Origin of the sequence: Serratia sp. B501 (assembly GCF_051172315.1) — a bacterium.
Lineage (GTDB): Bacteria > Pseudomonadota > Gammaproteobacteria > Enterobacterales > Enterobacteriaceae > Serratia > Serratia ureilytica.
This window is the reverse complement of sequence record NZ_JBPIZB010000002.1, coordinates 451,562-506,813: the sequence shown is the minus strand read 5'-3', so window position 1 is coordinate 506,813 and position 55,252 is coordinate 451,562. Positions and strand designations below refer to the sequence as shown.

At 61.4% G+C, this 55,252-nt stretch carries 56 protein-coding genes and 1 riboswitch (1 of these 57 only partly in view); of the genes, 26 read left to right on the top strand and 30 right to left on the bottom strand.

The genetic code is table 11. The annotated features are described in order from the left end of the window. The 5 genes from galT to modE form a co-directional block, all read right to left on the bottom strand. Positions 1-673, bottom strand: partial view of a galactose-1-phosphate uridylyltransferase gene (galT, locus tag ACSBQV_RS08930; RefSeq protein WP_099785344.1) — the 5' portion only. Its footprint begins 380 nt before the window's first position; the window shows 673 of its 1,053 coding nt (coding positions 1-673); its start codon is at positions 671-673; its stop codon lies beyond the left edge, outside the window. 284 nt (positions 674-957) lie between these two features. Further along, on the bottom strand, positions 958-1,776 hold the full coding sequence (locus ACSBQV_RS08925) for a CPBP family intramembrane glutamic endopeptidase (protein ID WP_033652347.1): 819 nt from the start codon (positions 1,774-1,776) through the stop codon (positions 958-960). Between the two features lie 165 nt (positions 1,777-1,941). After that, a complete protein-coding gene (locus ACSBQV_RS08920) occupies positions 1,942-2,514 on the bottom strand; it encodes a cysteine hydrolase family protein (protein ID WP_033642216.1) in 573 nt (190 codons plus the stop codon). A 95-nt stretch (positions 2,515-2,609) separates the two neighbouring features. Beyond that, positions 2,610-4,097, bottom strand: a complete 1,488-nt coding sequence (gene modF, locus ACSBQV_RS08915; RefSeq protein ID WP_099785451.1) for a molybdate ABC transporter ATP-binding protein ModF — start codon at positions 4,095-4,097, stop codon at positions 2,610-2,612. Between the two features lie 90 nt (positions 4,098-4,187). Next, positions 4,188-4,979 carry a molybdenum-dependent transcriptional regulator gene (modE, locus tag ACSBQV_RS08910; protein ID WP_099785342.1) on the bottom strand — a complete coding sequence of 264 codons (792 nt, stop codon included), beginning with the start codon at positions 4,977-4,979 and terminating at the stop codon, positions 4,188-4,190. Between the two features lie 192 nt (positions 4,980-5,171). On the opposite strand from modE, the gene ACSBQV_RS08905 reads away from it, so the two are divergent. The 4 genes from ACSBQV_RS08905 (at position 5,172) to modC (ending at position 8,007) form a co-directional block, all read left to right on the top strand. Next, positions 5,172-5,321 carry an AcrZ family multidrug efflux pump-associated protein gene (locus tag ACSBQV_RS08905; RefSeq protein ID WP_004939813.1) on the top strand — a complete coding sequence of 50 codons (150 nt, stop codon included), beginning with the start codon at positions 5,172-5,174 and terminating at the stop codon, positions 5,319-5,321. 158 nt (positions 5,322-5,479) lie between these two features. After that, on the top strand, positions 5,480-6,253 hold the full coding sequence (modA, locus tag ACSBQV_RS08900) for a molybdate ABC transporter substrate-binding protein (RefSeq protein WP_046686591.1): 774 nt from the start codon (positions 5,480-5,482) through the stop codon (positions 6,251-6,253). Then, positions 6,250-6,939 carry a molybdate ABC transporter permease subunit gene (modB, locus tag ACSBQV_RS08895; protein WP_033642225.1) on the top strand — a complete coding sequence of 230 codons (690 nt, stop codon included), beginning with the start codon at positions 6,250-6,252 and terminating at the stop codon, positions 6,937-6,939. Before modA ends, modB begins: the two co-directional genes overlap by 4 nt. After that, on the top strand, positions 6,940-8,007 hold the full coding sequence (gene modC, locus ACSBQV_RS08890) for a molybdenum ABC transporter ATP-binding protein ModC (RefSeq protein WP_099785340.1): 1,068 nt from the start codon (positions 6,940-6,942) through the stop codon (positions 8,005-8,007). A gap of 31 nt (positions 8,008-8,038) precedes the next feature. Here modC and ACSBQV_RS08885 read toward each other — a convergent pair whose 3' ends face one another. Further along, positions 8,039-8,857, bottom strand: a complete 819-nt coding sequence (locus ACSBQV_RS08885) for a pyridoxal phosphatase (protein ID WP_033652412.1) — start codon at positions 8,855-8,857, stop codon at positions 8,039-8,041. Positions 8,858-9,035: 178 nt separating this feature from the next. Between ACSBQV_RS08885 and pgl the strand changes: the two genes are divergently transcribed. Then, on the top strand, positions 9,036-10,031 hold the full coding sequence (gene pgl / locus ACSBQV_RS08880) for a 6-phosphogluconolactonase (RefSeq protein ID WP_033652352.1): 996 nt from the start codon (positions 9,036-9,038) through the stop codon (positions 10,029-10,031). A 64-nt stretch (positions 10,032-10,095) separates the two neighbouring features. Here the strand turns inward: pgl and ACSBQV_RS08875 are convergent, their stop codons facing one another. Both ACSBQV_RS08875 and dmeF read right to left on the bottom strand, forming a co-directional pair. Beyond that, complete coding sequence (locus ACSBQV_RS08875) at positions 10,096-10,578, bottom strand: kinase inhibitor (RefSeq protein WP_042783877.1); 483 nt, start codon at positions 10,576-10,578, stop codon at positions 10,096-10,098. A 32-nt stretch (positions 10,579-10,610) separates the two neighbouring features. Next, a complete protein-coding gene (gene dmeF, locus ACSBQV_RS08870; RefSeq protein ID WP_099785338.1) occupies positions 10,611-11,579 on the bottom strand; it encodes a CDF family Co(II)/Ni(II) efflux transporter DmeF in 969 nt (322 codons plus the stop codon). A 78-nt stretch (positions 11,580-11,657) separates the two neighbouring features. On the opposite strand from dmeF, the gene ACSBQV_RS08865 reads away from it, so the two are divergent. Both ACSBQV_RS08865 and ACSBQV_RS08860 read left to right on the top strand, forming a co-directional pair. Then, a complete protein-coding gene (locus ACSBQV_RS08865) occupies positions 11,658-11,933 on the top strand; it encodes a metal/formaldehyde-sensitive transcriptional repressor (RefSeq protein WP_025301915.1) in 276 nt (91 codons plus the stop codon). A 2-nt stretch (positions 11,934-11,935) separates the two neighbouring features. Next, the gene (locus tag ACSBQV_RS08860; protein WP_025301916.1) at positions 11,936-12,337 is read left to right on the top strand and encodes a YkvA family protein; all 402 of its coding nucleotides are present in this window, start codon (positions 11,936-11,938) and stop codon (positions 12,335-12,337) included. 4 nt (positions 12,338-12,341) lie between these two features. On the opposite strand, the gene bioA is transcribed toward ACSBQV_RS08860, so the two are convergent. Continuing rightward, positions 12,342-13,616, bottom strand: a complete 1,275-nt coding sequence (gene bioA, locus ACSBQV_RS08855) for an adenosylmethionine--8-amino-7-oxononanoate transaminase (RefSeq protein WP_099785336.1) — start codon at positions 13,614-13,616, stop codon at positions 12,342-12,344. A gap of 88 nt (positions 13,617-13,704) precedes the next feature. Here bioA and bioB point away from each other — a divergent pair, with 88 nt between their 5' ends. The 4 genes from bioB to bioD are packed head-to-tail and all read left to right on the top strand — an operon-like array spanning position 13,705 to position 17,317. Then, the gene (bioB, locus tag ACSBQV_RS08850; protein ID WP_031299723.1) at positions 13,705-14,742 is read left to right on the top strand and encodes a biotin synthase BioB; all 1,038 of its coding nucleotides are present in this window, start codon (positions 13,705-13,707) and stop codon (positions 14,740-14,742) included. After that, positions 14,742-15,893 carry an 8-amino-7-oxononanoate synthase gene (gene bioF / locus ACSBQV_RS08845; RefSeq protein ID WP_060659821.1) on the top strand — a complete coding sequence of 384 codons (1,152 nt, stop codon included), beginning with the start codon at positions 14,742-14,744 and terminating at the stop codon, positions 15,891-15,893. Before bioB ends, bioF begins: the two co-directional genes overlap by 1 nt. Continuing rightward, the gene (gene bioC, locus ACSBQV_RS08840; protein ID WP_099785334.1) at positions 15,877-16,644 is read left to right on the top strand and encodes a malonyl-ACP O-methyltransferase BioC; all 768 of its coding nucleotides are present in this window, start codon (positions 15,877-15,879) and stop codon (positions 16,642-16,644) included. Before bioF ends, bioC begins: the two co-directional genes overlap by 17 nt. Continuing rightward, a complete protein-coding gene (gene bioD / locus ACSBQV_RS08835; protein ID WP_099785332.1) occupies positions 16,637-17,317 on the top strand; it encodes a dethiobiotin synthase in 681 nt (226 codons plus the stop codon). Before bioC ends, bioD begins: the two co-directional genes overlap by 8 nt. Positions 17,318-17,370: 53 nt before the next feature. Here the strand turns inward: bioD and ACSBQV_RS08830 are convergent, their stop codons facing one another. Together ACSBQV_RS08830 and ACSBQV_RS08825 are read right to left on the bottom strand one after the other, a co-directional pair. Beyond that, positions 17,371-19,005: a hypothetical protein gene (locus ACSBQV_RS08830; protein ID WP_099785330.1), complete on the bottom strand. Its 1,635-nt coding sequence runs from the start codon at positions 19,003-19,005 to the stop codon at positions 17,371-17,373. A gap of 129 nt (positions 19,006-19,134) precedes the next feature. After that, a complete protein-coding gene (locus ACSBQV_RS08825; RefSeq protein ID WP_033642235.1) occupies positions 19,135-19,845 on the bottom strand; it encodes an ATP-binding cassette domain-containing protein in 711 nt (236 codons plus the stop codon). A 453-nt stretch (positions 19,846-20,298) separates the two neighbouring features. On the opposite strand from ACSBQV_RS08825, the gene ACSBQV_RS08820 reads away from it, so the two are divergent. From ACSBQV_RS08820 to ACSBQV_RS08810, 3 genes are all read left to right on the top strand, one after another. Beyond that, on the top strand, positions 20,299-20,427 hold the full coding sequence (locus tag ACSBQV_RS08820) for a hypothetical protein (protein WP_255326645.1): 129 nt from the start codon (positions 20,299-20,301) through the stop codon (positions 20,425-20,427). A 531-nt stretch (positions 20,428-20,958) separates the two neighbouring features. Continuing rightward, positions 20,959-22,971: an excinuclease ABC subunit UvrB gene (gene uvrB / locus ACSBQV_RS08815; RefSeq protein WP_099785328.1), complete on the top strand. Its 2,013-nt coding sequence runs from the start codon at positions 20,959-20,961 to the stop codon at positions 22,969-22,971. 100 nt (positions 22,972-23,071) lie between these two features. After that, entirely contained in the window at positions 23,072-23,338 is a 267-nt protein-coding gene (locus ACSBQV_RS08810; RefSeq protein ID WP_004939783.1) for a VF530 family DNA-binding protein, read from the top strand. Positions 23,339-23,344: 6 nt separating this feature from the next. On the opposite strand, the gene yvcK is transcribed toward ACSBQV_RS08810, so the two are convergent. Further along, positions 23,345-24,262, bottom strand: coding sequence for a uridine diphosphate-N-acetylglucosamine-binding protein YvcK (gene yvcK / locus ACSBQV_RS08805; RefSeq protein ID WP_033642237.1), 918 nt, complete (start codon positions 24,260-24,262; stop codon positions 23,345-23,347). Between the two features lie 336 nt (positions 24,263-24,598). After that, positions 24,599-24,743: riboswitch (molybdenum cofactor riboswitch) on the top strand. Here yvcK and moaA point away from each other — a divergent pair. The 6 genes from moaA to ACSBQV_RS08775 all read left to right on the top strand — a co-directional run bounded on the left by moaA (position 24,730) and on the right by ACSBQV_RS08775 (position 28,292). Then, entirely contained in the window at positions 24,730-25,716 is a 987-nt protein-coding gene (gene moaA / locus ACSBQV_RS08800) for a GTP 3',8-cyclase MoaA (RefSeq protein ID WP_099785326.1), read from the top strand. It overlaps the preceding riboswitch by 14 nt. A gap of 24 nt (positions 25,717-25,740) precedes the next feature. Further along, complete coding sequence (moaB, locus tag ACSBQV_RS08795; RefSeq protein WP_033642238.1) at positions 25,741-26,256, top strand: molybdenum cofactor biosynthesis protein B; 516 nt, start codon at positions 25,741-25,743, stop codon at positions 26,254-26,256. Between the two features lie 3 nt (positions 26,257-26,259). After that, positions 26,260-26,739: a cyclic pyranopterin monophosphate synthase MoaC gene (moaC, locus tag ACSBQV_RS08790; RefSeq protein ID WP_025301929.1), complete on the top strand. Its 480-nt coding sequence runs from the start codon at positions 26,260-26,262 to the stop codon at positions 26,737-26,739. Continuing rightward, a complete protein-coding gene (gene moaD, locus ACSBQV_RS08785; RefSeq protein ID WP_004939768.1) occupies positions 26,736-26,981 on the top strand; it encodes a molybdopterin synthase sulfur carrier subunit in 246 nt (81 codons plus the stop codon). Before moaC ends, moaD begins: the two co-directional genes overlap by 4 nt. A gap of 2 nt (positions 26,982-26,983) precedes the next feature. Further along, positions 26,984-27,451 carry a molybdopterin synthase catalytic subunit MoaE gene (moaE, locus tag ACSBQV_RS08780; RefSeq protein ID WP_033633871.1) on the top strand — a complete coding sequence of 156 codons (468 nt, stop codon included), beginning with the start codon at positions 26,984-26,986 and terminating at the stop codon, positions 27,449-27,451. A 130-nt stretch (positions 27,452-27,581) separates the two neighbouring features. After that, positions 27,582-28,292: a Bax inhibitor-1/YccA family protein gene (locus ACSBQV_RS08775; RefSeq protein ID WP_004939761.1), complete on the top strand. Its 711-nt coding sequence runs from the start codon at positions 27,582-27,584 to the stop codon at positions 28,290-28,292. Positions 28,293-28,362: 70 nt separating this feature from the next. Here ACSBQV_RS08775 and ACSBQV_RS08770 read toward each other — a convergent pair whose 3' ends face one another. Genes ACSBQV_RS08770 through cecR form a run of 5 tightly spaced genes read right to left on the bottom strand, consistent with a single transcriptional unit; the run spans position 28,363 to position 34,081 of the window. After that, on the bottom strand, positions 28,363-29,469 hold the full coding sequence (locus ACSBQV_RS08770) for an ABC transporter permease (protein ID WP_099785324.1): 1,107 nt from the start codon (positions 29,467-29,469) through the stop codon (positions 28,363-28,365). A 12-nt stretch (positions 29,470-29,481) separates the two neighbouring features. After that, positions 29,482-30,636: an ABC transporter permease gene (locus ACSBQV_RS08765; RefSeq protein ID WP_047025670.1), complete on the bottom strand. Its 1,155-nt coding sequence runs from the start codon at positions 30,634-30,636 to the stop codon at positions 29,482-29,484. Continuing rightward, positions 30,633-32,369, bottom strand: coding sequence for an ATP-binding cassette domain-containing protein (locus tag ACSBQV_RS08760; protein WP_099785322.1), 1,737 nt, complete (start codon positions 32,367-32,369; stop codon positions 30,633-30,635). Before ACSBQV_RS08760 ends, ACSBQV_RS08765 begins: the two co-directional genes overlap by 4 nt. A gap of 8 nt (positions 32,370-32,377) precedes the next feature. Continuing rightward, on the bottom strand, positions 32,378-33,364 hold the full coding sequence (gene hlyD / locus ACSBQV_RS08755; protein ID WP_033652365.1) for a secretion protein HlyD: 987 nt from the start codon (positions 33,362-33,364) through the stop codon (positions 32,378-32,380). An 18-nt stretch (positions 33,365-33,382) separates the two neighbouring features. Further along, on the bottom strand, positions 33,383-34,081 hold the full coding sequence (gene cecR / locus ACSBQV_RS08750; protein WP_033642245.1) for a transcriptional regulator CecR: 699 nt from the start codon (positions 34,079-34,081) through the stop codon (positions 33,383-33,385). Between the two features lie 297 nt (positions 34,082-34,378). Between cecR and rhlE the strand changes: the two genes are divergently transcribed. The 3 genes from rhlE to dusC all read left to right on the top strand — a co-directional run bounded on the left by rhlE (position 34,379) and on the right by dusC (position 37,848). Further along, positions 34,379-35,758, top strand: a complete 1,380-nt coding sequence (rhlE, locus tag ACSBQV_RS08745) for an ATP-dependent RNA helicase RhlE (RefSeq protein WP_099785318.1) — start codon at positions 34,379-34,381, stop codon at positions 35,756-35,758. Between the two features lie 113 nt (positions 35,759-35,871). Then, positions 35,872-36,831, top strand: coding sequence for a D-2-hydroxyacid dehydrogenase family protein (locus ACSBQV_RS08740; RefSeq protein WP_099785316.1), 960 nt, complete (start codon positions 35,872-35,874; stop codon positions 36,829-36,831). A gap of 84 nt (positions 36,832-36,915) precedes the next feature. Next, the gene (dusC, locus tag ACSBQV_RS08735) at positions 36,916-37,848 is read left to right on the top strand and encodes a tRNA dihydrouridine(16) synthase DusC (RefSeq protein ID WP_033652368.1); all 933 of its coding nucleotides are present in this window, start codon (positions 36,916-36,918) and stop codon (positions 37,846-37,848) included. 41 nt (positions 37,849-37,889) lie between these two features. Here the strand turns inward: dusC and ACSBQV_RS08730 are convergent, their stop codons facing one another. The 9 genes from ACSBQV_RS08730 to ACSBQV_RS08690 form a co-directional block, all read right to left on the bottom strand. Next, on the bottom strand, positions 37,890-38,156 hold the full coding sequence (locus ACSBQV_RS08730; RefSeq protein ID WP_033642249.1) for a hypothetical protein: 267 nt from the start codon (positions 38,154-38,156) through the stop codon (positions 37,890-37,892). A 246-nt stretch (positions 38,157-38,402) separates the two neighbouring features. Continuing rightward, positions 38,403-39,449, bottom strand: coding sequence for a ferric ABC transporter ATP-binding protein (gene fbpC / locus ACSBQV_RS08725; protein WP_033642250.1), 1,047 nt, complete (start codon positions 39,447-39,449; stop codon positions 38,403-38,405). A gap of 11 nt (positions 39,450-39,460) precedes the next feature. Continuing rightward, positions 39,461-41,539 (bottom strand): ABC transporter permease, encoded by a 2,079-nt coding sequence (locus tag ACSBQV_RS08720; RefSeq protein WP_033642251.1) that lies wholly within the window; start codon positions 41,537-41,539, stop codon positions 39,461-39,463. A 67-nt stretch (positions 41,540-41,606) separates the two neighbouring features. Continuing rightward, complete coding sequence (locus ACSBQV_RS08715) at positions 41,607-42,638, bottom strand: ABC transporter substrate-binding protein (RefSeq protein ID WP_099785314.1); 1,032 nt, start codon at positions 42,636-42,638, stop codon at positions 41,607-41,609. Beyond that, positions 42,635-43,963, bottom strand: a complete 1,329-nt coding sequence (gene uhpC, locus ACSBQV_RS08710) for an MFS transporter family glucose-6-phosphate receptor UhpC (protein WP_226772964.1) — start codon at positions 43,961-43,963, stop codon at positions 42,635-42,637. The genes ACSBQV_RS08715 and uhpC overlap by 4 nt, the downstream gene beginning before the upstream one ends. A 60-nt stretch (positions 43,964-44,023) precedes the next feature. Further along, the gene (locus tag ACSBQV_RS08705) at positions 44,024-45,565 is read right to left on the bottom strand and encodes an MASE1 domain-containing sensor histidine kinase (protein ID WP_099785312.1); all 1,542 of its coding nucleotides are present in this window, start codon (positions 45,563-45,565) and stop codon (positions 44,024-44,026) included. After that, a complete protein-coding gene (locus ACSBQV_RS08700) occupies positions 45,565-46,194 on the bottom strand; it encodes a response regulator transcription factor (protein WP_033642255.1) in 630 nt (209 codons plus the stop codon). Before ACSBQV_RS08700 ends, ACSBQV_RS08705 begins: the two co-directional genes overlap by 1 nt. Positions 46,195-46,317: 123 nt before the next feature. Next, entirely contained in the window at positions 46,318-47,082 is a 765-nt protein-coding gene (locus ACSBQV_RS08695) for an arylamine N-acetyltransferase family protein (protein ID WP_099785310.1), read from the bottom strand. 89 nt (positions 47,083-47,171) lie between these two features. Next, the gene (locus ACSBQV_RS08690; RefSeq protein ID WP_099785308.1) at positions 47,172-48,461 is read right to left on the bottom strand and encodes an oligosaccharide flippase family protein; all 1,290 of its coding nucleotides are present in this window, start codon (positions 48,459-48,461) and stop codon (positions 47,172-47,174) included. Positions 48,462-48,616: 155 nt separating this feature from the next. Here ACSBQV_RS08690 and ACSBQV_RS08685 point away from each other — a divergent pair, with 155 nt between their 5' ends. Then, positions 48,617-49,468 (top strand): ATP-grasp fold amidoligase family protein, encoded by an 852-nt coding sequence (locus tag ACSBQV_RS08685; protein ID WP_046686608.1) that lies wholly within the window; start codon positions 48,617-48,619, stop codon positions 49,466-49,468. Positions 49,469-49,471: 3 nt separating this feature from the next. On the opposite strand, the gene ACSBQV_RS08680 is transcribed toward ACSBQV_RS08685, so the two are convergent. Further along, the gene (locus tag ACSBQV_RS08680; RefSeq protein WP_099785306.1) at positions 49,472-50,368 is read right to left on the bottom strand and encodes a LysR substrate-binding domain-containing protein; all 897 of its coding nucleotides are present in this window, start codon (positions 50,366-50,368) and stop codon (positions 49,472-49,474) included. Positions 50,369-50,485: 117 nt separating this feature from the next. Here ACSBQV_RS08680 and ACSBQV_RS08675 point away from each other — a divergent pair, with 117 nt between their 5' ends. Beyond that, positions 50,486-51,265, top strand: a complete 780-nt coding sequence (locus ACSBQV_RS08675; protein ID WP_047025660.1) for a HalD/BesD family halogenase — start codon at positions 50,486-50,488, stop codon at positions 51,263-51,265. Between the two features lie 37 nt (positions 51,266-51,302). Here the strand turns inward: ACSBQV_RS08675 and ansP are convergent, their stop codons facing one another. Together ansP and ACSBQV_RS08665 are read right to left on the bottom strand one after the other, a co-directional pair. Next, entirely contained in the window at positions 51,303-52,769 is a 1,467-nt protein-coding gene (ansP, locus tag ACSBQV_RS08670; RefSeq protein ID WP_033642262.1) for an L-asparagine permease, read from the bottom strand. 432 nt (positions 52,770-53,201) lie between these two features. After that, a complete protein-coding gene (locus tag ACSBQV_RS08665) occupies positions 53,202-53,639 on the bottom strand; it encodes a PACE efflux transporter (protein WP_047025658.1) in 438 nt (145 codons plus the stop codon). A gap of 112 nt (positions 53,640-53,751) precedes the next feature. Between ACSBQV_RS08665 and ACSBQV_RS08660 the strand changes: the two genes are divergently transcribed. Continuing rightward, the gene (locus ACSBQV_RS08660) at positions 53,752-54,645 is read left to right on the top strand and encodes a LysR family transcriptional regulator (RefSeq protein WP_033642264.1); all 894 of its coding nucleotides are present in this window, start codon (positions 53,752-53,754) and stop codon (positions 54,643-54,645) included. A gap of 16 nt (positions 54,646-54,661) precedes the next feature. Here the strand turns inward: ACSBQV_RS08660 and ACSBQV_RS08655 are convergent, their stop codons facing one another. Beyond that, entirely contained in the window at positions 54,662-55,225 is a 564-nt protein-coding gene (locus ACSBQV_RS08655; protein WP_015377041.1) for a DedA family protein, read from the bottom strand. Positions 55,226-55,252 lie beyond the last annotated feature (27 nt).

Below are 55,252 nucleotides of genomic sequence, written 5' to 3'. Positions count from 1 at the left end.
AGGGCACCACCGCCAGCCAGTGTTCGGTGTTCACCACGATGCGTTCGCCTGCGGCCAGCTCGCGCTGCGCATAGTCCAGCAGCAGCGGGGAGGCATGTTTCCGGAAATAGTCGTGTTGCAAGCGATCTTCGCGTTCGGCCTCGTTCGGCAGAAAACTGTTGGCCCAGACCTGCCCGTGCGGGTGCGGGTTGGAGCAGCCCATCGCCGTGCCTTTGTTTTCGAACAGTTGCACCCAGGGGTAGTGCTTGCCCAGCTCCTCGGTTTGCGCCTGCCAGGCGGCGACTACTTGCTCCAGCGCCGGCAGCGTCAGTTCGGGCAGGGTCTTGCTGTGATCGGGAGAGAAACAGATAACCCGGCTGACGCCGCGCGCGCTCTGGCTGCGCATCAACGGATCGTGGCTGTCGGGCGCCGGCGGCGTATCGCTCATCAGCGCGGCGAAATCGTTGGTAAAGACATAGGTGCCGCGATATTCCGGATTGCGATCGCCGGTGACGCGCGCGTTGCCCGGGCACAGGAAACAGTCGGGATCGTGCGCCGGCAGCGTTGCCGTGGGGACGCTCTCCTGTTGGCCCTGCCAGGGGCGCTTGGCGCGGTGCGGTGAGACCAGCACCCACTGGCCGCTCAGCGGGTTAAAGCGGCGGTGCGGATGGTCGATAGGGTTAAATTCCGTCATACGGTTCCTTTCTTGGCGTCGACGACGGTGTAATCGCTTCCAATTACCGTCTTGATACGCCCATTGCTGAACAGGGAGTGGTCAATGCGCAAAAAGATAGCATGGCTACAGCGATAAAAAGGTGATCCAACGCGAAAAATGGAATCGTTTACACTTTGGTGAAAAGCGCAGGACAGGCGGCGTAAAGCAGCATGCAAAGCGGTTGATGGCGGGGCGGTGAGGCGCTTGTGATAGCGTTTTCATCCAGCCACCGGCAGAGAAGCACTCTCTGCCGGCGTCAGACGTTAGGGATGCTGATACAGCGGGTAGGTGAAGAACAGCAGATGGGTCAGGTTCAGTCCGAAATGGAACAGAATCGGCACCCACAGACGGCCGCTCCACATCCACGCCAGGCCGTAGATCACGCCGGCGAGGGTCGCGAAGATCACCATCAGCGTACCGCCCGCCAGATGCGCGGCGCCGAACACCAGGGAGGCGACGATCAGCGCCGGCCAGGCCCCCAGCCACTGGCTGAGGCGCTGCTGCAGGTAGCCGCGAAACAGCGCTTCTTCGGCCATGCAGACGAAGAACAGGTTCGCCATGACGAAGGGCAGGATCCAGGCGGGCGCATGCAGCTCGATTTTTAAGCCGCCCAGCGCCACCGCCAGCAGCAACAGCGCCGGGACGGCCAGCAGCAGCGCAATCCAGCCCGCCTTGCCGCCGTTGCCGCCGCGTTCGGCGGAAAACAATGTGGGCAAGCAGGCGAACAGCAGGAACGGCACCATCGCCTTGTCGAAGTTGTAATACATGGTGAACGGCGCGCTGAGCGGGCCGGCCTTTTCGCCGTCGATCATCAGCTGGTTGTGGATGCCCGGCACCAGATGCAAGAACAGCGCCACGCAGCCGGCGATCACCAACCCTTCGAGCGCGATCGCCAGATTACGCTGCGCGCGAAAATAATGACGTAGACCCGCCAGCGCCACGATGGCCAACAGGCAACCCAGGCTGAGTGGCGTCAGCACCCCATGATAAAGCCCCATGCCCGCCGAGGCGGCCAGGATCACCCAGGCTATCAGCCGGTTAAACGGCAAGAAAAATAACGAAGCAGCCAGTACGCCCCACATAATATATCCCTTAAATATGTACACGGCGCTCAGCGCCTTTGCGGCGTGCGATGATGGCGAAATTGAGCGCTAAAGCGGATAGTAGCACACCAGAATGACGCTAAAGGTCGGGGCAGTGATGCATTCGTGCATTATGCCGGCCGACACAACCGGCGGCGATGTAGCTTAGCCTCTCATCCAGGCCTGCGAACGGGTGATTTCGGCCAGATTTTGCAGGGTATCCAGACTCTGCTGGTGGATCTCCTGCGTAGGGGCTGCGCACAGATCGTGCAATACGGTCACCTGAAAGCCGGCGTCGTGCGCCTGACGCGCGGTGCTTTCGATGGCGAGCGGCGTGCTGATGCCCGCCAGCAACAAATGGTGGCACCGATGTTGCCGCAGCCAGGCTAACAAATTGTTACCGGAGAAGGCGCTAACCGCCGTTTTTTCAAACTGCAGATCGGTCTCTTCCCGGTGCAGTTCGGGCACCCAGCGGCATCCCGGGCCGTTTAGCCGCAGCGCGCCGATCTGCTTGAGATGGTTGAACAGCGGCGAGTGAGGCGGGATGTCATGATAATCGTCGGCAAATCCCACCCGCACCCAGATCACCGGGATTTTCCGCACCCGGGCATAGGCCGCGGCGGCATTGACGTTAGCGAGCAGGTGGGTCGCCGCCACCTGTTCACGGCAGTGGTTGGCGCGGCCTTTGGGCCCGATAAGATCCTCGATCAGGTCGATGATAATCAACGCAGCGGACATGGCGTCTCCAGAAAATGGCCTTCTTTCTTTCTATGATAAAAGGCCAAATGTGATGTGCTGCGGTGAAGTGTTGCCGGATATGTTTACGCCGCGTTTCAGACGGAGGCCGCCTCCAGCCGCTGGTGTTGATAGCCGTAGCCGCCCTCGCCGTCGGGCACGAAGCTGAGGCGGTGGGTGATGCACTGCGGCGCATCTTCGGCATGGTGCGAAACGAACAGCAGCTGCGTGGCGCCCTGGCCGATCAGCACGTCGATGAAGCGGCGCACCAGCTGGCGATTGAGCGGATCCAACCCTTGCAGCGGCTCGTCGAGGATCAGCAGCGCCGGGTGCTTCACCAGCGCGCGGGCGATCAGCGCCAATCGCTGTTGGCCCCAGGAAAGGCTGTGGAACGGGGCGTCACCGCGCGCGCCGTCGAGCCCAAGCAGCGCCAGCCATTGCTCGGTCAGCTGCCGCTGGCGATCCGAGACCGCCTGATAAATGCCGATCGAATCGAAGAACCCCGACAGCACCACGTTGCGCACGCTGGTGTTGACGCGATAATCCAGATGCAGGCTGCTGCTGACGTAGCCGATATGGCGTTTGATTTCCCAGATGGTTTCCCCGCTGCCGCGGCGGCGGCCGAACAGCGTCAGATCGTTGCTGTAGCCCTGCGGGTGATCGCCGGTGATCAAACTGAGCAGGGTGGATTTGCCGGCGCCGTTCGGGCCGACGATCTGCCAGTGTTCACCGGGGTTCACCTGCCAGTCGAGATGATTGAGGATCGGCCGATCGTTATAGCTGACCACGCCGTCACGCAGGACGATCAGCGGACGATCCGCCGGCAGGGCCTCTTTTTGCGTCGGATCCTCCGTTTCCGGCAGCGCCAGCCCGCTGAGGTTTTCGCTGTGCGCCAGCTGCGCCACCAGCGCGTCCGCCATCACCTGGCTGCGCGGCCCGCGGTTGGTCAGGGTGCAGTCCGCCAGCACGCCCACCTGCCGGACAAAATCCGGTATTTCGTCGAAACGGTTGAGCACCAGCACCACGGTTTGCCCCTGGGCGGAAAGCTCGCTCAGCAGCGCGGCGAGCTGCGCGCGCGAGTGCACGTCCAGCCCGTCGAAAGGTTCATCGAGGATCAGCAGGTCGGGCTGCGGCATCAGCGCGCGGCACAGCAGGGTTTTACGCGTTTCGCCGGTAGACAGGTATTTGAAGCGGCGCGTCAGCAGGGCGATAATGCCGAACTGCGCGGCCAGTCGCTCACAGCGCGCGGCGTCTTTCACCTCTTCCTGAATGATCTCCGCCGCGGTACGGCCGGTGTCGTCTTCGTCCGCGCTGAGCAGATCGGTATTGTTGCGTTGCCACTCGTCGCTGACCATCTTTTGCAACTGTTCGAAGGAGATGCGCACCGCATGCTGAAAGTCGCTGCGGCGTTCGCCGCGCAGCAGAACCAGTTCGTCGGCCAGCGCGCGCGCCAGGGCGGATTTGCCACTGCCGTTGGCGCCGACGAAGGCCCAGCTGTCGCCGGCCTGGATCGCCAGCGCTTCCAGCGTCAGGGTGCGGGTATCGCTCAAGCGGAATGAACCTTGCGAAATGTGCAACGACGACATCACCTGTTCCTTTTTTTGCAATTATTTGCCTTAGAAATAGGCGCATTGCCGGGTGATGTCAATCAACAAAAACGCAACATCACGTTGCGCTTAACACAACGTGGCGACAATCACCCGATCGGCGTTGAACAGGGCGTGTACGGCGTCGCCGACGCTCAGTTGCAGGCGCTGCAGCTCCGCCGTCGTCAGGGTGGCGCACAGGGTTTCGCCGCCCGCCAGCGTCACCAGCACCTCGCTGTGTTCGGCGCCCGGCTGAATGCCGGCCACCACGCCCGCCAGCGCATTCTCCGCGTCGGCGTTATCGTCCGCATCGACGCTCAGACGCACCCAGGGCGCCTTGATCAGCGCCAGCACCTCTTTGCCGGGCGTCAGCTGCAGCCGATCGGCGCTTTGCTGGGTAATGGCCGCCGTCAGGCGAGTGCTGCCGTCGTTCAGCAGGATCGCCAGATGCTGCTGTACCTGCTGGTGGTCGCGTTCGATCACGGTGCCGAAAAACTGATTGCGCGCGCTGGTTTGCAGCGAGAAGCGCGAGATGGCCGCCAGCAGGCTATCGAGCGGCAGATCGTCCTGCTGCAGCACGTCGAAGGCTTTTTGCTGCACCTGGCCCAGCAGATCGTACAGCTGGATCAGCCGTTGGCCGTAGTGCGTCAAATGCGCGCCCCCGCCGCCTTTGCCGCCGGTGGCGCGTTCCACCACCGTTTGTTCCGCCAGTTGGTTCATCTCATTGATGGCGTCCCAGGCGCTTTTGTAGCTGATGCCCGCCAGTTTGGCGCCCTGGCTGATGGAGCCGGTGTGCTGTACCTGTTTCAGCAGCGCGATGCGGCGCGGATCGGCGAACAGCTTTTGCTGGAGTTTGAGAGTCAGAAGAATTTCGGCCTGCATAGCGCATCCTGTCGGCGGCAAAAATCGTATTGTCGCCGATTTGGCGGCAAAGCGCCAAAGGGCACGTTTGGCCGATCATAATTTCGCCTCGCTGGCTAAAATAACTCCGGTTTTAGCGATTTTTTGGGTTAGAATAACCCGATATGCGGTGAAAGGCATTTGCCGCTCAATGGGCAGTTAAGCGAGGCTATCATGTTGGAATTATTGAAAAGTCTGTTATTCGCCGTGGTGATGGTGCCGGTGGTCATGGCGCTCATTCTCGGCTTGATCTACGGTTTTGGCGAAGTGTTCAACGTCTTCTCCAAAGTGGGCCGTTCGAAAGAAAACCGCACCCAGCACTGACCGTTCCCCATCCCGATACCCGTCGGCATCGCCCGGCGGGCATTCCTCAAGTTATCTCACGCTTTGCCGATAAACCGCATGACAAGCTTTCGCGCAACGTTATATTATTTTTTATATAACGAAGAGTGATAATGCACGTTAACTTGCGGAGAAAAACAATGAAACAGCAATGGACCAAATGGGTTGGCGGGATCGTGTTGGCATCGGGCCTGGTGACTCAGGCCTCGGCGGCGGAAAAGATCACCGTGTTCGCCGCCGCGTCGCTGACCAACGCGCTGCAGGACATCGCCACCCAGTATCAAAAAGGCAAGGACGTGCAGGTGGTTTCCTCCTTCGCGTCGTCCTCGACGCTGGCGCGCCAAATTGAGCAGGGCGCCCCGGCCGATCTGTTTATCTCCGCCGATCAACAGTGGATGGATTACGCCATCGACAAGCAGCAGATGGTGAAAGACACCCGCTATACGCTGCTGGGCAACGAACTGGTGCTGATCGCCGCCAAGAACGATAAACAAGACAAGATCGCCATCGACAAGCAGACCGATTGGGCCAAACTGCTGAACGGCGGCCGCCTGGCGGTGGGCGATCCGGATCACGTGCCGGCCGGCATCTACGCCAAAGAGGCGCTGGAGCATCTGGGCGCCTGGCGCACGCTGGAGCCTAAACTGGCGCGCGCCAACAATGTGCGCAGCGCGATGGCGTTGGTGGAGCGCGGTGAAGCGCCGCTCGGCATCGTTTACGGTTCCGACGCGGTCGCCAGCGACAAGGTGAAAGTGGTGGGCGTGTTCCCGGAAGACAGCCACAAACCGGTTGAATATCCGATGGCGATTGTGAAAGATCGTCAAAATCCGACGGTCAGCGCTTTCTATACCTATTTGAAGAGCCCGGAAGCGGCCGCTATTTTCGAACATTATGGATTTACCCCGCGTAAATGATTCTGAGCGAGTACGAATGGCAGGCGGTTGAGCTGAGCCTGAAAGTCTCCGGTTTGGCGGTAGTCTGCAGCCTGCCGTTCGGCATTCTGATGGCCTGGGTGCTGGTGCGCTGCCGTTTTCCCGGCAAGGCGCTGCTCGATGGCGTCATTCACCTGCCGCTGGTGCTGCCGCCGGTGGTGGTCGGTTATTTGCTGCTGATCGCCATGGGGCGGCGCGGCGTCATCGGCGAGCGGCTGTACGATTGGTTCGGCTTCAGCTTCAGCTTTAGCTGGCGCGGCGCCGCGCTGGCGTCGGCGGTGGTGGCGTTTCCGCTGATGGTGCGCGCCATTCGGCTGGCGCTGGAGGCGGTGGATACCCGGCTGGAACAGGCGGCGCGCACGCTGGGCGCCAATCCGTGGCGGGTATTTTTCACCATCACGCTGCCGCTGTCGCTGCCCGGCGTCATTGTCGGCGTGGTGCTGGCCTTCGCCCGTTCGCTGGGGGAGTTTGGCGCCACCATTACCTTCGTCTCCAACATTCCCGGTGAAACCCGCACCATTCCGCTGGCGATGTATACGCTGATTGAAACGCCGGGGGCGGAGGCCGCCGCCGCGCGTCTGTGCGTGATCGCCATCGTGCTGTCGCTGGCTTCGCTGATGGTGTCCGAATGGCTGGCCCGCTGGGGCCGCAAACGGATGGGGGTGTAAATGCTGGCGCTGGATTTCTCGCAGCAGCTGGGCGACCTCAATCTCAACGTCCGCGCCGATTTGCCGGCGCAGGGCATCACCGCGATTTTCGGCCTGTCCGGCGCAGGCAAAACTTCATTGATCAACGCCATCGGCGGCCTGACCCGCCTGCAGCAGGGGCGCATCGCGCTTAATGGCCGCACGCTGGTGGATACCGCTGTGGGCCTCTGCCTGCCGCCGGAAAAGCGCCGTATCGGCTATGTGTTTCAGGATGCGCGGCTGTTCCCGCACTATCGGGTGCGCGGCAACCTGCAGTACGGCATGGCAGCCGGCATGCGTGCGCAGTTCAACACCATCGTCGAGCTGCTGGGCATCGGGCCGCTGCTTAATCGGCTGCCCCTGACGCTCTCCGGCGGTGAAAAACAGCGGGTGGCGATCGGCCGCGCGCTGCTGACGGCGCCTGAACTGCTGCTGATGGACGAACCGCTGGCCTCGCTCGATCTGCCGCGCAAACGCGAGCTGCTGCCGTATCTGGAGCGGTTGGCGCAGGACGTGAACATCCCCATCCTCTATGTCAGCCACAGCCTGGACGAGATCCTGCGCCTGGCCGAGCAGGTATTGGTGCTGGATCGCGGCGAGGTGCGCGCGTTCGGCGGGCTGGAAGCTGTCTGGGCCAGCAGCGCGCTGCGGCCGTGGCTGCAACGTGAAGATCAGAGCAGCGTGCTGCGCGTCAGCGTGATTGAGCATCATCAACGCTATGCCATGACCGCGCTGGCGCTCGGCGATCAAAGGCTGTGGGTCAGCGGCATCGATGCCGAATTGGGCACTCAGCTGCGCATTCGCATCAATGCCGCCGACGTCTCGCTGGTGCTGCAGCCGCCGGTCAACAGCAGCATTCGCAACGTCTTGCCGGCCAAGGTCAGCGAGTGTCTGGACGTGGACGGGCAGGTGGAAGTGAAGCTGGTGGTCGGGGAACACGTGCTGTGGGCGCGCATCACGCCCTGGGCGCGAGACGAACTGGCGATCCGCCCCGGGCAGTGGCTGTACGCGCAGGTGAAAAGCGTGTCGATCAGCCGCGAGAGCCGTTAAGGCGGGCCCTCCCGGCGGGAGGGCGAAAAGACTACAGCACGCGGGTGCGGATCACCTCGGCGATGCCCGGCTGCAGGTTATCGGCGATCACCAGATCGGCGCGTTCCTTGATCGCGTCATCGGCGTTGCCCATCGCCACGCCCAAACCGACCGCTTCCAGCATGCTGATGTCGTTGTAGTTGTCGCCGAACGCCACCACCTGATCCATGCTCAGCCCCTGCGACTCCACCCATTGGCGCAGGCGTTTGCCTTTGCTGTTGCCGCCTTTGGCGATATCCACCTGATCGTGCCAGGACCATTCGCACGCCAACCCCAGCTCTTTTTCCACCGTGTCGGCAAACTCGCGCAGCGCCGGAATATCGGCGTGCGAGGTGGCGAATTTCCAGATCGCCTGCGCGTCGTCGGCCGCCTGCGCCAGGCTGCCGACCTGCAGCAGCGTCGGGCGCTGCGCCGCAGGCAAAGTTTCGGCCCAGGCCAGCGAGCGAGTCACGTGGCCGCTCGGTTCCTGATACAGCATGGCGTCGTCAACGTACATCAGCCCATGAATGTCGGTCTGTTTGAGCATCTGCAGCACCTGTTTGGCCTGCTCCTTCGCCAAGGGATCGGCGGCCAGCACCTTTTTCTGCTGAAAATCATACAGGTAAGTGCCGTTGCAGCAGATGGCCGGCGTGTCTATCTGCAGCGCCTGGTAGAACGGATGGATGGCGACGTGATGGCGGCCGGTGACCACCACCACCTGGACGCCGGCGGCGCGCGCCTGCGCCAGCGCTTCCAGCGACTGCGGTAAGATGCGTTTTTGATTGTCCAGCAGGGTGCCGTCAAGATCGAGGGCGATGACGCGGTAGCTCATAGGGTTCTCGTTATCGTTAGCCATAAAATTAATCCGATGGTACACCGGATAGCCAATGGAGAAAACCGCGTGAGCTTCCGGTGCTAAGCAGGGTTGCCATGCGACGGATGTGCGGTAAGCTAGGGACAAGCGAACGGCCTGAAACCGGTTCCTCTTTTACCCTTTGCAAGGAGAACACATGAAGCAAATCGTTTATGTCGCCAGCCCGGAGAGCCAGCAGATCCACGTCTGGCAGTTGGACGACGCCGGCGCGCTGACGCTGCTGCAAACCGTTGACGTGCCGGGCCAGGTGCAGCCGATGACCCTTCATCCGGACAAGACTCACCTGTACGTCGGCGTACGTCCGGCGTTCGGCATCGTCAGCTACCGCATCGAGGCGGACGGCACGCTGCAGCAGGCCGGCATGGCGCCGCTGCCGGGCAGCCCGACCCATATCTCCACCGATTTGCAGGGGCGTTACCTGTTCTCCGCTTCCTACAGCGGCAACTGCGCCAGCATCAGCCCGATCGGCCACGACGGCGTGGTCACGGCGCCGATCCAACAGATCGACGGCCTGAGCGCGCCGCACTCCGCCAACATCGATCCGACCAACCAGCTGGTGCTGGTGCCGTGTCTGAAAGAAGACCGCATCCGTCTGTTCAACCTGAGCCTGGCGGGCCAGCTGACGCCGCACGCGCAGGACGCGGTGGATATCGCCGCCGGCGCCGGTCCGCGCCATATGGCGTTCCACCACAACGACAAGTTCGCTTACTGCGTCAACGAGCTGAACGGCACGGTGGACGTGCTGGCCATTTCGGAAAACGGCGGCAAATACACCGTGACGCAAACGCTGGATATCATGCCGGACGATTTCGACGGCACCCGCTGGGCGGCGGACATTCATATCACGCCGAACGGCCGCTTCCTGTACACCAGCGATCGCACCGCCAGCATTCTGACCCTCTTCAGCGTCTCCGAAGACGGCGGCACGTTGAGCGTGGTCGGCTATTATCCGACCGAAGCGCAACCGCGCGGTTTCAATATCGATCACAGCGGCCGCTTCGTGATTTCGTCCGGCCAGAAGTCCGATCACATCGCGGTGCATGAAATTGATCAGGCCAGCGGTCAGCTGACTATGTTGGCGCGTTATCCGGTGGGCAAAGGCCCGATGTGGGTAAGCGTGCTGGCGAAGTAATTCGGCGGGCAGAGCAGAAAAGCGCGGTTCGGTTGAGCCGCGCTTTTTTATGGGCGGAGATCAATCAGTTGAACATCACCGTCAGCGTGGCGCTGCCGAGGCTGTGGAAATGCACGTTAAAGCCCACCAACGCGCCGCTGGAACCTTCATCCACCTCAATGCTTTCCACGTCCAGCGCATGCACGGTGAACTGATAGCGGTGGCGTTCGCCATTCGGCGGCGCGGCGCCGCCGTAACCGGCCGAGCCGAAGTCGGTACGGGTTTGCAGCGCGGCGCTCGGCAGCGGCGCTTTGCCGGAGCCTGCGCCCTGCGGCAGCTCGCGCACGTCGGCCGGAATATTGGCCACCACCCAGTGCCACCAGCCGGAGCCGGTCGGGGCATCGGGATCGTACAGGGTGACGACGAAGCTTTTGGTGCCGGCGGGCACGCCGTCCCAGGCCAGGTGCGGCGACAGGTTATCGCCGCGGTAGCCCATGCCGTTGAAGACCTGCGTCTGCGGCATTGTGCCGCCGTCCTGCAGATCGTTGCTGTACAAACGAAAAGCCATAATGACTCCCAGTTGTCGATAAACGCGGACCCTTAAGCTAGATCTTTTCGGTGGAACAATACAACCCCTTGCGCCAGCGGCGGACGGTTGATCTCGACGGTGACATGCACCAGTTCGGGATGCGCGGCCAACAGTTGGCGCACCCGATCGGCGGTGAGGGTGCGATCGGCGCTGCTCAGGGCGAGGACGCAATGATATTTTCCTTTGCCGATGCGGCCTACATGCAAATCGGTCAGCGTGAGCGCGTGGCCGGAAGCGGCCAGGGCCTGGCGGATGTCTTGCGCCACCGGGGCGTCCATTTCGGCATCCAGCAAAATCTTTCCGCTATCGCGCATCAGGCTATAGGCCCAGGCGGCCACCATCGCCGCGCCGACGATGCCCATCAGCGGATCGAGCCAGGCGGCGCCCCAAAGCTTGCCGCCGAACAGCGCGACGAGCGCCAGCACCGAGGTGGCGGCGTCGGCGAGCACGTGAACATAGGCAGAACGCAGGTTGAGGTCATGATGAGTGTCGTCGTGGTCATCCCCGTGATGATGATGGTGGCCGCCGCCGCGCAACAGCCAGGCGCAGAGTAGGTTGACGGCCAGCCCGATCGCGCCGATGGCGATGGCTTCGTTGTAATGAATCGGGCTGGGATTCAGCAGCCGCTGCCCAGACTGAAACAGCATCAGCGCCGCCACCAGCACCAACAACACCGCGCTGGTGTAACCGGCCAGCACTTCGATCTTCCAGGTGCCGAGGCTAAAGCGGCGATCCTTGGCCAGCCGGCGTGCGGCGTCGTAAGCCAGCACCGACAGGCCCAGGGCCAGCGCGTGCGAACTCATGTGCCAGCCGTCGGCCAGCAATGCCATCGAGTTAAACAGCCAGCCGCCGGCGATCTCGATAGCCATCATACTGGCGGTGAGTATCACCGCCCATCTGGTGTTTCTTTCGGCCAATGGGTTACCATCGTCAAAAACGTGGCTGTGCTCGCGGTGCAAAACGGGCGCGTGAGACGTCATGGTGAAGTTCCTCAGCAAAAGATAGTGTGCTGAAATATACTATACCCCAGTATAGTAAATAACAATCAGGCGGAAATGATGAGCCATACCCACAGAGATCAAAAGAAGCTGTTGGCGCGGGTGCGCCGCATTAAAGGGCAGGCCGAAGCGCTGGAGCGCGCGCTGGAGAGCGGCGGCGAATGTTCGGCTGTTCTGCAGCAGATCGCGGCGGTGCGCGGCGCGGTCAACGGTCTGATGGCGCAGGTGCTGGAAGGGCATGTGCGCGAACATCTGGCTGCCGCGGACGCTACGCCGCAGCAGCGCGAGCAGGACATCGAGCAATTGATGACCGTTTTACGTTCTTATATGAAGTAATCATGATTTCACTGAAAAAACGCACGCCGTGGTTCGGCTGGCTGCGCCGTTGGGCCAAAGGCATCAAGCGCGATATCTACGCGCTGTGGCTGGCCGCCCGTGATAAGCGCACCCCGTGGTACGCCAAGCTGATCGCGCTGCTGGTCGCCGGCTATGCGATCTCACCGATCGATCTGATCCCGGATTTTATTCCGGTGCTGGGCTATCTGGACGATGTGATCATCGTGCCGTTGGGCATCATGTTGGCGGTGCGGCTGATCCCCAAACCGCTGATGGCCGAGCTGCGCGAGAAGGCGCAAAAGCGCGTCGATAATCCCACCGGCCGCATGGCGGCGGCGATGATCATTTTACTGTGGCTGCTGTGTTTGGGATTGCTGGCCCGCTATCTGGACCAGCATTGGTAAGGCATTAACGCGCGGCGGCGGCGACGGCGGCGGTCAGGCGGCTGAGCTGGTCCGCTTCGATGATGTAAGGCGGCATCAGGTAAATCAGCTTGCCGAACGGCCGGATCCATACCCCGCGCTCGACGAACCCGCGCTGCAGCTCGGCGACATCCACCGATTCGCGCATCTCCACCACCCCAATCGCGCCCAGCACCCGCACGTCGGCCACCTTCGGCAGCGCCGCCAACGGCAACAGTTCCCGCTTCAACTGGGTTTCGATGGCGCTCACCTGCGCCTGCCAGCGATTTTCCGCCAGCAGCGCCAGACTGGCGTCCGCCACCGCGCAGGCCAGCGGATTGCCCATAAAGGTCGGCCCGTGCATAAAGCAGCCGGCCGCGCCGTTGCTGATGGTCTCCGCCACATGGCGGGTAGTCAAGGTGGCGGAAAGGGTCATATAGCCGCCGGTCAGCGCCTTGCCCAGACAGAGAATGTCCGGCACCACCTGCGCGTGCTCGCAGGCGAACAGCTTGCCGGTGCGGCCGAAACCGGTGGCGATCTCGTCGGCGATCAGCAGCACCTGATGGCGATCGCACAGCTCGCGCACCCGCTTGAGATAGGTCGGATGGTAGATGCGCATGCCGCCGGCGCCTTGCACCACCGGTTCCAGGATCACCGCCGCCACTTCACCGGCGTGCTGCTCCAGCAGCGCGGCGAACGGCGCGATATCCTCTTCGCGCCATTCGTCGTCGAAGCGGCACTGCGGCGCGGTGGCGAACAGGTGTGGCGCCAGATACCCCTGATAGAGGCTGTGCATCGAGTTGTCCGGATCGCAGACCGACATCGCGCCGAAGGTATCGCCGTGATAGCCGTGGCGCAGCGTCAGGATGCGCTGCCGGCGCTCGCCGCGCGCCTGCCAGTACTGCAGCGCCATTTTCAGCGACACTTCTACCGCCACCGAACCAGAGTCCGCCAGGAACACGCACTGCAGCGCTTCCGGCGTCATTTCCACCAGCCGACGGCACAACGAGATGGCGGCCGGATGGGTAATGCCGCCGAACATCACGTGCGACATCTTCTCCAACTGCTGGCTGGCGGCCTGATTCAGGCGCGGATGGTTGTAACCGTGGATCGCCGCCCACCAGGAGGACATGCCGTCCACCAGACTCCGGCCGTCCGCCAGCTGAAGTTCGACGCCGCTGGCCGATTCGATCGGGTAACAGGGTAACGGGCGGCTCATGGAGGTGTAGGGGTGCCAGATATGGCGTTGGTCAAACGCCAGGTCGGAAGCGGTGACAGACATTGTTGTAAACCAAATTGGATTAAGATTGGTTGACAGTATATCCACAATATTTAAACTGGCGACACTTTTTCGTTTTGGAGACGCCATGATGGCCGACCGCATTCACTGGACAGTAGGGCAAGCCCAGGCCCTGTTTGATAAACCGCTGCTGGAACTGCTGTTCGAAGCGCAAACCGTACACCGCCAGCATTTCGACCCGCGTCAGGTGCAGGTCAGCACGCTGCTGTCGATCAAGACCGGCGCTTGCCCGGAAGACTGCAAATACTGCCCGCAGAGCTCACGCTACAAGACCGGCCTGGAGTCGGAGCGGCTGATGCAGGTCGAGCAGGTGCTGGAATCGGCGCGCAAGGCCAAGGCGAACGGGTCGACCCGTTTTTGCATGGGCGCGGCGTGGAAGAACCCGCACGAGCGCGATATGCCTTATCTGCAGCAAATGGTGCAGGGCGTGAAAGCGATGGGCATGGAAACCTGCATGACGCTGGGCACATTGGATGGCACCCAGGCCGAGCGGCTGGCGGAGGCCGGGCTGGATTACTACAACCATAACCTCGACACCTCGCCGGAGTTCTACGGCAGCATCATCACCACCCGCAGCTACCAGGAGCGCCTGGATACGCTCGACAAGGTGCGCGACGCCGGCATCAAAGTGTGCTCCGGCGGCATCGTCGGGCTGGGTGAAACGGTGCGTGATCGCGCCGGGTTGCTGGTGCAGCTGGCCAACCTGCCAAAACCACCGGAGAGCGTGCCGATCAACATGTTGGTGAAGGTGAAAGGCACGCCGCTGGCGGATAACGATGACGTCGATCCGTTTGATTTCATCCGCACCATCGCGGTGGCGCGCATCATGATGCCATCTTCTTATGTCCGTCTCTCCGCAGGCCGCGAACAGATGAACGAACAGACGCAGGCGATGTGCTTCATGGCCGGCGCCAACTCGATCTTCTACGGTTGCAAGCTGCTGACCACGCCGAATCCGGAAGAAGACAAAGACCTGCAGCTGTTCCGCAAGCTGGGGCTCAACCCGCAGCAGACCGCAACCGAACACGGCGACAACCAGCAACAGCAGGTGCTGGCCAAGCAACTGCTGAACGCCGATACCGCCGAGTTTTACAACGCGGCGCCGTGATGAGCTGGCAGCAACGCATCGAGCAGGCGCTGGCTGAGCGGCGCCTGAACGCCGCCTACCGCCGACGACAGACCACCGAGGGCGGCAATGGCCGCCAGATCCGGCTCGGCGATCGTCTCTATCTGAACTTCTCGGGCAACGACTACCTGGGGCTGAGCCAGGATACGCGGGTGATCGCCGCCTGGCAGCAGGGCGCGCAGCGTTACGGCGTCGGCAGCGGCGGTTCGGGCCACGTGACCGGTTTTAGCGCAGCGCATCAGGCGCTGGAAGAGCAACTGGCGGCGTGGCTCGGCTATCCGCGCGCGCTGCTGTTCATCTCCGGCTACGCCGCCAACCAGGCGGTGCTGGCGGCGTTGATGCAAAAGGGCGATCGCATTTTGGCCGATCGTCTCAGCCACGCCTCGCTGCTGGAGGCGGCGGCGCAGTCGCCGGCCGAGCTGCGCCGGTTCCAGCACAATCAACCGCAGGCCTTGGCGGATCTGCTGGCCAAACCCTGCGACGGGCAGCGGCTGGCGGTCACCGAAGGGGTGTTCAGCATGGATGGCGACGGCGCGCCGTTGGCAGAGCTGCATCGCTTAACCCGTGCGGCGGGCGCCTGGCTGATGGTGGACGACGCCCACGGCATCGGCGTGCGCGGCGAACAAGGCCGCGGCAGCTGCTGGCAGCAGGGCGTGCGCCCTGAACTGCTGGTGGCGACCTTCGGCAAGGCGTTCGGCGTCAGCGGCGCGGCGGTGCTGTGCGATGAGGCGACCGCCGAGTATCTGCTGCAGTTCGCCCGCCATCTGATCTACAGCACCGCGATGCCGCCGGCACAGGCCTGCGCGCTGCAGGCGGCGCTGGTCTGCATTCGCGAGGGCGATGATCTGCGCGCCCGGCTGCAGGACAACATTCGGCGTTTCCGTCAGGGCGCGGCGCCGCTGGCGCTGACCCTGACGGATTCCGACACCGCCATCCAGCCGCTGCTGGTGGGGGATAATCAGCGCGCGCTCGATCTGGCGACCCGCCTGCGCGAGTGCGGCCTGTGGGTGAGCGCCATCCGCCCGCCGACGGTGCCGCCGGGCGGCGCGCGGCTGCGCATTACCCTGACGGCGGCGCATCAGCCGCAGGATATCGATCGCCTGCTGGAGGTGCTGAATGACGTCAGCCAATGACACAGTGAACAAACAGGCGGTCGCCTCGGCCTTCAGCCGCGCGGCCGGCAGCTACGACGCCGCCGCCGAGCTGCAGCGTGACGTTGGCGAGCGCTTACTGGGGATGGGGAGTTCCCACCCGGGCGAACAGCTGCTGGACGCCGGCTGCGGCACCGGCTATTTCAGCCGTATGTGGCGTGAGCGCGGCAAACGGGTGACCGCGCTCGATTTGGCGCCGGGCATGCTGGACGTCGCCCGCCAACGGCAGGCGGCGCATCATTATCTGCTGGGTGATATCGAACAGGTGCCGCTGCCCGATGCGGCGATGGACATCTGTTTCAGCAGCCTGGTGGTGCAGTGGTGCAGCGATCTGCCTGCCGCGCTGGCAGAGCTGTATCGCGTGACCCGTCCCGGCGGCGTGATCCTGTTTTCCACGCTGGCGGCGGGCTCGCTGCAGGAATTGGGGGACGCCTGGCAACAGGTGGACGGGGAACGTCACGTGAACGCCTTTTTGCCGTTGACGCAGATCCGCACCGCCTGCGCCGCCTATCGACACGAGCTGGTGACGGAGTTGCGCATCCTGAACTACTCGGACGTGATGACGCTGATGCGTTCGCTCAAGGGCATCGGGGCGACGCATTTGCATCAGGGGCGCGAGGGCGGCCTGATGTCGCGTGGCCGCCTCGCCGCGTTGCAGGCGGCTTACCCGTGCCGGCAGGGGCAGTTCCCGCTCAGCTATCATCTGGCTTATGGAGTGATTTATCGTGAGTAAACGTTGGTTCGTGACCGGCACCGACACCGAAGTGGGGAAAACCGTCGCCAGCAGCGCCTTGCTGCAGGCCGCCAACCGGGCGGGCTACCGCAGCGCCGGCTATAAGCCGGTGGCCTCCGGCAGCGAGATGACTGCCGAGGGGCTGCGCAACGGCGACGCGCTGGCGCTGCAGGCCAACAGCGGCGTGGCGCTGGATTACGACGAAGTGAACCCTTACGTATTTGCCGAACCGACCTCGCCGCATATCGTCAGCGCCGATGAAGGCCGGCCGATCGACGCGGCGCGGCTGTCCGACGGCCTGCGCCGGCTGGAGCAGCGCGCCGACTGGGTGCTGGTCGAGGGGGCCGGCGGGTGGTTTACCCCGTTGTCGGCGGAGTACACCTTCGCCGACTGGGTGCGGCAAGAGCAACTGCCGGTGATCCTGGTGGTGGGCATCAAGCTGGGCTGCATCAACCACGCGGTGCTGACGGCCCAGGCGGTGAAACAGGCCGGGCTGACGCTGGCCGGTTGGATCGCCAACGACGTGGCGCCGCCGGGGCGGCGGCATCAGGAATACCTGGCTACGCTGCGCCGTATGCTGCCCGCGCCGCTGCTGGGCGAAATCCCGCACCTGCCGCAGGCCGAACGGGCGCCGCTGGGGCAGTATCTGGATATCAGCTTGCTGGCGCAGTGAGAGGTTCTGGCTGATGAATCACAACGCCGGGTCTTATGACCTGGCGTTGGCTTTTACATAGCGGTAATACAGGCGTTATCGAGATAAAGCACGCCATTTTTCGCCAGGGCAAACAGGTTGAACGTCAGGATGACATGGGTCGCCCAGACCGGGACTTTTCGTCGATTGGCGTTGAAACGATATTCGGTGTACTCGGCGTAAGCATCGGCTTTCAAGGCGGCGTCCCAGGCTGCCGGCGCGGCTTTGGCGACGAGCGAGACGCCGTTGTCCGCATGGTCCTGGATACAGGCATATTGCAGCGTCGCGAACAGATTGCCGGTACCGCCGTTGACCGTTTTCAGGGTAAAACAGGCGCCCAGCTGCTCATATTGCGCGGCGGGCACGATCACTCTCACTCCGGCGTTGGTATTGGCGTTGCCCAACTTGGTCACTTTCAGGGCATTGCTGCCGTTGACGCCCGCGCCGGCTTCGATACTGATAGTCACTGCGTCTGAGGTAAAGGGCTCGCTGATCGTGCCGCCTGTCACTTCCCAGCCAAACGGCTTAGCGGAAAAGGCGAACTCACCGTCTTTTAACTTGTTATTCACGGCGCCGACCAGCGTCTGGATCCCGGCGCCACCCCCACCGCCATCCAGTCGGCTATTGACGATGACAAAGTCGCCGGTACCGCTGAAATAGCGGCCGCTGGCGGTTCGTACGCCATAGAACTTCACGCTGTCGACGATAATCCCGCTACTGCCGGCCTCGGCGTAAAACAGCGACGCTTGCGCCAGTCGGCCGCCGGCGACGATGATTTCGCCGCCGTGAATCAACAGCGATGCATTTTGATTGGCGCTGCAACGGAAGGGAATTTCCGTGAGCGGACTATTACCGTTGTTGAATTCCATATGGCAGCCATGCAATTCAATGCTACCGGCCTCAACGTCGGCAATCGAGCCGGCATAGTCGATCGAAGTGCCGAACAGGCGGAAGGCGCCGTTGGGGTTAGCGTTGCGAACGGCCAGCCCCTGGGAATTGCCGAGGGTGCCACCGAAGAAGTTGATGCCTTCACCGAAGTTTTGGGCGCCGCTGTTCGTTGAAGGCATATGCAGGCACTCAAAACAGCGAATGACTTCACAGGCGTAGTGGTGGGCGATATAGGCATTGGTACCGTAGTACAGGCCGTAGTAGAAGCCGGAAATATAGACGTTATTGACGGAAAAGTTGCCCAGCGGGCCTTCAGGCGAATCGAAACGGACGCCGTCGATATAGGTGTATTCGATCGTCGTTTCATCTTTGCTGTTGTTAATCCTGGCGCCGATGCCCTTTACGGTGAAATCTTTCATGATAGGCGCCGGGCGAATAGGAACGTTGTTATCCAGCGCGCCGCTGCTGGTATAGCAGCGCAGGAAATAGTTATGGTCGCTTTCCGTGCCGTTGGGGATCTCGGTAGTGACGTTGACGCCGTTGCCGTCGATATAGACGAATCCGACATTGATATCGGTTTTAGGCGCCGTCCAAAGGGCAAAAGGCGCGGCGAATCTGACAATCGCAGGGCGTTTTAACGTTTTGATGATAAAGTCTTGTGCGCCGACCAGTTCGTCGCGCGAACTGACGTAAATGCCTTCAATATTAAGACGTTCCTGCAGGCTCCAGTTTTTGTTGCGCAAATCCGCGTATTGAATAAATGCCGCGTTGTTGTCTGTCATGCTTACATCCCTCGATATTATGGTGTCGGTGTGACCCCTATCGAGTATGAAAAGATGGCCGGCCCATGCCTATTGGGCGCAGACCGGCCGTGACTGATACAACAGCAACCTAATCGCTAACCCGAGCACTCACTCCGCCAGCCCGGCGCCGATCAGCGCCTCATCCAGCTGCGCCAGCGCGCCGTGCGCCACGGTGCGCCCGCTATCGAGCAGACAAAAACGATCCGCCACCCGCCGCACGAACGGCAGCTGATGCTCTACCAGCAAAATGGTCATGCCCAACTCATAGTTGAGTCTGCGGATCACGTTGCCGATGTCGGCGGCGATCGAGGGCGGTACGCCCGTCGTCGGTTCGTCGAGGATCAGCAGCGCCGGCTCCTGCGCCAGCGCACGACCAATCGCCAACTGGCGCTGAGCACCTTCGCACAGATCGCCGGCGCGGCGGGTGCGCATCTGGCGCAAATTGGGAAACAGGCTGTAGATCAGCGGCGGAATGCGGTAAGGGGCGCCGCGCACGGCCATCTGCGCCACTTGCAGATTCTCCTCCACGCTCAGCTGCGAGAAGAGTTGCCGCCCTTGCGGGACGTGGCTGATGCCGAGTGCGGCGCGGCGCTCCATCGGTTGCAGCAGCAGGTTTTGCGGCGGCTGATCCGCCGGCTGCCAGGTCATGCTGCCGCTCACCACCGGCAAATGCCCCATGATGCAGTTGACCAGCGTGGTCTTGCCCACGCCGTTGCGCCCGAGCAGCACGGTGCACTGGCCGCGCGGCAGCTCCAGGTTGATGTCCCACAGGGTATGATTTTGCCCGTAAAATTGATTGACCGATCTCAGACTCAGCATGTGGCATTCTCCTCATAGACATAGGCGCCCGTTCCACTCGTTGGTGGGGTGCTGCAAAGGCCGCATTGGCGGTTGATTTCCCGAGTGTGGCAATGTCCGGAACAAAATGCCGTCCCTCCGATTCGCCTGAGCAATGTCTGCGGTGGACGGAAAGACAGTCAATATGTCGTGAAAAACGACGTTTATGACGACTTGGTGTCGTTCTCGCGCTTTTACGAGGCATAGCCAGGCGGCGGTTGCACGCCGCATTCGGCAGCGCATTATGCTGTCGCGCCTCGTTCGCACGCTGGAAGATAAAGCAACTCCCAGGCCAGTTTTGCCACTGGCCGAAAAGGGGGAGTGTTATCGCTTTGTTAACCGCCTGTCAGGCCTGACGCGCTTTGACGCGGCGGCCTGAAAATACGCCGGGAAGTTAACCCGGACGTTTTTTGCACTCTTGTGGTGCTCTCCGGCGTGGGCGTGGTGCAAGGCGTTGCGCCGCCGTCAAGCGCGATCGGCGTGAAAGGGGGCAATGCGATTTTGGCAATGGGGATTTTTAGTATTAATCGGCATAAACAAAGCGATATTTTTATGAAAAAATAACTAAAAAAGCCATTTTGGCGAGTGTAAAGGGCGAAAAGCTTTCTTTCTGTAACTCCCGCCACGGGCGGGGCGGTGAGAGTTATCCACTATTCCTGTGGATAACCTTGTGTATTAGATTTAGAAAAACGCTGTAAAGCGAGAGCCGACGCGGGTTCTGTTCGCTTTGTCCGCAATCTCGTCTTTTTATTAAAATTATTAATTATCAATAAATTAACTAAAATCAAGACGCCAGGGCATTGATCGGGTTTCTATGTGTGATTTTTCGCCGCGGTGCTATCAATAAGTTAATTTTCGGCAAGTTCTGGGGATAAATCTGTTATTGACAATAAAAATGTCACCCCGCTGTAACCTCACGGTGCAACGGCGTTGCCGCGCTGCCGGGCGCAGCGACGAATCCGCTTGAAGCTGGTTTTATATCCAGTATCATGGGCACTGGCGCAAATCGCCGACACTTTCCATAATTAGGGGCCACGTCCGGCGCAGAGCCGGCTGGCCGCCTGAGCGCGCGCATCTCCACAGGGTAGCCGAGCAATGAGTAAACTTTTCAAACTGCATTCTGATTTCAAACCGGCCGGCGATCAGCCGGAAGCCATCCGCAAACTGGAAGAGGGGTTGGAAGACGGCCTGGCGCACCAGACGCTGCTGGGGGTAACCGGCTCGGGCAAAACGTTCACCATCGCCAACGTGATAGCCGATCTGAATCGGCCGACCATGGTGCTGGCGCCGAACAAGACGTTGGCGGCGCAGCTGTACGGCGAGATGAAAGAGTTTTTCCCGGAGAATGCGGTGGAGTACTTCGTCTCCTACTACGACTACTACCAGCCGGAAGCCTACGTGCCCAGCTCCGACACCTTCATTGAAAAAGACGCTTCGGTGAATGAGCACATCGAGCAGATGCGCCTTTCCGCCACCAAGGCGCTGCTCGAGCGGCGCGACGTGGTGGTGGTGGCGTCGGTGTCGGCGATCTACGGCCTGGGCGATCCGGATCTTTACCTGAAGATGATGCTGCACCTGACCAAGGGCATGATCATCGATCAGCGCTCCATTTTGCGCCGGCTGGCGGAGCTGCAGTATTCCCGCAACGATCAGGCTTTCCAGCGCGCCACCTTCCGCGTGCGCGGCGAGGTGATCGACATCTTCCCGGCGGAGTCGGACGAGCTGGCGCTGCGTGTTGAGCTGTTCGACGACGAAGTGGAGCGGCTGTCGCTGTTCGATCCGCTGACCGGGCAGATTGAGCAGGTGGTGCCGCGTTTTACCATCTACCCGAAGTCGCACTACGTGACGCCGCGCGAGCGGATCATTCAGGCGATGGAAGAGATCAAGGTCGATCTGGCGGACCGCCGCAAGGTGCTGTTGGCCAACAACAAGCTGCTGGAAGAGCAGCGCCTGACACAGCGCACCCAGTTCGATCTGGAGATGATGAACGAGCTGGGTTACTGCTCGGGCATCGAAAACTACTCGCGCTACCTTTCCGGGCGCGCCGAGGGCGAGCCGCCGCCGACGCTGTTCGATTACCTGCCGGCGGACGGCCTGCTGGTGGTCGACGAATCCCACGTCACCATTCCGCAAATCGGCGCGATGTTCAAGGGCGACCGCGCGCGCAAGGAAACGCTGGTGGAGTACGGTTTCCGCCTGCCGTCGGCGCTGGATAACCGCCCGCTGCGCTTCGAGGAGTTCGAGGCGCTGGCGCCGCAGACCATCTATGTTTCCGCCACGCCGGGCAAATATGAGCTGGAGAAATCCGGCGGCGATCTGATCGACCAGGTGGTGCGCCCGACAGGGCTGCTGGATCCGATCGTGGAAGTGCGGCCAGTCACTACTCAGGTGGACGATCTGCTCTCCGAGATCCGCAAGCGCGCGGCGATCAACGAGCGCGTGCTGGTGACCACCCTGACCAAACGCATGGCGGAAGACCTGACCGAATACCTGGAAGAGCATGGCGAGCGCGTGCGCTACCTGCACTCGGATATCGACACCGTGGAACGCGTCGAAATCATTCGTGACCTGCGTCTGGGCGAATTTGACGTGCTGGTGGGCATCAACCTGCTGCGTGAGGGGCTCGACATGCCTGAGGTGTCGCTGGTGGCGATTCTGGACGCCGACAAGGAAGGCTTCCTGCGTTCCGAACGTTCGCTGATCCAGACCATCGGCCGCGCGGCGCGTAACCTGAACGGCAAGGCGATCCTGTATGGCGATCGCATCACCGATTCGATGGCCAAAGCGATCGGTGAAACCGAGCGGCGGCGCGCCAAGCAGCAGGCTTACAACGAAGCCAACGGCATCGTGCCGCAGGGGCTGAACAAGAAGATCGGCGACATTCTGCAGATTGGCCAGCCGGTCAACCGCGCCAAGGGTAAAGGCAGGGGCAAGGCGGCGGACAGCGGCGCTCAGCTGCAGAACCTCACGCCGAAAGCGCTGGATCAGAAAATCCGCGATCTGGAAGCGCAGATGTATACCCATGCGCAAAATCTGGAGTTCGAGCAGGCGGCTGCGCTGCGCGACGAGATCCACCAGCTGCGCGAGCAGTTCATCGCGATTTCCTGACCGTTGGACGACGCCCGCGCTGTGGGCGTCAAAATTCCTTGTCGGCCGCGTCAAAGCTGTTATGGTGTGCGGCCCGATTTGACCACGAAGAGTACCGAACATGAGCCAACACCAGTCTAAAGACCCGCTGCACGGCGTGACGCTGGAGCAACTGCTGAATAAACTGGTGGATCACTACGGTTGGTCCGAGCTGGGCGCGCGCATTCGCATCAACTGCTTCCGCAGCGATCCGAGCATCAAGTCCAGTCTGAAATTTTTGCGTCGCACGCCCTGGGCGCGTAAAGAGGTGGAAGATCTGTATATCGATATGGTCAGCCATCCCGCCCCAGCCAGCGATAATCCCTGGCTGCGCGGGCGAGACGGTTAAATTCGGTCAGCGGCGGTCGGCCAGCTCCACCAGCGCTTGATCCAGCGCCTGGCGCAGCAGCTGGCGATCGTGGCGATAAGGGATGTCGCTCGCTTCCAGCGGTTGCTGAATCACCACCCGATCCTGCACTTCACTGGCGTCCACCGCCGGGCCGACGATCAGCGCATCGATCATCCGGCGGCCGATCTTCTCTTCCATCAACGTCAGCTTATCCTTTAACGACAGCGCCGCGGCGGCCACGCTCAGCTCGCGGCCGAGGTTGCCGATATAGATCATGCTGGCGCTGCTGCGGCGCAGCGCCTGGGTGAGATCGTCGAGCAGCAGCAGCGGCATCAGGCTGGTGAGAAAACTGCCCGGCCCAATCAGGATCACGTCGGCCTGCGCGATGGCGTCCAGCGCTTCGCGCGTGGCGTTGACCGGGGGAGACAGCATCAGCTCCTGCGGCATATGAGTCAGTTGGTCAACATTCACTTCACCGTAAACATGGTTGCCTTCGTGATCGTGCGCCATCAAATCCACCGGCTGTTCCGACATCGGAATCAACGCCGCGTCCACCTTCAACAGGCTGCGCACCAGGTTGATCGCTTCCAGCGGGCGCACGCTCAAGTGATCCAGCGCTTTCAACATCAGGTTGCCGAGGTTATGGCCGGCCAGTTCGCCGTTGCCGCTGAAGCGGTATTCGAACATCGCCGAGGCGACGCTCGGCTCGGTGATCAGCTGGTTGAGACAGTTGCGGGTATCGCCCCAGGCAATGCCGCCTTCCGAACGGCGGATGCGGCCGGTGGAACCGCCGTTGTCGGTGGTGGTAACGATGCCGGTCAGGCGGGAGCCTAAGGACGACAGGGCCGACATCACACGGCCCAGGCCGTGTCCGCCGCCCAACGCCACCACGCGGTCGAGATCGGCCAGGGTACGATTACGCATAAATTTCCTTACAAAGGGGCTGAACTGCCCGCATAAGGTAGCGGATCCGGCGTAAAAACGCGATATACCCGTTATCCTTGACGTTGCCTCTGGGGTGAACGCGCTTGCCGTCGGGAGGCGACGCCCATTATTTAGGGGATAAAGAGTGCCATTTGCGTGATTCTGGTCAATTCGCCCTCGTAAGCGATGTTTATCATGGTTTACCCGATTACGCGGCGTCTAAAAACGCTGTATAGACAGTTATATATCGAATTAACGCGTTGGCTATCGTTGCCGATTAGCGCTAGAATTCTGCTGAAAACCACGGTTTCATTCCGGCTACTCAAGGTAGCGGGAAGAGAAATCAAACTCCTAGCCCCTGCGCCTACGTTGTTCATCCGGAACGATATGGCGCCTGGGCCGTGGCGAAGTCAGCCACCAGGGTGCAGAGGGGAAACGCTCGCATCTCCCAACTTTGGAAAGGTGTTATGGTACCGCAACTCATTGATGCTTATGAGCGCAAGTTCTATTACCTGCGCTTGTCGATCACCGACGTGTGCAACTTTCGTTGCACCTACTGTCTGCCCGACGGCTACAAGCCGAGCGGCAGCCCGAAAAGCTTCCTGTCGCTGGATGAAATCCGCCGCGTCAGCCGCGCGTTCGCCGAACTGGGCACCGAAAAGGTGCGCCTGACCGGCGGCGAGCCTTCGCTGCGCCGCGACTTTACCGAGATCATCGCCGCCGTGCGGGAAAATCCGGCCATTCGCACGCTGGCGGTCACCACCAACGGCTACCGTCTGGCGCGCGACGTCGCCGCCTGGCGTGACGCCGGTCTGACGGCGATCAACGTCAGCATCGACAGTCTGGATCCCCGCCAGTTTCACGCCATTACCGGTCAGGACAAGTTCCGCCAGGTGATGGACGGCATCGACGCCGCCTTCAGCGCCGGTTTCAGCAAGGTCAAGGTCAACGCCGTGCTGATGCGCGACGTCAATCACCAGCAACTCGGCGCGTTTCTCGCCTGGATCAAGGATCGGCCGATCCAGCTGCGCTTTATCGAACTGATGGAAACCGGCGAGGGGGGCGAACTGTTTCGCAAACACCACGTTTCCGGCGAAGTGATTCGCCTGCAGCTGGAGCAGCAGGGTTGGCGGCGCCAGGCGCGCGGCCGCAGCGACGGCCCGGCGCAGGTGTTCAGCCATCCGGACTACCAGGGTGAGGTGGGTCTTATCATGCCGTATGAAAAAGACTTCTGCGCCAGCTGCAACCGGCTGCGCGTTTCTTCCATCGGCAATCTGCATCTGTGCCTGTTCGGCGAGCAGGGGGTGCCCCTGCGCGATCTGCTGGCGGACGACGGCCAGCTCGACGCGCTGAAGGCGCGCATTCAGAGCGGGCTGCTGAGCAAGAAGCAGACCCATTTCCTGCATCAGGGCAACAGCGGGATCACCCAGAACCTGTCGTTTATCGGCGGCTGACAGCCAATAGGAGCTTATTGAACCATGAGCCATGCGAGCAGCGAGTTTATTCCGGCGCATATCGCCATCCTGACCGTGTCCGACAGCCGCGGTGCGGCGGAAGACACCTCCGGCCAATATCTGCAGGAAGCGGCGCAGGAAGCCGGCCATCAGGTGGTGGATCGCGCCATCGTCAAAGATGACATTTACCAGATCCGCGCACGGGTTTCCGCGTGGATCGCCGATGACAACGTGCAGGCGGTGCTGATCACCGGCGGCACCGGTTTTACCGCGCGCGACAACACGCCGGAAGCGCTGTTGCCGCTGTTTGACAGAGAGGTGGAAGGGTTCGGCGAACTGTTCCGCATGGTGTCGTACGAAGAGATCGGCACCGCGACGATCCAGTCGCGCGCGCTGGCCGGCCTGGCCAACCGCACGGTGATTTTCGCCATGCCGGGCTCCACCCGCGCCTGCCGCACCGCCTGGGAGCGGATTATCGAAGAGCAGTTGGACGCGCGCCATCGCCCGTGCAACTTCCAGCCCCATTTGAAGAAGCCCTGAGTCATGACACAGCTAACCCACATTAACGCCGCCGGCGAAGCCCATATGGTCGACGTTTCCGCCAAGGCCGAAACGGTGCGCGAGGCGCGCGCCGAAGCCTTCGTCGACATGTTGCCCGCCACGCTGGCGATGATCGTCGACGGCAGCCATCACAAGGGCGACGTGTTCGCCACGGCGCGCATCGCCGGCATTCAGGCGGCCAAACGCACCTGGGAACTGATCCCGCTGTGCCACCCGCTGATGTTGAGCAAAGTCGAAGTGCAGCTGGAGGCGCAAACGGAGCACAGCCGGGTGCGCATTGAAACCTGCTGCCGGCTGACCGGCAAAACCGGCGTCGAGATGGAAGCGCTGACCGCCGCCTCGGTGGCGGCATTGACCATCTATGACATGTGCAAAGCGGTACAGAAAGACATGGTGATCGGCCCGGTGCGCCTGCTGGCGAAAAGCGGCGGCAAATCCGGCGATTTTAAGGTGAACGCATGATCGATATTCTTTTCTTCGCGCAGGTGCGCGAACTGGTGGGCACCGGCGCGCTGTCGATGCCGGCGGATTACCCGACCGTCGAGGCGCTGCGCCAGGCGCTGTGTGCGCGCGGCGATCGCTGGGCGCTGGCGCTGGAGTCCGGCAAACTGCTGGCGGCGGTCAATCAGTCGCTGGTGGCGGCGGATCACCCGCTGCGCGCCGGCGATGAAGTGGCCTTCTTCCCGCCGGTTACCGGGGGGTAAGCATGGAAAACACCCGCATTCGCGTGGGCGAAGCGCCGTTCAACGTCGGCGACGAGTATCAGTGGCTGGCGCAGTGCGACGCCGATGGCGCGGTGGTGACCTTCACCGGCAAGGTGCGCAACCATAACCTCGGGGACGACGTCAGCGCGCTGACGCTGGAACACTACCCCGGCATGACCGAGAAGGCGCTGGCGGAGATCGTGGCCGAGGCGCGCAGCCGTTGGCCGCTGCAGCGCGTGACGGTGATCCACCGCGTCGGCGCGCTGTATCCCGGCGACGAGATCGTGTTCGTCGGCGTGACCGGCGCGCACCGCGGCATGGCGTTCGCCGCCAGCGAGTTCATCATGGACTACCTGAAGACCCGCGCACCGTTCTGGAAGCGCGAAGCGACCGGCCAGGGCGATCGTTGGGTGGACGCTCGCGACAGCGATCGCGAGGCCGCGCAGCGCTGGCACGACGCGGCTAAATAACGCCTCAACAGCGGAAACAAATCAAGACCTTTGCCGCTTTCGCGCGGCCTATTCTGTGGTACGCTTATAGCAGGCGAAGCCCCGTTTACGGGGCTTCGGAATCTTGTTTACAACGCAAAAGGTAACCGTCATGGACCGATATCCACGCTCTAATGGTTCAATCGTCGAACGTGCCAACAGCGGCATTCAGGCCTACATGGCGCAGGTTTACGGCTGGATGACCTGCGGTCTGCTGCTGACGGCGTTCGTTTCCTGGTATGCGGCCAATACGCCCGCGATCCTCAACTTCATCTTCTCCAGCCAGATCACCTTCTTCGGTCTGATCATCGCCCAGTTGGCGCTGGTGTTCGTGATTTCCGGCATGGTCAACCGCCTGAGCGGCGCGGTGGCCACCTCGCTGTTCATGCTGTACTCGGCGCTGACCGGGCTGACGCTGTCGAGCATCTTCATCGCGTACACCTACAGCTCGATCGCCAGCACTTTCGTAGTCACCGCCGGCATGTTCGGTGCCATGAGCCTGTACGGCTACACCACCAAGCGCGATCTGAGCGGCTTCGGCAGCATGTTGTTCATGGCGCTGATCGGCATCGTGCTGGCTTCGCTGGTGAACATCTGGCTGAAAAGCACCGCGCTGATGTGGGCGATTACCTACATCGGGGTGGTGGTGTTCGTCGGCCTGACCGCGTACGACACGCAGAAACTCAAGGCGATGGGCGAGCAGCTGAACGCCGATGATAAAGACGGCTTCCGCAAGTACGCCATCGTCGGCGCGCTGACGCTGTATCTCGACTTCATCAACCTGTTCCTGATGTTGCTGCGCATCTTCGGCAACCGCCGCTAAATCCGTCGTCTTTCATGCCTTAGGGTATCTGGCGATCAAAAAGCTCTGCATGTGACATGCAGAGCTTTTTTTATGCGATCTTGCGGCGGAACAGCGCGTAGGCGGCGCTGCCGGTGGTGGCGGTGATCACCAGCAGCGGCCACAGGCTGCGCCAGATAATGCTGAAGCTGGCGTCCTTCAGGTAGATCTGCTTGGTGATGTCGGTGAAGTGGCGTATCGGATTCACCCAGGTCAGATCCTGCAGCCACACCGGCATATTCTCCACCGGCGAGACATACCCCGAGAGCAAGATCGCCGGCATCATGAACACGAACACGCCGATAAACGCCTGCTGCTGAGTGGCGCACAGCGACGAGATCAGCAGGCCGAAACCGACCAGCGACAGCCCGTAGATCAACATGGTGGCGTAGAACAGCAGCAGCGATCCGGCGAACGGGATCTGATACAGGAAGATGCCGATCAACAGCACGATGCTGGCCTGGAAGCTGGCGACGATCAGCGCCGGCACCGCCTTGCCGATAAAGATCTGCCAGGTGGTGAGCGGCGAGACCAGCAGCTGTTCCAGCGTGCCCTGTTCACGTTCGCGCGCCACCGACAGCGAGGTGACGATCAGCACGCCGATGGTGGTGATCATGGCGATCAGCGACGGCACCACGAACCATTTGTAGTCCAGATTCGGGTTATACCAGTTGCGTACCACCAGTTCGCTGTTGTTGGGTTTCGCGCGGTTGCCGAGCAGCTCGTTCTGATATTCCTGCACGATCTGCTGCACGTAGTTGGCGGCGATCTGCGCGCTGTTGGAGTTACGCCCGTCGAGCAGCAGCTGCAGCGGCGCGGTATTGCCGGCGGCGATATCGCGCGAGAACTGCGCCGGGAAGCGGATCAGCAGCAGCGCCCGCTGGTTGTCGATGGTGGTCTTTATCTCCTGCGGATTGCGCAGCAGCAGGACATGGGAGAAGGCTTTGGCCTTGGCGAAGCGTTGGGTCAGCTCCACCGAGGCCTGGCCGCTGTCCTCGCTGTAGACCGCGATGGTGGCGTTGGTGACTTCCAGCGTCGCGGCGAACGGGAACAGCAGCACCTGCAGGATCACCGGCATGATCAGGATGGCGCGGGTTTGCGGATCGCGCAGCAGCGCCTGCATTTCCTTGATGATGAGCGTCAACAGACGGTGAAACATCACTCTTTCTCCTCAATCCAGCCGGCGCTGGGTTTTCCAGGCCGTCAGGCCGATGAACACCACGGCGGAAGCGATCAGGAACAACAGATTGATTAGCAGCACGGTGCCGACGTTGCCCGCCAGGAACAGCGTTTGCAGCGTGCTGACGAAGTAGCGCGCCGGAATGATGTAGGTCACCGCGCGTACGATGGCCGGCATGCTGTCGATCTGGAAGATGAAGCCGGACAGCATGATCGACGGCAGGAAGGCGGCGTTCAGCGCCACCATCGCCGCGTTGAACTGGTTGCGGGTGAGGGTGGAGATCAGCAGGCCCATGCCGAGGGTGCTGGCGAGGAACAGGCTGCTGATCAGCAGCAGGATCGGCAGCGAACCGCGATAGGGCACGCCGAGCACCCAGACCGCCACCGCCATGCACAGCGCCATGGCGATCATGCCGAGGAAATAATACGGGATCAGCTTGGAGAGCAGCAGCTCGCTGCGCGTCACCTGGGTGGAGAGCAGGGCTTCCATGGTGCCGCGCTCCCATTCGCGGGCGATCACCAGCGAGGTGAGAATGGCGCCGATCACCGTCATGATGATGGTGATGGCGCCGGGAATGATGTAGTGCCGGCTGATGGCCGCCGGGTTGAACCAGTAGCGCATCTGCACGTCAATCAGCGGCTTGTCGTTGCTCCCCCGATCGGCGGCGCGCTGCTGCTGCCAAACTTGCCATACGCCCTGGGCATAGCCCTGCACGAAGTTGGCGGTGTTCGGCTCGCTGCCGTCGGTGATCACCTGGATGGGGGCACTGTCGTGCGGGCGCGCCATGCGCTGGTCGAAATCCACCGGGATCACCACCAGGCCGCGGATCGTGCCGGCCTGCATCTGCTGGATCAGCTGCTGGCGGTTGTCGCTGATGGTCGGTTCGATATAGGGCGAACCGGCGAACGCCTGGGCCAGATCGCGCGCGTCTTCGCTCTGTTGCTCCATCAGAATGCCCAGATGCAGCTTGCTGGAGTCCAGGTTGATGCCGTAGCCGAAGATAAACAGCAGCATCAGCGGGATAACGAAGGCGATCAGGCCGCTGCTGGGATCGCGCAGTATTTGCCGCGTCTCCTTCAGGCACAGCGCGCGCAGTCGGCGCCAGGAGAAGCCGCCGTCGTCGATTGGGGCTCGGTTGTCGCTCACCGCGGTTCCTCCTCGTCGTAGCCCTGCACCAGTTCGATAAACGCCTGTTCCATCGAGGGGTTGGGGTTGTCGTCGCGCGCTACCTGTTGTTTGAGATCGTCCGGCGTGCCGGCGGCGATGATCTTGCCGCGATACACCAGGCCGATGCGGTCGCAGTATTCCGCCTCGTCCATAAAGTGGGTGGTCACCATCACCGTGACGCCCTTGTCGACCATGCCGTTGATGTGCAGCCAGAACTCGCGCCGCGTCAGCGGATCGACACCGGAGGTCGGTTCGTCGAGGAACAGAATATCCGGTTCGTGCATCAGCGCGCAGGCCAGCGCCAGGCGTTGCTTGAAGCCGAGCGGCAGGGCATCCGGCGTCTGATCGAGGATCGGCGCGAAGTTGAAGGCGCGGGACATCTCGTCGATTTTGTCGCGCTGCGCCTTGCCGCTCAGGCCGTAGACCCCGGAGAAGAACTTTAGGTTCTGCGCCACCGTCAGGTTGCCGTACAGCGAGAATTTTTGCGCCATGTAGCCGAGGCGTTGGCGCGCCTTGCCGGAACTGGTCTTCAGATCCATCCCCAGCACCAGCGCCTTGCCGCCGGACGGCACCAGCAGGCCGCACATCATTTTGAAGGTGGTGGACTTGCCGGCGCCGTTCGGGCCGAGCAGGCCGAAGATTTCGCCGCGCCGTACCTGAAAATCGACGTGATCGGTGGCGGCGAAATCGCCGAATTTCTTGGTCAGCTGCACCGCTTCGATCACCGTTTCACCGCTTTCTCCGTCAACGGTCGGCATGATCTCCGCCAGCGCCGAGCGATGGTTGGGGCCGCCGCCGAGCAGATCGATAAACGCATCCTCGAAGCGCGGATCCGCTTCGTCCAGTTCGGCGTCCGGCAGATCCAGCGCCTGCAGCAGCTGCCGGTGATCTTCGCCTTCTTTCAGGATCAGGCGCAGGTACTTGCCCTGGATCACGCCGTCGGTGACCGCCGGCAGGCAGATCGCCCGCTGCAGCAACGATCGATGGCTGCCGGGCGGCGCGGCGATCAACACCGTGCGTCCGGCCATGCGCTGGGTCAGATCCTGCGGCGCGCCGCTGAACAGCAACTCGCCCTCGTTGAGCAGCAGCACTTCGCGACACTGCTCGGCCTCGTCGAGATAAGAGGTGCTCCACAGGATCAACATGCCGTCATTGGCCAGCTCGTGCACCATGCGCCACAGCTCGCGGCGCGAGATCGGATCGACGCCGACGCCCGGTTCGTCCAGCAGCAGCACCTGGGGTTCGCCCACCAGCGTGCAGGCCAGTCCCAGTTTTTGCTTCATGCCGCCGGACAGCTTGCCCGCCAGACGCTCGGTGAAGCGGGTCAGATCGGTGAATTTCAGCAGCCGTTCGAAGGTCTGGCGGCGAAGATCGCCGGTGACGCCGCGCAGATCGGCGTACAGCGTCAGGTTCTCCATCACCGTCAGATCCTCATACAGCCCGAACTTCTGCGGCATGTAGCCGAGGATGGCATGCAGTTGGCGATCCTGGCCGATCGGATCCAGCCCGGCGACCCGCAGTTTGCCGCTGCTTGGCTTCAGCAGCCCGGCCAGCATGCGCAGCAGGGTGGTTTTGCCGGCGCCGTCCGGGCCGACCAGCCCGATGACCGCGCCGCTGCGCAGGGTGGTGGTCAGGCTGGCGACCGCCGGTTTCTCAAGCGACGGGAAGCGCTTTTCCAGCCCTTCCAACTCGATGGTGTGCGCCTGTTCCATGGCCGGCCTCAGGGTTTGGCGAAGCGCAGGGTGACCGGCATGCCCTGACGCAGCGCATCGTCGGCGTCGGTGACGATCACCCGCAGGCGATACACCAGATCGGTGCGCAGATCCGGCGTTTCAACGCTTTTCGGCGTGAATTCCGCGGTCGGCGAGACGAAACCGATCTTGCCGTGGTAAGGCTTGCCGGGGCGGCCGTCGGTGTAGATCTCCAGCTCGGTGCCGGGCACCGCCTGGTTCAGGCTGGTTTCGTTGACGTAGGCGCGCACCCACACCGGCCGGGTCAACGACAGGGTGAACACCGTGCCGCCGGCGCCGAGCATGGTGCCCGGCTCTACCGCACGGGTCAGCACCGTGCCGGCGGAAGGGGAGAGCAGCGTGGCGTCTTGCAGGTTCAATTGCGCCTGCGCCAACGCCGCTTCGCTTTGCGCCACCTCGGCCTTGGCCTGTTCAATTTCTTGCGGGCGGTTGCCGCTGCGGTATTGCGACAGTTTGTCTTTCGCCGCTTGCAGGTTGGCCTGCGCCTGGTTGCGGGCGGTGCGCGCATCCTCCAGCGCGTCGGCGGAGGTGGCGTTTTTCGCCCACAGCCCTTGCTGGCGCTTCAGGAAACTGTCGGCGTAGGCGAAAGCGGACTGGCGCTGCGCCATTTCTGACTGCACCTGGGCTATCTCTTCGCTGCGATAGCCGGCCTGCAGCAGCGACAGTTTGGCGCGCGCGCTGCCGACGTTGGCTTCGGCCTGTTGCAGCGCGTTGCGGTAGGGAGCATCGTCCAGTTTGCCGAGCAGCTGGCCCGGCTGAACGGTATCGCCTTCATCCACCGTCAGCGACGCCAGGCGGCCGTCGACGCGAAAGCCGAGGTTGACCGTGCGGATATCGACGTTGCCGTACAGCGTCAGCGGCCGCTCCTGCTGCTGTTGGTAATGCCATACCCCGTAAGCGACGGCCGCGATCAGCAGAATCAACAACACGATCAAGGCACTGCGTTTTTTGTTCATAACACTCCCTGCCTGAATTTACGCGCCGTGACGTTGGCGCAGCCCAATAACTAAAATCTCGATATGCTCGCTCAGCACCGCCGCGATTTGCGCCGCTTCGCCCTCACCAATCTCTTGCCAGCCGGCCTGACGGCGGATGGTCTCCCGCGCTACGCGGAACGACAGCACCTCGCCGATCAGCGCATGGGTATGCAACACGAGGCGGGCAGCGCGTTCGTCGATGCCGGTGGCGGCCGACAGCAGGCGGCACAGCCGTTCGTGCATCGGCGCGATCACCTGGCGGTGGATCAGCGGGTAGGCGTCGGTTGGGGCGAGCTGTTCGCGCGACATGATTTTGCTCAGATTCAGCGTGTGCGGCTGGGTCATCAGCTCGCTGAAGGCCAGCAGGCCACGCTGCAGCAAACGCAGCGCCGCGTCGGGCGATCGCTGTGCGGCAGGCTGCTGCCCAAAGCGATCGACCTCTTCGGCCAGCGGGGCGAACGCCTGCTGGATGAAATCGGCGAGCGACTGCGCCACGGCCAGATACAGCCCCTCTTTGGAGCTGAAGTAGTAGGTGATGGCGGCGATATTCTGGCCGGCGCGCTGGGCGATATCGCGGGTGGTGGCGCCCTGCAGGCCATATTCACCGAACAGGTCGGTCGCCGCGGCGAGCAGTTGCCGGCGCGTTTGCTCGCCGCGCGCCCGGCCGGCGGCCTGATGAGGGACGGAAGCTGGCATAGGTCACGCTCAAAGTTAATCAATCATATGATTAACTTTATGCCAGATTGTTTAAAACGCAACCGCTAACCACAATGAGTTATGTGACCGACTTCAGATAATGCTGAATTTACGGCAGATTGTGCTCTCTGCACGTAAAAGTGCTTTTTATTGCGCGACTTCTGTTACAATCGCCGCCTGGTGCACTGCAGTTTGTGCCAATCCCTCGTGGTCATGCTTAATGCCCCGTCTGATCATCCTCCCAGGAAACTGCACCGAACACTGTTAGGTTAGGGGGGATCTGGAGTTTTTCTCTTTATGTCATTTGAAACCCTCGGCTTAAGTGCTGAAATTGTGCGCGCTGTTGAAGAACAGGGCTATCGCGAACCGACGCCAATTCAGCGTCAGGCTATCCCTGTCGTGCTGGAAGGTCGTGACCTGATGGCCAGCGCCCAGACCGGCACCGGTAAAACCGCCGGTTTTACCCTGCCGCTGTTGCAGCTGCTGAGCAAGCATGACCATCCGGTCAAAGGCCGTCGCCCGGTGCGCGCGCTGATCCTGACGCCAACCCGTGAGCTGGCGGCGCAGATCGGCGAAAACGTCGATGCCTACAGCAAACACCTGCGCCTGCGTTCGCTGGTGGTGTTTGGCGGCGTGAGCATCAACCCGCAGATGATGAAGCTGCGCGGCGGCGTCGATATCCTGGTGGCGACGCCGGGCCGTCTGCTGGATCTGGAACATCAGAACGCGGTTGACCTGTCCAAAATCGAAATTCTGGTGCTGGACGAAGCGGACCGCATGTTGGACATGGGCTTTATCCACGACATCCGCCGCGTGCTGGCCAAGCTGCCGGCCAAGCGCCAGAACCTGCTGTTCTCCGCCACCTTCTCCGACGACATCAAGGCGCTGGCCAACAAACTGCTGCATAACCCGGCCTCGGTGGAAGTGGCTCGCCGCAATACCGCGTCCGAGCAGATCGAGCAGAGCGTGCACTTCGTCGACAAGAAGCGTAAGCGGGAACTGCTGTCGCAGATGATCGGCGAAGGCGACTGGAAACAGGTGCTGGTCTTTACCCGCACCAAGCACGGCGCCAACCACCTGGCGGAACAGCTGAACAAAGACGGCATCACCGCTGCGGCGATCCACGGCAACAAGAGCCAGGGCGCCCGTACCCGTGCGCTGGCCGATTTTAAAGACGGCCGCATCCGCGTGCTGGTGGCGACCGACATTGCGGCGCGCGGTCTGGATATCGACCAGTTGCCGCACGTGGTGAACTACGAGCTGCCTAACGTGCCGGAAGACTACGTGCACCGCATCGGCCGCACCGGCCGCGCGGAGCGTACCGGCGAAGCCATCTCGCTGGTGTGCGTGGATGAACACAAGCTGCTGCGTGACATTGAGCGTCTGCTGAAGCGTGAAATTCCGCGCATTGCGCTGCCGGGCTACGAGCCGGATCCGACCATCAAGGCCGAGCCGATCATCAACGGCCGCCAGGGCGGCGGACGCGGCGCGCCGCGCGGCAACGGCGGTGGCCAGCGTTCCGGTAACGGCGGCGGTCAGCGCAGCGGTAACGCCAACGGCAGCCAGCGTGAAAACCGTGGCAACGGTAACGGCAACGCTCGCCCGCAGGGTGACGGCCAGCGCCGTTCCGGCGCGCCGGCCTCGCGTCGCCCGCGCAACCGCAAACCGGCCGAATAAGCCCGATTGCGCAAAAGCAAGCCGCCTGTATGGGCGGCTTTTTTTTTGCCTGGCGGAACGGCATTTTCGTACTAGGCTGGACGGTGGCTATCCCTACATTCCAGGAGACGGAGATGAAATTGAAGTGCGCAATTCTTGATGATTACCAGCAGGTGGCGCTCAACATGGCGGATTGGTCAGCGCTGGCCGATCGGATGGAGGTGTCCGCCATCAGCGCGCACTTTGCCGATGAGGCGGAGCTGGCGGTGCATCTGCAGGAATGCGACATTCTGGTCATCATGCGCGAGCGCACGCCGATAACCGCCTCGCTGCTGGCGCGGTTGCCGCAGCTGAAGCTGCTGATCACCTCCGGCATGCGCAATGCCGCTATCGATTTGGCCGCCGCCGCCGAGCGCGGCGTGGTGGTGTGCGGCACCCGCAGCGGGTCGGCGGCGCCGATGGAGTTGACCTGGGCGCTGCTGCTCGGGCTGGCCAAGCATATCGTGCCGGAAAGCGCCGGGCTGCGGAACAACGGCCCGTGGCAGCTGGGCTTGGGCGTCACGCTGCAGGGGAAGACGCTGGGGCTGCTGGGGCTGGGCAAGATCGGCGGCCAAATGGCCAGGGTGGCACAGGCGTTCGGCATGCGGGTGCTGGCCTGGAGCCAGAACCTGACGGCGGAACGGGCAGCGCAGGAGGGCGCCCTGCTGGCGCCGTCCAAACGGGCGCTGTTCGAGCAGAGCGATTTTGTCTCCATTCACCTGGTGCTGAGCGATCGCAGCCGCGGGCTGGTAGGGCGGGACGAATTGACGGCGATGAAACCCACCGCTTACCTGATCAACACCTCGCGCGCGGGGATCGTCGATCGGGCGGCGCTGGTGGACGTGCTGCAACAGCGGAAGATTGCCGGCGCCGGGCTGGACGTGTTCGAGACGGAGCCGCTGCCGGCCGACGATGTGTTTCGTCAACTGCCCAACGTGCTGGCGACGCCGCATGTGGGTTACGTGGCGGACGATAACTACCGCGCCTACTTCACCGAGGCGGTCGAGGACATTGCGGCGTTTCTCGCCGGTCAACCGATCCGTCGGCTGGGCTGATGGCGTTTTTAATGCCCGCAGAGGCTTGTCTGGCGCGGGCATTCACCCGTATCATTGCGGGTCTTTTTTTAGCTGGGATTGGTCATGCGCGTATTATTGGCTCCGATGGAGGGCGTTCTCGACTCTTTGGTGCGTGAATTACTCACCGAAGTGAACGACTACGATCTGTGCATCACCGAATTTTTGCGCGTGGTCGATCAGCTGCTGCCGGCCAAGTCGTTCTACCGGCTGTGCCCGGAGCTGCGTCACGCTAGCCGCACGCCGTCGGGCACGCTGGTGCGGGTACAGCTGCTGGGGCAGTACCCGCAGTGGCTGGCGGAGAACGCCGCGCGCGCGGTGGAATTGGGCTCTTACGGCGTCGATCTCAACTGCGGCTGCCCGTCCAAGCTGGTGAACGGCAGCGGCGGCGGGGCGACGCTGCTCAAAGATCCGGAATTGATCTACCAGGGCGCCAAAGCGATGCGCGCGGCGGTGCCGGCCCATCTGCCGGTCACGGTGAAGGTGCGCTTGGGCTGGGACTCTTCCAATCGCAGCTTTGAAATCGCCGATGCGGTGCAGCAGGCGGGCGCCAGCGAACTGACGGTGCACGGCCGCACCAAAGAGGACGGCTATAAGGCGGATCGCATCAACTGGGCGGCGATCGGCGAGATCCGTCAGCGGCTGAGCATCCCGGTTGTCGCCAACGGCGAGATCTGGGATTACCAGAGCGCGCAGGATTGCCTGCAGACGACCGGCTGCGACGCCATCATGCTGGGGCGCGGCGCGCTCAACGTGCCGAACCTGAGCCGGGTGGTGAAATATAACGAACCGCGCATGCCCTGGCCGCAGGTGGTTGAGCTGCTGCAAAAATACGTCCATCTGGAAAAGCAGGGCGACACCGGCCTGTATCACGTGGCGCGCATTAAACAGTGGCTGGGTTATTTGCGTAAAGAATATGATGAAGCAACTGAACTGTTCAGCGAAATACGCGCGCTGACGACGTCCGGGGATATTGCGCGCGTCATCTGCCGCAGCTGAAAATAAACCCGCGCGTGGCGGGTTTATTTAAATCGGTATTATCAGGCGGCTTTATCAAGACGGTTTAATTCTATCTCGATATCCTGAATGGTTTTTTCCAGCCCTTCCAGACAGGCGCCCTGTTTATTCAATAGGTCGTTAATGGCTTCGGCGAATGCCTTATTTTTGCATTCCCCCTGATCGAAGGCCAGCCAGTGTGCGGAGAGCGTCTCGATATTCGACTGCGCGTAGTGGCGCATTTCCTTCAGCTGGGAAGCGACATTGCGTAAATTATCCAGCTGCGCCTGTGCATTTGCATTGTTGCTCATGAATTTCTCCTTGAGTTGGCCGTTAAATAATTTCGACTGCGGGATCAAGCTTACCCTATTTAAATAAAAATATCACCCTGAGTGGTCTGGGTGGTTATTTTTGAGTGGGTGTGGCTATATTTATTGTTCGGATGAACAAGGACTTGGGTGGAATTGTAAAAATAGATAAATACGGTGTTTTTGGCGATTATTTTCGGCCATCCCGTTCGGGATGGCCGTTATTCTACCCCTTAAGCGTGAGGCCGACTATGCCGCGTCCGCCAGCATAAACATGCCGTAGGGGTGAATTTCCAGATAATACTGCTCGCCGACGTTCGGTTGCAGGCGGGTAGCGTTAACCTGCAGCAAAATCTGTTGCCCGTGCCACGCCACCGTCACCTCATACTGCGGCCCCATGTAGGCGACATGCTGGATCTCGCAGCGCTGGCTTTCATCGCCATGCTCGCTCAGCGTGATCGCTTCCGGCCGCACGCCCACCGTGCCGGCGCCCTGGGCGGCAAAATGCGCCGGGCGCGGCAGGCGATAGCCGCTGATATCGACATGATCGGCGCTGAAGCTGGCCGGGAACAGGTTGGCGTCCCCCATAAAGCTCGCCATAAAGCGCGAGGCGGGCTGCCGATAGAGATCCTGCGGCGAGCCCATCTGCATGATATGCCCCTTGTTCATTACCAGTACGGTGTCGGAGACTGCAAAAGCCTCGCTCTGATCGTGGGTGACGTACAGCGACGTGATATCAAACTGCTTTTGCAGTTCGCGGATCTTTTCGCGCATGCTGCGGCGCAGGTTGGCGTCGAGGTTGCTCAACGGCTCGTCGAACAGCAGCACTTTCGGCTTGAGGATCAGCGCGCGCGCCAGCGCCACGCGCTGCTGTTGGCCGCCGGAGATCTGATCGACATAGCGATCGTCGAACCCCGCCAAGTCCACCATCGCCAGCGCTTCCTGCACGCGCGCTTTCACTTCGGCGCGCGGAATGCCGAGCATCTTCAGGCCATAGCCGACGTTCTCCCCCAGCGACATGTGCGGGAACAGGGCATAAGACTGGAATACCATGCAGATGTCACGCTGCTGGATGGAACGATGGGTGACGTCTTCACCATCAATGAATATCTGCCCGTCGCTCGGTTTTTCCAGCCCGGCGACCAGGCGCAAAATGGTGGTCTTGCCGCAGCCGGAAGGGCCGAGCAGCGTCACCATTTGCCCCCGTGGGATGGTGAGCGTGATGTTATCGATTACCGTGTTGCTGCCGAACCGTTTGGAGACGTTACGCAGTTCAACGAAATTTTTCTGGCTCATCATGGGCTCCATTACGCCTGGTTTTTGGCTTTTGAACGGGAGATGCGTGCCTCGCCGATCAGCCAGTCAAAGAGGAAAATAATCGCCAGCATCACCACGATCAGAATTGAACCGTAGGCGATCGCCACGCCGTATTCGCCGTCTTCCACACGGTTGAGGATGTAGGCGGTGGCCACGCGGGTATCGGGGGTGACCAGGAAAACGATGGCGCTGACGGTGGTGATGGCGCGCACGAAGCTGTAGATCAGCGCCGACAGGATCGCCGGGCGCAGCAGCGGCAGCAGGATGTGCGTGATGGTGCGCAGCGAGCCGGCGCGCAGGCTGAGCGAGGCTTCGTCCAGCGATTTGTCTATCTGGCCCAGCCCGGCGATCCCGGCGCGAATGCCCACCGGCACGTTGCGCATCACCATCGAAATAATCACGATGGCGGCCGTCCCGGTGAGGTACACCGGCGCGCCGTTAAAGGCGAGAATGTAAGAGACGCCGGCCACGGTACCCGGCACCGCAAAGCACAGCATGGTGGTGAACTCGATGGTCTTTTTACCCTTGAACTGTTGGCGCACCACGATCCAGGCGATCAGCAGGCCGAACGCGGCGGTGATCGGCGCGGCGATCCCGGCGTACAGCAGCGTGTCGAGCAGCGAAGGCCACGCGCCGTCGCTCATGCCCTGGCCGAACAGTTTGATGAAGTTATCCAGCGTCAGCGTGTAATCCACTCCCCAGTTGACGGTGAAGCTGCCGTAGAAAATGCTGCCGTAAAGCAGGGCGTTAAAGGCTACCCACACCGCCAGCAGCGCGATCACGCCCCACACCAGCGTGACCGGCAGCGGCTGCACGTCGCCGCGATACGATTTGCCGGACACGGTGACGTAGGAACGTTTGCCGATCCACATATACTGGATGCAGAACACCAGCAGTGAGAACAGCAGCAGGAAGGCGCCGAGGGTGCTGGCGGCCTGATAATCGAGCTGCGAACCGGTGATGTAAAAATAGATTTGCGTCGCCAGCACGTCGAAGTTGCCGCCGAGCACCAGCGGGTTGCTGAAATCAGCCAGCGATTGCACCACCACGATCAAAAACGCGTTGGCCAGCGCCGGTTTCAGCAGCGGCACGAACACGCCGTTAAAGGTTTGCCAGCGGCTGGCGCGCAGGGTGTAGGAGGCCTCTTCCAGCGAAGGATGAATGGTCTTGATCGCGCCGTCGAGGATCATGAACGCCATCGGGGTGAACGCCAGCACCTGCGCCAGCCAGATGCCGGTAAAGCCGTACAGCCAGTTGGTGTTGGTCAAACCGAACCAGGCCACCATCCACTCGGTGACGTAGCCGGAGCGCCCCATCATCAGCGTGACCCCCAGGCCGACGACGAACGGCGGCGTGACGATGGGCAAGATGGAGAAGATGCGGCCGATAATGGCGCTGCGCTTGGCGATGCGGGTAGTGTAAATCGCCAGCACCAGGCCGAAAAAGGTGCAGCCGGCGCCCACCGCGATCGACAGGGCGATGGAGTTGAGGATCACCTGAATGATATGCGCCTGCGACAGCACGTTCATAAAGGCCAGCGGCGCGAACGCGCCCGTCTGGTCGGTGAACATCGGAATGAAAATCGCGATGCTCGGCCAGACGATGAAGACGCCGATCAGCGCCACGATGGTGACCAGCGCGCCGATAACGAAACGGTCGCCGCCCAGCCAGTCGAGGCGGGTCAGCGCCAGCGTCATGATGGCGCCCAGCGCGGTCAACTGCACCAGGGTGGCGTAGCCTAAACCGCGTCCCGCCACCGTGGCGCTGACAACGATAAAGGCCATGCACAGCAGCGCCCAGCCGGCATCGAACGCGTGGCGGCGCCGCTGCTCACGGCCCGCCGCAGCGTAAGGGCGCAGCAGCAGCAGGCTCGGCAGCAGGCACCAAAGCCAGCTGATATTGCGGTGTGACCAGCCGTAGGCCGCGAGGATCTCTTCGCCTGTGGACTCCAGCAGGCCGTAATCCAGGCTCCAGCTCGGCAGCAGGGCGAACGCCAGCCAGCCAAGCAAAACCCAAAGGGATATCGCATCTCGTTTTTTCACGAGATGGAGTGCATGTGTATGTGACATAAGTTTCCCGGATGTTCAGGCCGGGCAAGCCGTGAGGCTTACCCGGCAACAGGCGCAGAATGTGGGCTTATTTACCCATCTTGACTTCGCTGACCCATTTATTGATCAGCGCCTTGCGGACGTCGGTCGAACCGTACTTGTCCATGTCGTAGTTGATCAGCTTCAGGTCGTCGAGCTTCAGCGAGTTCGGCGAGGTATCGGCGGTGGTGTTGGTCAGGATCTGATAGGACTTGCCTTGCTTCCACGCCAGCTCCTGCGCCTCTTTCGACAGCACCCAATCCACGAACAATTTGGCGTTGTCGAGGTTGCGCGCGCCTTTGAGGATGCTGACGCCGCCGATTTCGTAGCCGGTGCCTTCACACGGCGAGATCAGCTCAAGCGGCGCGCCCTGTTCCTTTTCGAGCGAGTAATCATGCAGGAAACCGATGCCGATCGCCGTTTCGCCGCGGGCGGCGTTGCGCGCCGGGGCAATGCCGGACTTGGTGTACTGCGAGACGTTGGCGTTCAGCTGTTTGAGGTAAGCGAACGCCTGATCGTCTCCCCACAGTTGGGCAAAGGTCGCCAGCGCGGTGTAGGCGGTGCCGGAGCTTTGCGGATCGGCGATTTGAATCTCGCCTTTGTATTCCGGCTTGGTCAGGTCTTTCCAGCACTTGGGCACCGGCAGGTTTTTCTCTTTCAGGCGCTGGGTATTGACGCCAAAGCCGAGAATGCCGACGTAGACCGCCGAGGAGTAGTTGCCTTTCAGCTTGGCCGGATCGCGGAATTGCGTCATCACCTGGTCGAGATTCGGCGATTTGTACGGCTGCAGCAGCCCCATTTCACCGGCCTGGGATTGCGGATCGAGCGTACCGCCGTACCAGACGTCCGCCTGCGGGTTCTTCTTCTCGGCGTCCACTTTCGCCAGCGTACTGCCGGATCCGTTGCGGATGAACGCGGTTTTCACGTCATATTTCTCGCCGAAGGCTTTGGTTTCCGCTTCGCACATTTCATTGGTGGCGCTGCAGTAGACCACCAGGCGGCCCTTGGCGTGCGCGGCGCCGCTTAGGGTCGCCAGCGCGATGCCGGACGCTATCAGGGTAGTGAACCACGTTTTTTTCATTGTTTTATCCTTCTCTCGGTAGAGGTGGTAACGCTCGCCATCAGCAGCGGCATCAGCAATAAACCCATAAGAACAGCGGCGATCGACAGCAAACTGAACATGCCTGACCAGCCGTAGCCTTCGATGACCCGCGACAGCGGCCAGCCCGCCAGCGCCGCCCCCAGGTAGGCGAACAGGCCGAGAAAGCCGGTGATGGAGCCCGCGGCGCCTTTGTGCCCGCATTCCACGGCGGCGAGGCCAATCAGCATCTGTGGGCCGAAGACAAAAAAGCCCACCGTAAAGAAACAGCCCGCCAGCAGCGCGTAGTGATGCACCGGCGCCAGCCACAGCGCGGCGACGGAAACCATCAGCCCGAGCGTGAACAGCAGAATCATCGGCGCGCGCTGCCCGCCGAACAGCACATCCGAGCCCCAGCCGGCGAACAGCGCGCCGAGCAGGCCGCCTATCTCGAACAGCATCACCGTCGCATTGGCGCTGAGCAGGTTGACGCCGTGGCTTTCCGTCAGCCACAGGTTGCCCCAGTCGTTCAACGCAATGCGGATCAGGTAGACCAGCACGTAAGAGACGCCGAGCAACCAGATCATCGGGTTCTTCAGCATCGTGGTGCGCAACATTCGCCACAGCCCCATCGGCGGGCTTTGCTGTTCCTGGCGCAGCTCCAGCGGATCGTGGCGCCATTGGCCGACCGACGGCAGGCCTTCTTCCTGCGGCGTGCCTGTCAGCTGCCGCGTGAGCCAGATGCCCAGCACCATGCTGACGGCCCCCGGGATCAACATCGCCGCCTGCCAGCCCCAGCGCTGGGCGGCGAAGGCGCTGATCAGCGGCACAATCGCGCCGCCGAGGTTGATCGACATATTCCAGCAGCCCCACCAGAAGCCACGCTCGTTGCGCGAATACCAGTGGGTCAGCAGCCGCGCGCAGGGCGGCCAGCCCCAGCCCTGAAAGAAGCCGTTCAGCGCCCAGACCGCCAGCAGCAGCGTCAGCGATTCGCCGAAGGCGAACGCCACGTTCAGCAAACCGGTGGCGAACAGGCCGATCCCCATAAACCCGCGCTGCCCATGGCCGTCGTGCCACAACCCGGCGACGAATTTCGACAGGCCGTAGCTCAGATAAAACAGCGAGCCGAGCAGGCCGATGTCTCCTTTATCCAGCCCCAAATCCGTTTGTAGCGCCGGCAGCACGTAATTCACGCTTTTGCGCGTCAGGTAAAAGGCGGCGTACCCGATGACCATGTACAGCAGCAGCCGCGGGCGCAGCGCGCGGTAACGATGATCGATTTCAGATGCCGAGCGTGCTTGCATAGCCGCCTCCCTGGTGCTGACTATAAGAAGGTGAAAGGGAAAGGGGATGAGATAAAGTCCGGAGTGGCTAAGACTTTTTCCTAGTTAGTCGGCGGTTTGTTGCAAATTTGTGGGCAGGTTAACAATTACCCGGGTGCCGCGCTGCGTTTCCAGCGTCAGTTCGCCGCCGAGCGCGCTGACCCGTTCGCGCATTCCCTGAATGCCGAAGCCCGGCGCGTTGCCCGTATGGATGCCGACGCCGTTGTCCCGTACCTCGAGGTGCAAAATGGCGCCTTGCTGATACAAAACGATGGCGACTTCGCTGGCCTCGGCGTGTTTGCACACGTTGTTGAGCAGCTCTTGCAGCAGCCGGTAGAGGGTGAAGCGCACCGTCTCGCCGGCGGGCGTGTCGGTCAGGCGGTAGTCGAAACGGCAACGGATGCCCCGTTCGCTAAAGGCGAATTCGCTCAGCAGGTGGTGAAGCGCGTCTTTGAACGCCAGCTCGTCCAGCGCGGGCGGGCGAAGTTGGCGCAGCAGCTGGCGCGTGGAGTGATGAATGCGCCGGGCGAGATCGCCTATCTGGTTCGCGGCGGCCTGGGTTTGCGCCGGATCGCGCGCCCGCTTGACCAGCTGCGACTGAATTTGAATGGCGGTGATGTTCTGGCCGATTTCATCGTGCAGCTCGCGCGCCAGGTTCTTTCGCGTGTCTTCTTCGGTGTGGATCAGTTTTTCGGTCAACGCCCGCCGCGCCGCCAACTCTTCTTCCAGGCGTCGGCGATAGTGGTGCAGGTTTTGTGCCAGATGCTGCTGACGGCTGATGGCGATGCCCAGACCGATGCCGAGCAGCGCCTGCGTCGCCAGAAAGATTTCCAGCTCGACCAGATTGCCGAACCCCACGCCGACCTGCCGCGCGAGGGTGATCATCATGCTGCCGAGCAGACCGGACAGCACGCCGCCCTGCCAACCGAACTTCCACGCCATCACCACGTTCGGCAAAAACACCACGATCAGCAGCAGGCGCTCGATTTCCGGCGACAGCACCATCTGCGTACCGATGCCGATAACGAAAAACAGGCTGCACCAGATGATTAAGGACGCGCGCAGCGGCGGGTTGGCGGTGTCCAGCCCCAGCAGATGGTAGCGGTGCTGCTGGCGCAGAAATTCAAAGATCAGGTAGACGAACGGGGTCAACAAAACACCGCCGGTAAACGACGCCAGGCCGAGCAGCATCGCCGGGCTCTGCGCGAAAGGCGACAGCAGGGCGGTATTGAGCAGCGAGGCGGCGGTCACTGCGGCCAGCAGCAGCGTCAGCCGTTGCCAGTAGAGCGGAAAACGGCGCCAGACCCGTTGCGCGAGAAGAGCCGGGATCAGGGTGATGAACGGGGCGGCCAGCAGGCCGTAGCCGCTCAGCAGGCGTTCGCCGTGCAGCCAGAACAGCAGCAGCGCCGGCGGCGCTATCAGGGCGGGCCAATAGCGCCGCCCCAGCAAGATCAGCAGCGCGAGATAGACGCCGTGGGGCAGAAACAGCGCCGCCTGATTGCCGTTGTGGGTCAGATAGAAACCGAGCGTCCACAGCATCAGCCAGCCGCTGCCCCAGGCCAACAGGATAAACAGCGAGATAACCCAGCGCCGTGAGCGGAGTGACATCAATGCCCCGCCAGCAGCTGATGATCGAGGGCGAAATGCACCAGCTCGATGGTGCTGTTGCACTGCAGCTTGCCCAGGACGTTGGCGCGATGTACGTGTACCGTTTTATGGCTGAGATCGAGCTTGAAAGCGATCTCTTTTACGCTGTCGCCTTTGACCAGCAGCTCGAAGATTTCACGCTCGCGCGGGGTCAGCACTTCCAGCGCCGTGGCCGGCTGCTCGCCGCCGCGCAGCGCCCGCAGCGCGTCGGCGCACAGGTAATGGCCGCCCATATCGACGGAGCGCACCGCCTGCACCAGCTCTTCCGGCCCGCAGCGTTTGGTCAGATAACCGCTGGCGCCGGCATCCAGCGCGCTCTGCACGAAGGTGGGGGAGTCATAAATGCTGAGTATGATCGCGCGAAACTGCGGCTTCTGCGCCCGCAGGCGTTTCAACAGGCTCAGGCCGTTTTCATCCGGCATGGCGATGTCCATGACCGCGACGCTGACGTCGTCGCGCAGCAGCGCCGGCCAGGCCGCCGCCGCGCTGCTGTATTGCCCCGCCACGTCGATGTCTGCTTCGAGGCTGAGCAATTGCGCAAAGCCGGAGCGCACCACCACATGGTCATCGACCAGTATCACACGGATCATTTTTCGCACTCTGTTGCCGAATCATGATCCTATGATGCCTGCCGCCGCGATGCTGGCAATCAGCCAAGCGCGGTTATGCAATCGATGTAACAGAATCGTAATAAAAGGGCGCCGCCCGCGCCGTCAACGACCCACATCGATGGCGAAATGCCGCCACAGCGCGGCCCGCCGTTCCTCTTCCGAATGCAGCGTCGTTTCGTGGCGTTGGTGATCTTCGGTCACGATCAGCTTCATGTCGCTGAGGGTCACCCGGCCCTGTTCGGTCGGCCGTGAACACACCAGGCGCTGGGTGAAGTGCGACTGCGGCGAGGTGCTGTGGAAGTGGCACATCTCGTCGAATTCATGCGGTTCGCGCGGCTGAACGGTAAAGCGATACAGGGTTTTGACATGCGAGCGCTGGTCGCCGTTGCGGCGTTCCAGCAGGTAATATTCGCCTTCCCGCTCCAGGTGGAAGGTGCCGCTGGCCTGCGGTTGCGGCTCGGCAACGACGATTTTGAGCGGCGTCAGGAAGGAATCGCCGAAACCGACGTCCACCAGCCAGGCCTGGCCCGTCAGATCCACCCGCAGCGCCAGATGGTCGTAGGGTGGGCCGAAATGGCCGTCACGCGCGCGGATCTCGCCGGAGATAAAGCTGACCCTGAAACCGATCTCCCGCAGCAGCAGGGCGAACAGTGTATTCAGTTCATAACAGAAACCGCCGCGGTTACGCTCGACCACTTTGTTGAACAGCGCTTCGGGCGCCAGCTGAATACCCTGATGATAAATAATGCTCAGGTTCTCGAACGGTACGCTCAGCATGTGGCGATGGTGCAGCTGTTGCAACGTGGGGAGATCGGGGCGGGCGACGCCGGTAAAGCCGATATGCTGCAGGTAGCGTTGGGTGTCCACAGGGTGTCTCGCATGAGAAAAAGTAGGCTTAAAATAGCGGGCTTTGCGGCGTTTGTGAGCGCATTACGTGCTGCGCCTCAGCAGCCGGATTACTTTCCCGACGGGCGTCTTAGGTAAAGCGCCGGGTTCAGTGAGCGCAGATGCATTTTCAGTACGGCACCCCGCTGAAAGAGATAGTTGAGTATGGTCAATGACAGCAGTTCGGTCAGCAAGGTGCTGTAAGCGGCGCCCATCATACCGTATTGCCGAATCAGGCCGTATGACAGGGGAATGTTAATGATAAACACCAACAACATTTTGCGGGAAAGGAAACCGTAACCGGAAAACAGCACGATGTATTTATAGGCCACGGTCCCCAGGGCGGAGAGCAGGGTGGCGACGGCCAACACCCCCATGGCGGCATAGGCCGCCAGGTATTGCTCGCCGTACAACAGTGCGATGACCGGTTTGCCCAGCCAAACGATCCCGGCGACGATGGCTAAGGCGATGGCCAGCACCAACCCATTCAGTTTGGCCGCGGCGCGCATCGCGTCTTCGCGCCGATAGGCGAATATTTTCGCGAAGAACGAGGTGATGACGGCATCGGTAACGAACATCCAGGCGGTCGCCAGGGTAATGGCGACCGAGTAAATGCCCAGCACCGCGGCGGAAACGAACCACATCAAAAACAGCTGCGCCAGCCGGGTATAGATGGCGATGGAAACATTGGATACCGCCAACGGCAGGCCGCTGGCGAGCAGATAGCGCACATATTTGCGCCGAATACGGCCGGGGGCCGAAAAGCCCGGATGGCGGCGATGATAAAGGTGATGACGGATCAGATAGGGGATGAGGTACACCATCACGATAGGGATGGCCAGAAAGTACAGGTGCAGATCAAAAAACACGATCAGCCAGCGAGCCAACAATGCGCTGGCTAAGCCGGCCACGTTGGCCAGGGTATTGAAACGCGATTCCAGCCGGGCGTCATGGTAAATGGCGAAGACGTCTTTGAGTGAAAAAAACGAGGCCAGGAATGTGGCGGCGCAAAAGTAAAAGGTCGTGAAGTCTTCCCGCAGCCCGGTATAAAGCAAGATGATCGCAGAAAAGGCCAGGAAACAGGCTTGCCTCAGCCGGTTGGTGGAGAACATCAGCGCTGCGCCGGAGCGCGGATTACGGCTAATGCGTTTGAAGAGGATGGTGTCCGACCCCAGCAGCGCCAACGTTTGGGTAATGGCGAAAATCGCCGTGGCAAAGGTAATCTTTCCGAAGCTTTCCGGCCCAATATATTTGGCCATGTAGGCGGTGATGAATATAACGCCGAGGATTGATACCGTCTTTTCCGCTATCATCCAGGAAGCGTTTCTTATTATGCTGAAGTCTATGATCTTTAGTTTCACTGACGCTTCCCTGAATACCTTATGATATAGGATTATTCCGTTTTTTATCCTTTAATAATCACCAAGGCTTTTTTTATATTTTACAATTGAAGTCAATTGCATTTAAACTTTAGCTGGGTCTTTTGTTATGTTGGATTAATGGATGAATCAACGGAATGAGAAAATTCGTAAAATACCTCTATAAGGTTTCGCCTGACTTTATTTATTATCAGCTGTCGCATTATTTTGCTCACGGAAGCTTTGTCAACTTTTTGAATCCTAAAAGTTTTTCCGAAAGGATTTACCACAGAATGCGCTACCCGCGCGAAGAGTTCAGCCTGTTGGCGGACAAGGTGGCGGTGAGGGATTATATATCCAGTCGCGTTTCGGAAAAATACCTAACGCCGGTCATCATGATAACGGAGAACTTCACTGAGCAAGACTATTTGTCGTTGCCTCAATCTTTTGTTATCAAAACAAATAATGCCTCGCAGCAAGTTAAGATTGTCAGAGATAAAGCGCGAGTGAGTTATGATGAGATTGCAAGCACTCTCAAGAAATGGTCAAAAATAACGTATTGGAAGCGCTTTCGTGAGAAGCACTATGCGAAGATCCCACTGCAAATTGTGGTTGAAAACCTGTTGGACATCGAACGCGACGGTGAATTGATCGACTATAAAGTGCATGTTTTTAACGGCAGCCAGCCTTATCTGTTCGTGGAGTTGCTGCGGGGCGGCCCGGAGCCGACGTCGCTGGAGTTTTTGGACCGCCATGCGCATCACTGCTTTTTTACCCAGAAAGATATTCCCCAGATCAACACGTTGCACGCGAAGCCTGACTTTTGGGATGAGATGATTGAGGTCGCCCAAGCCGTTGCCGCCGATCTGGACTACTGCCGGGTCGATTTCTACCTGACGCAAGACAGGCTCTATATCGGCGAGCTGACGCTCACCCCCGGTGCAGGTAATGAAGTGTACCAACCGCGCGCCACCAACCTGCTGCTGGGCGAGCTGATGGCCAAAACCTGAACGCTATGCCGAGCGTTGAGCCAGCTCCCGCAGCCAGCCCAAAAACGCCGCGGCGCCGGGTTTTTCCAGCGTGCGCGGCGGGTAAACCACGTAGTAGGGCTTGCTAAGCGGCAGCGCCGGTTCGGCCAGGGTGACCAGCCGGCCCTCCGCCAGTTCACGGGCGATCAGCCGCCGCTGGCCGAGCAGCACCCCGCGTCCTTGCACGGCGGCGTCGATGGCCAGCGAGGTCAGGTTATAGGTCAGCCCGCGGCGCGGCGGCGGCGACCGATCGGCGACGGTGAACCATTCGTGCCAGCCCGGCAGAAACTGGCTCTCCTTGCCCCAGTCGACGTGGATCAGCGGCAGTTGCGTCCAGTCGCCGCGATCGCGCAGCGCCGGGCTGCATACCGGCTGCACCCGATCCTGAAACAGCTGCACCTTTTCCAGCAGTGGGTAATCCTGATCGCCGAAGCACAGCGCGAAATCCGCCGCCGAATGGGCGAAATCGACCGCCGCATGGGTCGCGTGCAGCCGCAGATCGCCGTCGGGGCACTGCGCCAGCCAGTCGCCCAGCGCCGGATTCAGCCATTTAGACGCCAGCGCCGGCAGGGCGAACACCGTCAGCGCCTGTTTGCCGCGCTGGCGTTCGACGTGTTGCTGCGCCACGCGCAGCGTTTCAAACGCCTCCTGCACGTAGGCCAGGTAGTCCGCGCCCTGTTCGGTCAGCGTGACGCCGCTTTTAGCGCGAATGAACAGCGTGATGCCCAGATGTTGTTCGAGCTGGCGGATCTGTTGGCTGACGGCGGCGGCGGTCAGCGCCAGCGCATCCGCCGCACGGGCCAGGCTGCCGGTGCGAGCGGCGGTTTCGAACGCCAGAATGGCGCTCAGCTTGGGCAAGCGCGCACGGGACGGTGAGTGCATGAGCAGGGCTTATCGCTAAGAATTCGTTAGCTTATCCATAACGTATTTTTGTTATGGCGGCAATGCGGCATTCGCTACAGTGGGAGGCATCCGGCTTTCGCACACGAGGGGAACGTCATGCCGCAACTTGCCGATATTATCGATCTGTCCGCCCACCCCATCGACGACGCCGCGTTCCGCGTCCGCTGCCGGCAAACGCTGGCGCGCGCCGGCGCGCTGGTGCTGCCGGGATTTCTGCGCGAAGCCGCGCTGGCGACGGTGCGGCTGGAAGGCGCCGAACAGCACCATGCGGCGTTTTACGCCACCAGCAAACACAACGTGTATCTACGGCCGCAGGACGACGCGCTGCCGGCCGAGCATGCGCGCAACCGGCTGGTGGTGTCGTCCAAGGGCTGCATTACCGACGAAGATATTCCGCCGCAGTCGCCGCTGCGCGCGTTGTACGACGCTCCGGCGTTTCGCGCATTCCTCTGTGCGGTGCTGGATGAGGCGCAGCTGTATCCCTACGCCGATCGTCTGTCGTCGATCAACCTGCATTACGCCCACACCGGTCAGGAGCTGGGCTGGCATTTTGACAACTCCTCGTTCGCCATCACGCTCCTGATCCAGAAACCGCAGGCGGGTGGGCGCTTCGAATACGTGGAGAACCTGCGCGACGCCGATCGCGGCGAGATGAACTATGCCGGGGTCACGCAGGTGCTGGACGGTGAGCGGGCGGTCAAACAGCTGGCGATGGAGGAGGGGGATTTGGTGCTGTTTCGCGGGCGCAACGCCATGCACCGGGTGACGCCGACCGAAGGCGACACCACGCGCATGCTGGTGGTGCTGGCCTACAATGCGCAGCCGGACGTGATGCTGTCAGAAAGCGCCAGAATGACGTTCTACGGGCGGTTATAGCGGATAAAAAAACCGCCCCGGAGGGCGGTTTGTCGATTCAGTGCGGGTTCTGCTCTTCGTGAGCCTGCTGTTCCAGCTTCACTTCCTGCGCGCGTTTGCGCAGGCCGAACCAGCCCAGCGTCAGCAGCACCGCCAACACCGGAATGGTGGCGATGGTCCAGGTGCCGTTCGGGTAGTCGAAGGCCATCATCACCACCACGATCAGCAGGAACGCCAGCGTCAGCCACGAAGTGAACGGCGCGCCCGGCATTCTGAACGACACCGGCTGAGCGCGGCCTTCGCGCACGGCTTTGCGCAGGCGCATCTGGCAAACGATGATAAACGCCCAGGAGGCGATGATGCCCAGCGAGGCGATGTTCAGCACGATCTCGAACACCTGCGACGGCACCAGGTAGTTGAGCACCACGCCGATCACGTAGATGCCGCAGGTGACCAGGATGCCGGCGTAAGGCACCTGCTGGCTGCTCATTTTGGCCATCAGCTTCGGCGCGGAGCCGCCCATCGCCAGCGAACGCAGGATGCGGCCGGTGGAGTAGAGGCCGGAGTTGAGGCTGGACAGCGCGGCGGTCAACACCACGATGTTCATGATGGTGCCGATGTAAGGCACGCCCAGCTTGCTGAAGAAGGTGACGAACGGGCTTTGGCCGGCCTGATAGGCGTTCCACGGCAGCAGCAGCACCAGCAGCACCACGGAGCCGACGTAGAACAGACCGATACGCCAGATCACGCTATTGATCGCTTTGGGCATCATTTTGGCCGGATCTTTACACTCGCCGGCGGCGGTGCCGATAAGCTCGATGCCGGCGAAGGCGAAGATCACCCCTTGCACCAACACCAGCGCAGGCAGCAGGCCGTGCGGGAACATGCCGCCGTTTTCGGTGATCAGGTGCATGCCGGTGGTGTGGCCGGCCACCGGCGTGCCGGTACCGAGGAAGACAACGCCGACAATCAGGAACAGCGCGATGGCGGCGACCTTGATCAGCGCGAACCAGAACTCCATCTCGGCGAACCACTTCACGCCGATCATGTTCATGGTGGCGACGATGCCGAGCGCGCCGAGGGCGAACAGCCACTGTGGCACGTCGGCGAAGGTGCCCCAATAGTGCATGTACAGCGCCACGGCGGTGATGTCGACGATGCCGGTCATCGCCCAGTTGAGGAAATACATCCAACCGGCAACGTAAGAGGCTTTTTCACCGAGGAACTCGCGAGCGTAAGAAACGAAGCTGCCGCTGGAAGGGCGATGCAGCACCAGTTCGCCCAGCGCGCGCAGGATGAAGAAAGAGAAGATCCCGCACACCAGATAGACCAGCGCCAGCGCCGGCCCGGCCAGTTCGAGACGGCCGCCGGTACCGAGGAACAAGCCGGTGCCGATGGAGCCGCCGATGGCGATCATTTGGATTTGCCGGTTGCCCATGCTTTTGTGATAACCGGATTCATGAGAGTCTAGCCAGCGTCTTCTGGCGGCGTGTTTTTCATCCGCAGACTGTTTTTGTGAGTGCATTATCCGTCCTGTTTACCTGTCTATGTTAACCCTGCTCTTACCGAGAGCAAACGATTGCTATGACCAATCGTCATGAGAATGAGGTCGTGGCATCATTCCGCTGTTTATTGTGTATACAGCCATCATTAAAATAACGGCGAAGCATGCTACCTTTTCTCCGTAATGGTGGCAAAAAATACTGCGCATAAAACGTGAACAAGTGTGTTTATTTTTTAATCCAAATATAAAAGGATATATTATTCAAAAAGATGTGATGTTTTATCAAGACGGAAATATCGAGGAATAAAAAGTGATTAAAATCACAAAATAATAATTACCGTGCAAATTACAGGGTGTTGTTCTTATATTTCGCGGTGAGAAATAAGGGGAAAGGAAATGGCGACCCGCGCAGAAAATGGCATCAGCAGCGGGTCGGTGGGCGCGTAACGAGTCTTAGGCCGATTCGCCGGCCGGCAGGGCCGATGCGGGCAGGCCGAACAGCTTGTCGAATGCCCAATTGAACACGAAGGTATAACAAGGAATGATGACGATCAACGCCATATCCAGCAGCAGCGCCTGCCACAGCGTGATGCCCATCCACCAGGCGATCAGCGGGATCAGATACACTACCAGCGTCAACTGAAAGCCGACGGCGTGCAAAATGCGGCGTTTGAGCGTGCGGGCGCGCGACGCCTGGCGGCTTTCCCACCACTCGAATACATAGTTGTAAATAAAGTTCCAGCTTACCGCGATGGTGGTGATCACCACCGCCAGCGGCCCGGTGCTGCTTGGCGCGTGGCCCGACAGCAGCGCCAGCCCCAGCGCCGAGATCGCCATGCCGATGATTTCATAAGCGGTGACATACACCAGTTTGCGTTTGACGCCTTGCATCGTTTTCTCCCGATCTGTTTTTAGTTGCCTCTGTGGCGACGGCGGCTAAGATAACGTCAATAACATTGATAGAAAAAGTCAGGAGCTGTCAGTTAATCTGACAGGTTGAACAATGAATTTTTCCAGCGACAACATCGAACTGTTTTTGGCGGTGCTCGATCGCGGCTCGTTTTCCGCCGCCGCCCGCGCGCTGCGGCGCGTGCCCTCCGCCGTCAGCATGGCCATCGCCAACATGGAGGCGGAGCTCGGTTTTGCCTTGTTCGACCGTTCTCACCGTGAACCGACGCCGACCGCGCTGGCGTTGGCCCTGGCGCCGCACGCCCGCCTGATCGCCGGGCAGCTCAAGCAGCTGCAGGTGCACGCCATCGAACTGTCCCAGGGGCTGGAGAGCCGGCTTTCGATCGGCGTGGCGTCGGATATCAACGGCGCCGGCCTGCTGGCGGCGGTGAAAACGCTGTCGCAGCGTTATCCGCTGCTGAACATCGAAGTGCTCAGCGCGCCGCAGGACGACGTGTTGCACATGCTGCACGAGGGGCGCATCGGCGTTTGTCTGGCGTTCGGCGGGCTGAACGTCAACAGCGCGGAACAGTTCCACTTCGTGGGCGCGGAGTCACTGGTGGCGATGCTGTCACCGCAGCACCCGGCGCTGGACGGCGCGGCGGGCGAGCTGTTTCTCGAGGATCTGGTCAACGTGCGGCAGATCATGGTAGCCAGCCGCGATCTGCCGATCGGCGATCTGCGTCCTCAGGTGGCGGAGGCTTACTGGCGCACCGACAGCCTGCCGATGGCGCTGAACATGGTGGAAGCGGGTCTGGGGTGGGGCAATTTTCCGCTGTCGTTGGCCGAGCCGCTGCTGGCGCAGGGGCGGTTGGTGCGGCTGAAGTTCAAAAACACCAAGAACGAGCTGCGCTTGCCGATGCATTTGATCTGGCTTAAGAATCGCCCGTTGGACAAAGCGGCGCGCGAACTGGTCGCGCTGATGCGCGAGGCGCCGCAGGAAAGCTGACGCCCGCTGCATTTGCTTACTCCGGGTGGCGTTTACGCCACCAGAAACGCACCAGCAGGATGGCGGCGATCGCCAGCGCGACAAACAGCAGGCTGGAGAGCTTTTTGTCGAAGCCGGTAACGAAGCGTTCGATCGCCTGGCCGCCAAAATAACCGAGCATGACGAAGATCGTCGCCCATAAAATGGCGCCGAGGATGTTCAGCGGCACGAAGCGCGACGGCGGCAGGCGGCTGGCGCCGATCAACACCGGGCCGATGATGCGGAAACCGTACATGAAACGCACCCCGATAACGAACAGCATCGGGTGGCGGGCGATCAGCCTTCTGGCGCGCGCGATGCGCTTTTCCTGTCCCTTGAGCCGCGAGATGACGCGGCCTTCAAACCGGCGGCCGGCGAAGTACAGCAGCTGGTCTCCCATCATGCCGCCCAGCGCCACCACTGCGATCACCCACGGCCAGTGCAACAGCCCTTCATGAGCGGCGATGCCGCCCAGCAGCGTGATGGTTTCCCCTTCCGCCAGGCAGCCGATAAACAACGCCCAGTAACCGTAGTCCGTAATATAGTGGGCTAAATCGGTCATTCCTTACTCCTTATGTGGCTGACGCAT

Coding starts and splice junctions, on each gene's coding strand:
- ACSBQV_RS08925 (WP_033652347.1), bottom strand. CDS start 1,776: ATGTGGGGCGTACTGGCTGCTTCGTTATTTTTCTTGCCGTTTAACCGG.
- ACSBQV_RS08920 (WP_033642216.1), bottom strand. CDS start 2,514: ATGTCCGCTGCGTTGATTATCATCGACCTGATCGAGGATCTTATCGGG.
- modF (WP_099785451.1), bottom strand. CDS start 4,097: ATGTCGTCGTTGCACATTTCGCAAGGTTCATTCCGCTTGAGCGATACC.
- modE (WP_099785342.1), bottom strand. CDS start 4,979: ATGCAGGCCGAAATTCTTCTGACTCTCAAACTCCAGCAAAAGCTGTTC.
- ACSBQV_RS08905 (WP_004939813.1), top strand. CDS start 5,172: ATGTTGGAATTATTGAAAAGTCTGTTATTCGCCGTGGTGATGGTGCCG.
- modA (WP_046686591.1), top strand. CDS start 5,480: ATGAAACAGCAATGGACCAAATGGGTTGGCGGGATCGTGTTGGCATCG.
- modB (WP_033642225.1), top strand. CDS start 6,250: ATGATTCTGAGCGAGTACGAATGGCAGGCGGTTGAGCTGAGCCTGAAA.
- modC (WP_099785340.1), top strand. CDS start 6,940: ATGCTGGCGCTGGATTTCTCGCAGCAGCTGGGCGACCTCAATCTCAAC.
- ACSBQV_RS08885 (WP_033652412.1), bottom strand. CDS start 8,857: ATGAGCTACCGCGTCATCGCCCTCGATCTTGACGGCACCCTGCTGGAC.
- pgl (WP_033652352.1), top strand. CDS start 9,036: ATGAAGCAAATCGTTTATGTCGCCAGCCCGGAGAGCCAGCAGATCCAC.
- ACSBQV_RS08875 (WP_042783877.1), bottom strand. CDS start 10,578: ATGGCTTTTCGTTTGTACAGCAACGATCTGCAGGACGGCGGCACAATG.
- dmeF (WP_099785338.1), bottom strand. CDS start 11,579: ATGACGTCTCACGCGCCCGTTTTGCACCGCGAGCACAGCCACGTTTTT.
- ACSBQV_RS08865 (WP_025301915.1), top strand. CDS start 11,658: ATGAGCCATACCCACAGAGATCAAAAGAAGCTGTTGGCGCGGGTGCGC.
- ACSBQV_RS08860 (WP_025301916.1), top strand. CDS start 11,936: ATGATTTCACTGAAAAAACGCACGCCGTGGTTCGGCTGGCTGCGCCGT.
- bioA (WP_099785336.1), bottom strand. CDS start 13,616: ATGTCTGTCACCGCTTCCGACCTGGCGTTTGACCAACGCCATATCTGG.
- bioB (WP_031299723.1), top strand. CDS start 13,705: ATGGCCGACCGCATTCACTGGACAGTAGGGCAAGCCCAGGCCCTGTTT.
- bioF (WP_060659821.1), top strand. CDS start 14,742: ATGAGCTGGCAGCAACGCATCGAGCAGGCGCTGGCTGAGCGGCGCCTG.
- bioC (WP_099785334.1), top strand. CDS start 15,877: ATGACGTCAGCCAATGACACAGTGAACAAACAGGCGGTCGCCTCGGCC.
- ACSBQV_RS08830 (WP_099785330.1), bottom strand. CDS start 19,005: ATGACAGACAACAACGCGGCATTTATTCAATACGCGGATTTGCGCAAC.
- ACSBQV_RS08825 (WP_033642235.1), bottom strand. CDS start 19,845: ATGCTGAGTCTGAGATCGGTCAATCAATTTTACGGGCAAAATCATACC.
- uvrB (WP_099785328.1), top strand. CDS start 20,959: ATGAGTAAACTTTTCAAACTGCATTCTGATTTCAAACCGGCCGGCGAT.
- ACSBQV_RS08810 (WP_004939783.1), top strand. CDS start 23,072: ATGAGCCAACACCAGTCTAAAGACCCGCTGCACGGCGTGACGCTGGAG.
- yvcK (WP_033642237.1), bottom strand. CDS start 24,262: ATGCGTAATCGTACCCTGGCCGATCTCGACCGCGTGGTGGCGTTGGGC.
- moaA (WP_099785326.1), top strand. CDS start 24,730: ATGGTACCGCAACTCATTGATGCTTATGAGCGCAAGTTCTATTACCTG.
- moaB (WP_033642238.1), top strand. CDS start 25,741: ATGAGCCATGCGAGCAGCGAGTTTATTCCGGCGCATATCGCCATCCTG.
- moaC (WP_025301929.1), top strand. CDS start 26,260: ATGACACAGCTAACCCACATTAACGCCGCCGGCGAAGCCCATATGGTC.
- moaD (WP_004939768.1), top strand. CDS start 26,736: ATGATCGATATTCTTTTCTTCGCGCAGGTGCGCGAACTGGTGGGCACC.
- moaE (WP_033633871.1), top strand. CDS start 26,984: ATGGAAAACACCCGCATTCGCGTGGGCGAAGCGCCGTTCAACGTCGGC.
- ACSBQV_RS08775 (WP_004939761.1), top strand. CDS start 27,582: ATGGACCGATATCCACGCTCTAATGGTTCAATCGTCGAACGTGCCAAC.
- ACSBQV_RS08770 (WP_099785324.1), bottom strand. CDS start 29,469: ATGTTTCACCGTCTGTTGACGCTCATCATCAAGGAAATGCAGGCGCTG.
- ACSBQV_RS08760 (WP_099785322.1), bottom strand. CDS start 32,369: ATGGAACAGGCGCACACCATCGAGTTGGAAGGGCTGGAAAAGCGCTTC.
- hlyD (WP_033652365.1), bottom strand. CDS start 33,364: ATGAACAAAAAACGCAGTGCCTTGATCGTGTTGTTGATTCTGCTGATC.
- cecR (WP_033642245.1), bottom strand. CDS start 34,081: ATGCCAGCTTCCGTCCCTCATCAGGCCGCCGGCCGGGCGCGCGGCGAG.
- rhlE (WP_099785318.1), top strand. CDS start 34,379: ATGTCATTTGAAACCCTCGGCTTAAGTGCTGAAATTGTGCGCGCTGTT.
- ACSBQV_RS08740 (WP_099785316.1), top strand. CDS start 35,872: ATGAAATTGAAGTGCGCAATTCTTGATGATTACCAGCAGGTGGCGCTC.
- dusC (WP_033652368.1), top strand. CDS start 36,916: ATGCGCGTATTATTGGCTCCGATGGAGGGCGTTCTCGACTCTTTGGTG.
- ACSBQV_RS08730 (WP_033642249.1), bottom strand. CDS start 38,156: ATGAGCAACAATGCAAATGCACAGGCGCAGCTGGATAATTTACGCAAT.
- fbpC (WP_033642250.1), bottom strand. CDS start 39,449: ATGAGCCAGAAAAATTTCGTTGAACTGCGTAACGTCTCCAAACGGTTC.
- ACSBQV_RS08720 (WP_033642251.1), bottom strand. CDS start 41,539: ATGTCACATACACATGCACTCCATCTCGTGAAAAAACGAGATGCGATA.
- ACSBQV_RS08715 (WP_099785314.1), bottom strand. CDS start 42,638: ATGAAAAAAACGTGGTTCACTACCCTGATAGCGTCCGGCATCGCGCTG.
- ACSBQV_RS08705 (WP_099785312.1), bottom strand. CDS start 45,565: ATGTCACTCCGCTCACGGCGCTGGGTTATCTCGCTGTTTATCCTGTTG.
- ACSBQV_RS08700 (WP_033642255.1), bottom strand. CDS start 46,194: ATGATCCGTGTGATACTGGTCGATGACCATGTGGTGGTGCGCTCCGGC.
- ACSBQV_RS08685 (WP_046686608.1), top strand. CDS start 48,617: ATGAGAAAATTCGTAAAATACCTCTATAAGGTTTCGCCTGACTTTATT.
- ACSBQV_RS08680 (WP_099785306.1), bottom strand. CDS start 50,368: ATGCACTCACCGTCCCGTGCGCGCTTGCCCAAGCTGAGCGCCATTCTG.
- ACSBQV_RS08675 (WP_047025660.1), top strand. CDS start 50,486: ATGCCGCAACTTGCCGATATTATCGATCTGTCCGCCCACCCCATCGAC.
- ansP (WP_033642262.1), bottom strand. CDS start 52,769: ATGCACTCACAAAAACAGTCTGCGGATGAAAAACACGCCGCCAGAAGA.
- ACSBQV_RS08665 (WP_047025658.1), bottom strand. CDS start 53,639: ATGCAAGGCGTCAAACGCAAACTGGTGTATGTCACCGCTTATGAAATC.
- ACSBQV_RS08660 (WP_033642264.1), top strand. CDS start 53,752: ATGAATTTTTCCAGCGACAACATCGAACTGTTTTTGGCGGTGCTCGAT.
- ACSBQV_RS08655 (WP_015377041.1), bottom strand. CDS start 55,225: ATGACCGATTTAGCCCACTATATTACGGACTACGGTTACTGGGCGTTG.